The organism is Desulfosporosinus sp. (genome assembly GCF_014237355.1).
Taxonomy (GTDB): domain Bacteria; phylum Bacillota; class Desulfitobacteriia; order Desulfitobacteriales; family Desulfitobacteriaceae; genus Desulfosporosinus.
On the sequence record NZ_JABZFS010000071.1, the window covers coordinates 57,672 to 115,342 of the forward strand.

Sequence of the window (57,671 nt, forward strand, 5' to 3'; positions counted from 1 at the left end):
TTGTTCGGGTCCTCCTATGGGTTTAACAGGAACGTACGGGGCCAAGATAATACAACACTCTCCACGAGGCTCAGACGTCTCAAAGGCTTCTTTTAACTCAAATATAGTTCCACTATGCACTTGCTGGTGCAACTTTGTCAGCTCACGCACAACGGCTGCCGATCGATCACCAAAGCACTCCGACATAGCTTCCAGAGTTGCTACTAGTCGATGAGGAGCTTCATAAAATATCTGAGTTTGTGGAAGATTAACCAATTGCTCTAGGCTTCGTTTCTTAGCTCCAGTTGAAGAAGGCAAAAATCCATGGAAAGCAAAATGCTCTGTAGGCATTCCAGATAAGACCAAAGCTGTAAGTGCAGCATTAGGTCCAGGTAAGACATCCACTGGAATAGACTCTTCAAGACAAAGGCGTATAAGCTCAGTACCCGGATCCGATATTCCTGGTAAACCAGCATCAGAAATAAGTGCAATCGCTTGACCACACTTAAGCTTCTCTACCAGTTCCAACGATTTTTTCTTTTCATTGTGTTCGTGATAACTTATCATACGTGTATTAATCTGATAGTGTTGTAATAGCTTTCTTGAATGACGTGTATCCTCTGCAGCGATTAAGTCCACTTCACGCAATGTATCTAATACCCTTAAGGTAATATCTCTCAGATTTCCAATAGGCGTCCCACATACATATAATGTGCCTTTAGCCAACATGCCTTCGACTCCTTGTCTTCCAAGTACCCCAGATATCTATTATCAATTAGTCCTTTCTTAAAAAGCCCATACAAAATAGACAATCCCCTTCTAACGGTTGTCCAAAATGAAGGTGACAGACATGAAAGCCTTCTTGATATAACTGGACAAGATTATCATGGGCGACACCTTGTATATGTTCAGCATTGGCAATAACGCGTTCAGTTTCTTTTTCTGGAAGAGTACACCCTCGCCTTAACTTAGTATTTTCATCCTCTAAGGCTTGTACATAGGGTTTTAACCGGCTTACCTCTTCTAGTAAAGAGCGTAGCTTCTCTTCCACCTCTGTAAGGGCCTGTGTCAACTGGCTCATACTTTCTCACTCTTTTCTTTGGGCTTTTCCCCTTTCCTATTACGTTGCGGTCTCCCCTCAGGTTTAGGATTGAAAGCACTTTCGACACGAGTATTCTGTTCTACTGGTACTTCTACTATTTTATTCCCTGCTTGAGGATTGTGACGGGAACAATGCTCTTTATCCTCGGATTTGTAGCAACCATTTTCATACTTTAGGCAACACATTAGGCGACCACAAATTCCAGAGATTTTGGTTGGATTTAAAGAGAGCTTTTGATCTTTAGCCATTCGAATAGAAACTGGTTCAAAATCTCCTAAGAAGGAAGTACAACAAAGAATCCGTCCACAAGAACCGACTCCCCCTAACATCTTTGCTTCATCACGCACGCCAATTTGACGAAGCTCTATACGTGTCCTAAAAATGGCCGCCAAATCCTTCACCAATTCTCTAAAATCGACTCTTCCTTCGGCTGTAAAGGAGAATATAATCTTATTACCATCAAACGTATATTCAACGTCGACCAATTTCATAGGTAACTGATGCTCTGATATTTTTTTTAAGCAGATTTGAAAAGCGTCTTTTTCTTTTATTCTATTCTGTTCAACAAATAGTTCATCTGCCATTGTTGCCTTACGCATGACCTGTTTCAAAGGCAAAACTACTTCTTCGTCTGGAACTTGTCGAGCGGGGATAACCAATTCCCCAAATTCGATACCTCTAGCTGTTTCTACAATTACTTTATCCGATACAGCCAGTTCAAGGTCTCCTGGCGAAAAATAATATATTTTCCCAGCGTGTTTAAAGCGAACGCCTACGACCTCAATCACAGCGAACCCCTCCTTGTTGAAATAATTCTAATGCTAACACTTCAATCACTAATCTAGGATTAGCTTGTTGTCGTAGTGCTTCGATCGCTTTCCCGATCGCTAAAAATTCAAATGGATCGGTGGTACCTTTTTGAATTCCTTCCTGTGCTTGAACAGCCATTACCTGCAAATAAAGAAGAGCTTGGCCCTTATCAATTGGGAAAAGAGCAAAAAGCTTTAGAAAATCTTTTTCCTCAACAGCAGCCCGTAACGTTCCTAGCCATTCTTGCAATAGTGGTACACCATGCTTAAGTAAATCCGTCGCTAAGTTATGGTTCTTCCCACTTAAGCGAAAAGCTATTGAGGCTTCCGGCATATCCACCTCACCTAATCCTCTTATCCAGGTTTCTTCTGAAAGCTCAGGAAAGTAAACAAGCTGCGCACGGCTTTGTATTGTCGGCAAAATTCCTTCTGCATTTTCTGCACATAAGATAATTATGGTTCGTTCTGGTGGTTCTTCAATCACTTTTAAGAGGGAATTTGCAGCTGGTAATGTTAAACCATCTGCCTGTTCAACAACCGAAACTTTATAGTTACCCTCATAATGTTTAAGGTACACCTTTTCTTGCCATAAAAGGACCTGTTCAATACCAATGGTTGTTTTGACTGGTTTCAACCATGAAACTTCCGGATGATTTCCACTTTGGATCTTGCGGCAGGTTGGACACACTTGGCATGGTCTTTCTTCAGTAGTGCCGCAACAGTTAAGAATCTGGGCTAAACGGAGAGCTGCCTCCCGTTGATGAAGTGCACTTCCTCCATGAAATAGTAGGAGATGCGCTAAACGATTTTCACGTGCTGCCTTTTCTAAAAGCGCTAACTGTAGCTTCATATGACTGGAAGAATCACCCTCTCCATCTCTTAATCCCCCTCAATAATCGAAATTGTTTGGCTCTCGAAACCATCCCACCCTTGCCAGCGTCTCTCTTTAGCACTAAGTAGTAAACTCAGTACATCATGTGTCATTTTTTCACCCATTACAACGGCTGGAATCCCAGGCGGATAGGGAGAAATCGTCTCCCCAATAATATGACCCAAACTCTCCTTAAGAGGGATTTTACGTTTGCGAGCCATGAAAGCGTCTCGAGGAGAGAGGATTGGCTCAGGTGATGGAAGATTAAGTTCCTCAGTTTCTTTCCGTTGATTCCTTAATCCTGTCAAGCCCCATGATGGTGCGGTATTTCTTAAACTTTCTAACCCTTTTGAGAGCCGTCGCACATCCTCTGGTGTACTTCCGATTCCCAGCATAAATAGAATATTTTCCTCATCCCATAACTCAGGTTCAATTCCAAATCGTTCTCTGAGATATTTCACACAGCGAAGGGCATTAACTCCCAGCGGGGATATATTGATCAGGATCTTTGACCAATCCACCCCATGAATGCCGTAAGTACCAGCATCTTTTGAAGTAAGAGTACGAAAATCCTTTCCCACGTGATGATGCAAATCCTCCACCGCTTCTTTTAGACACTCCCAGCGCCATATATCCCGAGCAAATTCTCCAGCTCGTTCTAATGAGGAGAGTAACAAATAACTAGGGCTTGAGGATTGTAAAAGTTCCAGGCTTTGTCTCAAGCGGACACGAGAGATCCTAGAGCCTTGAACGTGCAGCATTGCTGACTGAGTCAAAGCACTCAACGTCTTATGTGCACTATTTAAGACAAGGTCTGCTCCGAGATTTAACGCACTAGGAGGAAATAAGGCGCTGAGATAGTGTGAGCCATGTGCCTGATCAACAAGCACCGGTGTATTAAAACCCAAGCGTGTCCTTTCTGCGATTAATCCGCTTAGGTCGAAGGTCGTTCCGTAATAACAGGGATATGTGACATGACAGGCAGCTACTTCTTGCCACGGTATCTTAAGTCTCTCAAGATTAAATCCTAAAGGAAGATTAAATTCCGGATGAACTATAGGCATTACGTACTCTGGTTTCAATCCGCTCAAAACCAGACCCGACATAACAGAACGATGTGAGCTTCTCTCCACTATTACTCGCTTACCCTCAGTGTTGTCCAAAGCTAGAAACATCGCTTGATTGCCAACTGTCCCTCCATTGATAAGGAAGAAGGTTTCCTCTGCACCAAAGATCTCTGCTGCTTGTTTTTGTGCTTTATCTATAATTCCACTTGGTGAATGAAGCATATCCAGTCCCGGCAACTCTGTTAAGTCATAACCAATAAAATCGAAGTTATTAAAAAACTCCTGTCGACCTTTATGTCCAGGAGTATGGAAAGAGCAAAATCCTTGTTGATGGTAACGGCTCACTCCCTCTCCAAGATCACCCACTGACCATGAACCTCCATTTAACTAACGTTCATTTCATTTAACTACTTTTGTTAAAATACAGCTTACACATGGTATTCTTTATAGTTTAACATGATTTAGAAAATATTTCATCTATAAAGGATAGATAACCGAAAGACAGCGAATCTATGTAGAGAAAAAATATAAATTTTAATAAAAGATACCTTTAATCAAAAACATAAATTCTTGGTATTCTGGAGAACCCTGCTCGGCCGTGAACAGGTCTTGCTGACATTCAGAACAAAAAAACATCCCTTGTACTCTGAATCCATCATATAGGCCTTCTTTAGGAACCTTTGTACAGCGATAACACACGGGGAGGAGTTTCCCTTCGTTTTGCATCAACCCTTCATTTTTCTCCGAGATTTCTGAAGGGCCTTGATCAGGGATATTAGTAGTCTTAATCATTATTTATTCCTCCTAATTACTTCTACCCCTAGTCTTGCCCCTCTCCACCTGAATTAGTCGCGCTGCTGCTTGACATTCCTGTATGATGAACCGTCACCTTTACATCTAAGGAAACAGGAAAATTCGCAATTTCCTCCTCCCATTGATCCTTTATTGTCTTCCAATACTGGGGATCCCTTTGCTCAATATGTCTTCCAATCCCTAAAAAATCTTGACCTAATTCTCTTTGTTTTTTTATAGCGCCCTCACATTCCTTCTCAATCACTTTAGCAAAGCTCTCTTCTGCTTCTTTAGCCAGTTTTACCCACTCTGTCCCTGACAGTTGCTTATTTAGCCCTATGATTTCGTCAATGGCGATGCTTGTTTTAATTTGGTAGTGTAGTTCTTTAGATTCGTTATTTGTGTGCAATTTATACTTTGTTTTAGACTTTAACACTTGCCCACTAAACTTCACAGTGGTTTCTTCTAGATCCACTGTGTTAATGAAACGATTAAAAACCTCGTTTTCCAGCCACATATATCCTTTTGTTTCATCGTCATTTAAAAAATCAACTAAACGATCCCCCCTCAAAACCCCTGCTCCTTGAATCTGTAGCTCTTCTGCCTCACCACTCTTTTCTGCTTTATAGTTAATACCTTCTCCGGATTTAATACTTTTAACGACGGGAAGGATTGGCGCCGTACTTTGCCTGCCTAAAACGGTAAGGTAATGGCCTAACCGTACCGTAGGAAAAGTCGATAACTCATTCCCTCCTTCAATAATATAATTAATATATATGGCTGACAGGTGCTCTGAACGTAGTTTTAAATTTAGTATATCTTCGGCCCTTCCTCTAGCTAAAACGAGGTACATCGAGCGACGAAATTCTGCAAAACGCTGAGCAAAATCCAACACATCATTAAATCCACCTGCTTTTGCAAAATCCTCTCCAATGACAATTACCTTAAGTGAACCCATAAAGGGCGTCCGGTATGCACCCTTAGAAACTGTTTCAAAGGCTTCCCTGACGCTTGATGCCTCTGCACCTAATGTCCTCTGTAAAATCTCGGCTCCCGATGAACCTCCTTTCTTAGGCCGTGCATATTGCTGAGTGACGAGATAGGTCCCAGGTTTTTCTCCGAGATCAAATCCAATTCCTATAAGGGGAGCCAAGTTTTCTACTTCCCGCTTTCCCCAGCATCCAGATATAAACAAAAGACTGATACATAGTAATACTGGTGCAATTTTGTAGCTTCTCTTTAATTTAGTATTCATGAAACACCAGCTTTCTTCTTCCAATATGACATTCCCCATAGGGTAAGTACCCATACAGATGCAAAGGGGAAGATTAGATAATTGTCAACGAATCCAATTTCTATCTTTAAAGCAGGGCCTTTCTGAAACTTAAGTGCAATACCCATAAATATTATTCCCACAACGAGATTACACATAAAGCCTTTGGCGTTAAAAATACTTTTTAAGCCCCAGATTATGGCGAAAAAGAAGGCACTTATCTTTATTACTAGAGCAGCAAACCATACTCCTAGAAATAAAGATTCAACACCTGCGATTGTCTTGCTTACCTCTACCATTTTTCCTAATACAAGTAAACCATACACTAAATTTACAGTCTCTGAAGGGCCAAATACTAATATCTGAATTAGGACGACCAGCGTATTCAGAATACCTACTAAAAAAATAGTTTTCCATAACCCTCGCTTAAAATGGAGTAGTTCTCCCTTATTGGTAGACAAAAAGGGTAAGACTCCAGCCAAAAAAAGAATATACTCCATAACAAAAGGGCCTATTTTTGTCCCTCCCCAAAATATAGGTATCATTCCTTGACTCAGCAAGGGCATTAACTCCCCTTGTTCCACTCGAGGTATTGAAAGCCCAATGTTCAAAACCAAGGCAAACACAATCAATGGAAAGAGTACTTCTGAAAAACGAGCAAACACTTCAATTCCCGATTTAACCAAGTATAAGACGAGTAGCAGACCACCAAGATAAAACATCTCAATAGGAGTTCGGGGCATAATAGAGGATTCATACATGTCCCCTAACTGTCCCAGCAATAGGCCTCCAAAGTAAATCATGATTAATACATAAAGGATTCCAATAATCTTGCTGATCCATTTGCCCCATAGTATTTCCGTAATCTGAAGCAAGTTCTTTTGGGGATATTGTTCCATCAGGGCCAGGACCATTAAACCATAGGGGATTCCAAGTGCAAAGCCGGGCAGAACACTTAGCCAGCTGTCCCTGCCAGCAACCCCAGTCACCATCGAGGCTATGGGAAGAAAGGTAGTACCCATAAGTACTGCTGATCCTAATAAGGTGAATTGATGTGACGAGATTCTCTCCATTGTTACCCTTTCCCTCCTGATCGGGTTTCCTTTCGTCCTATACCAACACCCTTCTTCCAGTGTGCGACACCCCAAAGTGCAGGTATCCAAATAGCTACGAAAGGCATTATTAAGTACTCGTCAACAAGTCCAATTTCCAAAATTAATGAAGGTCCTCTTACATATCTGAAGGCAATTCCTAAAAATACGACACATAGAGATAGTCTCCATTTTATTCCCTTCAAGCCAAAAACATATTCTAAACCCCAATTCGTTGCAAAAAAGAGCGAGCCAATTTTCAGAACCGCTGCGCCAAACCAAACCCCTAAAAATACAGATTCAACGCCTGCAACTGTTCGGCTTATTTCCACCATCTTCCCCAATACTAGTAAACCATAGACCAAACGAACAGTTTCCGACGGTCCAAAAACAAGGATCTGTATTATTACAATCAGCATGTCTAGGATTCCTACCATAAAAACAACTCGCCAAACTCCGCTCTTTAATTGCTTAAGCTCTTTCTTTCCTGTCGGTAGAAAAGCGATAACTCCCGCTAAGAAGATAATATAAGTCAACGGAAAGGGCATTACCTTGAATGCCCCTACTAATATCGGTTTAAATCCCTCACTCAAAATAGGTAGGAGTTCCCCTTGTTCAATTCTGGGGATCGAGAGAACAATATTTAAGAACAAGGCGATGACGATTAATGGAAAGATTACCTCGGAAAAGCGTGCGAATACTTCGATTCCAGACTGTATCAATAAAAGAACGAGTATAATTCCTCCAAGGTAGAAAACCCCTAGCGGGGTTAAAGGCATGATCGAAGCCTGATAGATATCACCCACTTGGCCTAATAACAAGCCACCCAAATAAGCGGCAACTAAAATATAAAAAGAACCTATGAGTTTTCCGATCAACTTTCCAAAGAGTGTTTCCGAAATCTGTAATAAATTATTGCTTGGATACTGTTCTAGAAGGGATAGTATCATTAAACTATAAGGGATTCCCAGTGCAAACCCAGGTAAAACACTCATCCAACCATCCCGACCGCCAACTCCAGTCACTATTGATGCCACGGGGAGAAACGTTGTACCCATAAGTACAGCCGCTCCCAAAGTTATAAATTGATGTACTGAAATTCTTTCCATTGCTACCCCTTCCCATTTGTTCGGGGTTCCTCTACGTCCATAAGTTGGGGACGTCGCTTTAAGGCCCACCAGGGAGCTCGAACGAAGGTATCCTGCAGGAAGGCCCGAATCCGCAACGGGGCTACCGGACTAGTGTAGGGCACTCCAAAGGAGCGAAGGCTTAACAAGTGGATTGCGATAGCATACAGACCCATAGCTACCCCAAAAAAGCCAAGAATACCTGCCAAAATCATAAGTGGGAATCGCATCATTCTAACCGCAAGACTCAAATCATAATAGGGGATAGCATAACTCGCTACAGCCGTCAGTCCAATGATGATAACCATCAGTGGACTGACTAAACCGGCGTTCACTGCTGCATCTCCGATAATAAGTGCCCCAACAATTCCAATCGTTTGCCCAATTGGTTTTGGTAACCGAAGCCCTGCTTCCTGTAATATTTCTAAAACCACCGTCATGGTTAAGGCCTCTAAAAGAGCCGGAAAAGGTACGCCTTGCCGCCCCGCCGATATGCTCATCAGGAGATCTGTCGGTATAATTTCCTGATGAAACGTTGTCACTGCTATATAGACGCTAGGAGCTACAACGGCAACAAAGGATCCTACATACCGTACGAAGCGAGAGAGGATTGCCGTCATGGCCCTTTGGTAATAATCTTCATTGACGCTTAAAAATTGTGTTAATATTGCTGGTACCACAAGTGTTATAGGGGTTCCGTCAAGCATAATGCCTACTTTCCCTTCCAAAAGCTTTCCAGCCAAAACATCCGGTCGCTCAGTATAAGCAACTTGTGGAAAAGGCGAATAAGGATTATCCTCAATCATTTCCTCGATATATCCGACGTCAATTACGCTATCCATCTTAATTTTACTTAATCTTAATAACACTTCAGAAACTATATCTGGACTTGCTATTTTTTCAATATAGGTTACTACAAGATCCGTATTCGACATATCTCCTAATTTTAAGGATATTATCCGCAAGGAGGGATGTTTTATCTTGCGCCGCAAAAGGGAGGTATTAACTCGAAGAGTTTCCGCAAAACCCTCATGCGGCCCTTTGACGACCGACTCCGCTATTGGTTCATTAACGCCACGATTAGCCCATCCTCTGGCACCAACAACAATGGCTTCTGTTAAACTGCCGAAAAAAATGACTGAATCACCGGATAGAATACTATCAACTGCATCTCCCATTTTGGATATCTTCTTAACTTCTATGCCAGGGATTAAGCTTTCCATTGTCTTATCGATTACATTGGCTAAGGTCACTTGGGCTAATTCCGGATGTCCCACCAAATCTACCATAAGAGGTTTTAAGACAAATTGGTCGAGAAGATTTTTATCAACCAATCCATCCACAACCACTAACATACAGGGAATACGTTCTTTTCCTTGGAGTAAAAATTCCCGAAACACAACATCGCTGCTCTTCGATAAGATTTCCTTCACCGTTTCTCCGGATAAAGGCTTATTCAGATCCTCATCAAACGAATAGGAGGGAGATTTTCGTATCTTACGTTCTCCCTTAGGACGAATGGTTAGTTCCTTAATCATCTTCATCCAACTTCCCATGCTAATCTCCCTCCAATCCAGCTTATTTTGTCCGACAACGAGTTGATTATGCACGAGTAGGGGGAATTCATGAATTACCCCTACTCGGCAAAATACTACCCCTGTCCCTTAAGACTGTGATAATTTTTATTTACACAATAAAAATAGCGTTCCTTTAATAATATTAAAGTGAACGCCACCCATCAGAAAGTAATATAATCCTCTCTAACTTCTTTTTTAACGTTTAAAATTAGAATCATTGTAGAAATAGTTTGCTCCTAGATAAATTACAATTACAAACGGAATTGAGTAGTAATGATGCCAATGGTATGGTATATATAGGCCAAGCAAAACAGAAATCGGCTGTAAGATAAGTGAGCCAAATATAGCTAACACTATAGCTTTAACAATGGGTTTAACGTTTGGCTTGTAATGAAGAAATATCATAGTTAAGACTGGTATGGCACTTAAGTCCCATGTTATGAATGGCGGTATAAGCGGCACTTCCTTGCTTGGATAGCCCCATAAACGTAAGGCCATCCCCACAACATCCAAATATGTGGCTACTATCATCGTAAAAAAACCCGCACATAGTAATCTGTAAGTATCAGGTTTTTTTCTTAAAAAGACCCAGAAGTAGACCCAGGATAGGATGATAATCGTTATCTCTATCCACCATCGCCAGGTAAAAACAATTTGATTCACCCAAGTTTCAAACAATACAGCATTGGCTTGATGTAATAAATCATTTGCTCGTTCCACACCGGGTAGGGTAAAAGCCTTCATCATAATGCTCCTTTAAAATTAATTTCATGCTATACGCCTAGAAGCAGCCAATTATGGGATTTCAAATGATTCTTATACATATACAATATCCTCCAGACTTAATCTGCTAACACCCAGTGCATTATGTCGCCAAAGAGTATCTCTAATCATATCTAACTGATGATCATCACAATTAATAATCATGACAACTTCGGTCGCCTTAAGGCTTTTCTGCCTATTATCATACTTCTTTGTGATAATTAACTTAATCATAAAACCTATACCAAAACCCACTACCATACTAATTAGTCCCCACAGAATAGGGCCCCAGGTTAGTAGAAAGCCATAAATACCTCCAAACAAACAGAACATGGTTGCTAAGATTATTGGTAAATCCAACAAACTTAAACCATCAGAAGAGTGAAGGGTGTCAAATAGTTGTTTATCTTCCCCTCGTTTATCCATCGGCACGCAAAGAATACTCTCCTTTTTTATTCCTTTCATTTGAATTGATGTAATCGCTAACTCTAAATAATTGGAGTGTTCGAACGTAGATATAATATACATTTATCCAACCTCATTCATTATTTATTTGAAAGGCATTTTAAAGAGTTCTGACTGATAATTCTTCTTTAAAAATTTCGCTTGTTCCCATTCGAATAATTTGTTGTTTTCTACAGCATTAACATAGGACTCGTATAGTGAAAACCAATAGATACAAGGAATATTTAATAACCAGTGTGTCGCTTCCGTACTTATATAAAGAGTTTTAACCAGTTCAAACTGTCCCAATAATGTAAAATGTATGGCTGGAAGCAACTTGGAAAGGTATGCCATAACTATAAACCAACTCATTGTAAACAAAGCACTTGGAATTCTATGTATATAGATTTGTCCTAATCCAGGCATTAATGCCGACCATGCAAAAGCAATCCAGGGGGTTCGTTTGTCTAAATGATTTATTTCTATAGAATTTATATTAAACATCTTAAGTTCAGCATCTTCTCTGGCTGCTAAAGTATATTGCTGATTAAGATCAACGGTAGTTCGATAGCTGTCCCAAACGGAAAAGAGATAAGTTGGGGCATAAAGCATAACCCAAGTGATATCAAGCACCTCTTTTGCCATTTCGAATCTACCTGTAAAAGAATATAAAATTGCAAGGTTGATATGTGCTTTGTAATTAATAAACACTTCCCAAATAAACAAAAGAAAACCCCTTAGGTATTTTGATAACAGCAAGTGTCCTAAGCCAGGAAATGCAAGGGACCAAAAAGCAATTATGTAAGGGTTTCTTAAATGGAGTTGGGTTGTACCCATCGTACTGATATAGGCTTTGTAACGTCTGACTGATGAATTTAATTCTGGTCTATCCATTTTATCCTCCCTTTAAGGGCAATAGGTTCCAATTCCCCGAAATGGTTGGCATAATAAAAACAAGGGAACTACTGTTAAATAGTTCCCAGTGCACACTTTCTGTATGCTCTTCTTCAGACCTTTTCCTAAATTATGTTCTTCTTATATACATTCTAAATCCCCAGCAACTGTAATACCGACAGTGCTAAAACTCCAGGAAAACCCAGTAATCCTACAATTATAATTGTAAATACATTAATCGGAATATCGAATCCGATGACACTTAGGAGTAAGTTAAAAATCCACAGTCCAACAATTCCACCTAAAATATGTATCAGAACTTTAAGAGCTACTCGGGGTTGTCCTAATGATGAACGAACAATCAACGCTAACAAGATTATAAATAGTCCTAAAAAAACAAAGGTCATGGAAATCCTCCTTTGCCTAAAGCATGGTACATAATATGCACTTAGGGACAAAGTAGAACCATTCGTTTTATCTAAATTCTGCCGTGAGAAAAACGCTACGCGTCTTTTTACTATACATGCCTTTGCTATGAAAGCAACTCAAGGGCTATGTCATCCTGAAGGAGGTACGACTGAAGGATCTTGGACCCAATATTATTTTTTCATCCCTCAATGATGCTGCTCATGCAGCATGAAAGTCTGGTACGTTGAGAAAAAGAGAGCAGGCTAAACCTGCTCTCTTCTCGGAATTTGATCTATGCTAATTGTTTACTAGTTCTTAGTCCCACTTTTGATCAGCAAGACGTTTGTATGACTCATAACGTACCTTGGCATACTTTTCAGCGCCTTCAAAGAGTTCCTCTGCACTTTCAGGGAAGGTGTTTAGCAAGGAAGAGTAGCGAACTTCGCCCATGATGAAATCGCGGAAGGACGTACTCGGCTCTTTGGAATCTAAGCTAAATGGGTTCTTACCTTGATCTATGAGGTCTGGGTTAAAGTGATATAGATGCCAGTAACCAGCGTCGACGGCTTTTTTCGCCTCTTGTACACTCTTGGTCATTCCAGCTTTAAGGCCATGATTGATACAAGGAGCATAAGCAATAATTAAGGAAGGTCCTTTGTAAGCTTCAGCCTCTTTAATCACTTTAATGGTTTGAGCCATGTTAGCACCCAACGCGATTTGTGCAACATAAACATATCCATAACTCATGGCGATCATGCCTAGGTCTTTCTTGCGAATTTTCTTACCAGCTGCAGCAAATTTAGCAACAGCTGCTCTAGGAGTGGACTTAGAGGATTGTCCTCCTGTATTAGAGTAAACCTCGGTGTCCATAACAAAGATATTTACATCGTCTCCAGAAGCTATGACATGGTCTAAGCCGCCGAATCCAATATCATAAGCCCAGCCATCTCCACCAAGAATCCATTGTGATTTTTTGATAAGATGATCCTTCTTAGCAAAAATTTCAGCAAGGACAGGGTTATCTCCAGTGTAGCCATTTAGTCCGGCAAGGATTTTAGCCGTAGCGGCTTTAGAGGCATCTGCATCATCCCATCCATTTAGCCATTCCTGGAAAGCTTCCTTTAGTTCAGCACTGATATTCATCTCTAAGGCTTGAGTCATTAAATCGAACAGTTTTTCGCGCTGTTGGCGAACTCCCAAGTACATACCATAACCGAACTCGGCATTATCTTCGAACAAGGAATTTGCCCAACTGGGTCCTTTACCTTCCTGATTCGTAGTATATGGTACGGCTGGAGCACTACCGCCCCAGATCGAGCTGCAGCCAGTAGCATTGGAGATCATCATACGATCACCAAACAGTTGGGTGATAAGTTTAACGTAGGCAGTTTCTCCACATCCTGGGCATGCACCGTTGAACTCGAGTAAAGGTTGAGCAAACTGACTACCCTTAACGGTCGTTACATCAAAGAGGTTGCTCTTGTTTTTGAGGGTTACTGCATACTCCCAATTCGCAGCCTGTTGTGCGATTTGTTCAGCTGCCGGTTTCATAACTAGAGCTTTAACTTTTGCCGGGCAAACTTCAGCACAGTTCCCGCAACCTGTACAATCCAAGGTACTCACTTGCATACGGAATTGAAGACCAGCAGCTTCTTTACCAATAGCTTTCTTACCCACGAAGGTCTCAGGAGCATTTTTTGCCTCTTCTTCGTTTATCAAGAATGGACGAATTGCTGCATGGGGACAGACATAAGAACACTGATTACATTGGATACAATTATCGATCTGCCATTCTGGTACGATAACTCCAATACCACGTTTTTCGTAAGCAGAAGTTCCTACCGGGAAGGTTCCGTCTTCACGTCCCAAGAAGGTACTTACAGGGAGGTTGTCCCCTTCAAGAGCATTCATTGGGCGAAGGATGTTCTTGACGAAATCTGGTTCTTCAACCGCTGCAGCAGCCTGAGCCTGTGCGTTGTCCCCATTTTCCCAAGCAGCTGGAACGTCTACCTTAACTAGGGAAGAAACACCCATATCGATGGCCGCTGTATTCATATCTACAATGTTTTGACCCTTTTTGCCGTAGGTTTTTACAACAGAAGCTTTTAAGTAATCGACAGCTTCTTCAACAGGAATTACGTTTGCGAGCTTAAAGAAAGCAGCTTGCATGATCATATTAATACGGGAACCAAGACCTATTTTACGAGCAATGGATACCGCATCAATGATATAAAAGTTTGCTTTTGTTTTAGCAAGGGCTTGCTTCATAGAAACCGGAAGTTTTTCATCCAGTTCCTCTGGAGTCCACTGACAATTTAAGACGAAGTTTCCGCCCTGCTTGAGTCCTTTTAAGAGATCATATTGATTCACATAGGTTTGATTATGACAAGCAATGTAATTAGCACCTGTCACATAATAGGGGGATTTAATTTGCTTTTTACCAAAACGGAGGTGGGAAACCGTAATTCCTCCAGATTTCTTACTATCGTATTGGAAATATGCTTGAGCATATAGCTGTGTGTGATCTCCAATAATCTTAATTGCTTGTTTATTCGCACCAACTGTTCCATCAGCACCGAGACCCCAGAATTTACAAGCTATTGTTCCTTCCGGAGCGGTATCAATGATTTCATCCTCTGCTAAGGACTTATTGGTAACATCATCGATAATTCCAATGGTGAAACTATCTATTGGGTTTTCAGATTTAAGGTTTTTAAAGACAGCTAGTACTTGGGATGGAGTTGTATCCTTAGATCCTAAGCCATAACGTCCACCAACAACCACTGGTTTAATATCCCTTGTATAGAAAATATCCTTAATATCTAAATAAAGAGGTTCGCCTGTGGAACCAGGTTCTTTGGTACGGTCAAGAACCGCAATACTCTTAACAGTTTTTGGCAATACCTTGAAGAAGTAATCACTTGAAAAAGGACGGTATAAGTGAACTTTAACAACCCCAACCTTTTCCCCTTTTGCGACCAAGTAATCAATGGTTTCCTCGATGGTGTCACAGATCGAGCCCATGGCCACAATGACATACTCTGCATCTTCTGCTCCATAGTATTGGAAAGGATGATATTCCCGGCCAGTAAGCTTTTTATATTCTTGCATGTAGTGTTCAACCATGTCCGGAATTGCATCATAAAAACGATTAGAAGCTTCCCTGCCTTGGAAGTACACATCTGGATTTTGGGCCGTACCACGAAGGACTGGACGTTCAGGATTCAATGCATTATCGCGGAAAGCTTTTACAGCATCCATATCTAAAAGTTTCCCAACCTCTTCGTATTCTGGAACTTCAATCTTTTGAATTTCATGAGAGGTACGGAATCCGTCAAAGAAATGCAGGAAAGGTACTCTAGATTTCACGGAAGCGAGGTGGGCGATAAAACCTAAATCTAAGGCTTCTTGCACATTATGAGAGGACAGTTGGGCAAATCCCGTTGCACGTACGGACATTACGTCTTGATGGTCACCAAAAATAGATAGTGCATGGGTTGCTAAAGCACGTGCGCTGACATGGAACACGCAGGGCAACAGTTCTCCTGCAATTTTATACATGTTAGGAATCATGAGAAGTAAGCCTTGGGAAGCTGTGTAAGTAGTGGTTAAAGCTCCTGCCTGCAGGGAACCATGTACTGCTCCAGCAGCACCAGCCTCAGATTGCATTTCAACAACCTTAACGGTTTGACCAAAAATGTTTTTCCTTCCATGAGCAGCCCATTCGTCAACTAATTCGGCCATTGTTGAGGATGGAGTGATGGGAAAAATTGTTGCAACTTCAGTAAACGCGTATGAAGCGTGAGCTGCCGCCTCATTCCCATCCATGGTTTTCATTTTTGCCATAATTTTTTTCCTCCTAATCATGTGATAAATTTAATTTTCTGGTAACATATTTAAGTCCATTACTTATGACTTATCCCTATTTCAATTCCACGGATTAAGCTAAGGAAGAGAAAACTGGGTCATAAAAGATTGAATTTTATGAAATAGCCATAAAAACGTGCTGAGGGAACATATCCAGTTCATGCTGAATAGTCCCCCGTTTGACATAGTATATCTTTAATTTTTATACCGGTCAATAATAAAATCTATATAGATCATGTTTTGTTTTTCACAAATAAAAAATATTCAGAAACGCAATTTTTTATAGTTATAGGTCTCTTCTGCCTTCTAATGCCCGAGCAATGGTAACCTCATCAGCATATTCTAAATCTCCACCTACGGGCAAACCATGAGCTATACGGGAGACTCTTATCCCCATAGGCTTTAGTAGGCGCGCCAAATACAAAGCAGTTGCTTCCCCTTCCACAGTAGGATTCATGGCCATAACAACTTCTTTTATACCATCTAATCGTTTTAAAAGTTGATTGATGGTCAGATTCTCGGGCCCAATGCCATCCATTGGGGAAAGAACACCGTGCAGTACATGGTAGACTCCTTTAAATTCCCTGGTTTTTTCCAGAGATACTACGTCTCTGGGGTGCTCAACAACGCAAAGAGCTGTCTGATCTCTTTGCGTATTATGGCAAATTGCGCAAGGGTCTTGATCTGTAAAGTTTGAACATATAGAACACTTCTTGATATCTCGATTAGCTACAATAATCGCTTTTGCTAAATCCTCAGAAACTTGAGGCTGCTGCAAAAGGTAAAAGGCCAGCCGTCCAGCTGTTTTAGGTCCAATTCCAGGTAAACGTGCTAAGCTGCTAATAAGATCCCCTAAGGGCTGTGGGTATCTCAAAAAATCCATAGATCACCTAGAACAATCCGGGGATTTTTAAACCACCGGTCAGTTTACCCATTTCATTGCTGGTCATTTCTTGTGCTTTTCTTATTCCTTCGTTTAACGCTGCCTTAATCAAATCCTCCAGCATTTCAACATCCTCAGGATCGACTGCTTCCGGCTTGATCTTCAAGTCAACTAATTCCATTTTTCCGCTGACAACAACTTGAACCATTCCTCCACCGGAAGAAGCATCCACAGTTTTGCTCTGGAGTTCTTCTTGCATTTTAGCCATATCTTCTTGCATTTTTTGAGCTTGTTTCAACATTTGGCTCATATTGCCGCCCATACCTTTAAAACCTGCCATTTTTAAAACACTTCCTATCTTTTTATCTAGTCATATGGTCCTTACTTCTACAAGTAAGAGTGGTTTCCCTTTACTATGCCATAAAAGTAATGGTCAGTCTTTTACAACGACACGATCAGCTCCAAACATGTCTTTGGTTTTATTGACCAAATCTTGTTCTTGCTTTTCTATGGCTTGATTCTCTGGATCTTCTAAAGCTTTAAATTCATTTTCCATAACATTTTGGAGAGTTAAGGAAATACCAAATAATTGTTTTAGTACATCTTCAATGGTCTGCCGATTTTCTGATTGATTGACTTTATCCTTATGAAACGAACAGCCTTCACGGAAAAGAATTGTCAAGGTGTTTCCTTCAAGGAGAGCTGGTTTCCCTTCCATTAGAAAGGCTTGAGTTGACTTTTTACGTTTTTTAACCTGGTCCATAACATCATTCCAGCGTGCCAGGATACCCTCTAAGTTTAAATTAGATTTGTTTGCTATAGTCCTGCTCTCTGTCCTTTTATTGTCCCCTAAATCGTTTGTTTTATCGACTGGTTTTGTATTATTTACCTTATTTATTCTAGTAGGAGAGTTCTCTTTAGGAGCCTCTTTACTAAGCACAGGGGCACCCTGAAGCTGTTGTTCAACTATAGATAAACGTTTCAGGATTTCTTCCTGGCTGTTGTTTGTTTCCTGTTGACTTTCATGGATGGTCTTGATCAATAAGAGTTCAGCTGCTAATCGAGCATTAGATGCATATTTAAGCTGCCCTTCTCCTTGTAATAAAATAGAAATCCAGCGTAAAATCCGGGAAATACCGATTTGTTTAGTCTGCTTGATCAGACGATCCTGAATATGGGGCGCTACCATAGGCGTTTCTCCTGTTGCTACAGTTAGCAACATTTGTCGCAAATAATCTAAGAGCTCCCTAATAATCTGCCGTGGGTCTCGTCCTTGTTGGATGCCCTCGGACAAAAAATTTAAACATTTCCCATATTCAGCCGAAGTAATTTCATCAACTAGCTGGGAACTATAGGTTTCACCAACCATACCCAGCACTAGGTATACCTCTTCAACTCCGATAGGATCATCCTGTAAAAGACATTGATCTAAAATACTTAGGGCATCTCGGAGTCCGCCTTCAGACTTCTGAGCAATTACCGCTAAAGCACCAGGATTAACCTCTCGCTTTAAAAAAGTGCACACTTCTTTAAGTCGATTTTGAATATCCTCGACTGAGATTCGATGGAATTCAAAGCGTTGTACACGAGAAAGAATAGTTAAAGGTATCTTTTGTACCTCAGTCGTTGCTAGAATAAAAACAACCTGAGGAGGAGGTTCCTCTAAAGTCTTAAGTAAAGCATTAAAGGCCTCTGTCGTCAGCATATGTACTTCATCAATAATATAAACCTTATGTTTCCCTTGTATCGAGCTTAATTTTATGTTTTCACGTAAATCTCGAATTTCGTTAATGCCGCGATTTGAAGCTGCATCAATTTCAAATACCTCCATGGCTGAGCCTTGGTCAATACCGATACAGGAAGAGCAATAATTGCAGGGTTCCTCACCCTCTCGTTGTTCGCAATTTAAGGCTTTTGCCAGAATTTTTGCAGCCGTCGTTTTACCAGTACCTCTCGGGCCACTGAATAGGTAGGCATGCGCAATCCTCTTTTGTTTTAGAGCATTGAGCAGGGTTTTAGTAATATGATCCTGTCCAACTATATCTCCAAACCTTTTTGGACGCCATTCACGATAAAGCGCTAAATAAGCCATGCCATACTTCCACCCTCGATAAATAGTATATACCAAAAAAGATGGTACAAGACCACCTTTATCTCATTATAATAGCCGTACACCCTTGATCGAACCATCGCCTCCAAACGTTACCTTGCTCGGCAACTCGATTCAGGCAACCTTACGGCACACAAAACGCTCTCCTTAGTGCTGCTTCCGTCAAGATCTGACACGGTTCGAAGTGTTCTGTTGCGTAAGACCAAAATCTCATCGCTGCCTCACAAGGACAGCTTCACAGGCGTGGGCCTTTCGCGGGAATTCCACCTTGCTAGAGCGGACTGCAAGTTACAGGGAACCGCTACCTCCCCATCTAGTACGGCTAAATCAATTATAGCAAAATATATAAAACTTGGCTAGCGCCTGAGTTTCCAGAAAATTACACTACCTAGCTAGTAAAAAAGCCGAAGTTAATACTTTGGCTCAAAACTTTCAAAATGGCGGAGAGAGAGGGATTTGAACCCTCGACACCGGTTGCCCAATGTACCCGCTTTCCAGGCGGGCGCCTTCGACCACTCAGCCACCTCTCCAGTGTTACGCAAACTACAAAACATAATGTAATTTGACGAATTTAGTGAACAAGAGAGATTATATCGCAAATAAACAGGCACGTCAATAGTTTAATTGATGTAAATATATGTATTATTGCCGTATAGTCGATTTTCCCTCAATCTCTTCTATATCTTCTAGATAATTTGATAGCATTGAATATTTTCTTCTTAAATATCGTACAGTATCCTTGTATCTGTTTATAGGCGGATTTTGGAGGAGAAACAATGGAAATAAAACAACTTAAAGAACTAAAATTATACGGATTTAATAACCTTACAAAAACCCTCAGCTTTAATATGTATGATATCTGTTATGCCAAATCATCAGAGCATCGACAAGACTATATTCAATACATTGATGAAGAATACAATTCTGATCGTTTAGCAAGAATTCTAACAGAAGTATCCAATATAATTGGTGCACATATTTTGAATATTGCTAAACAGGATTACGATCCACAAGGGGCTAGTGTTACAATGCTTGTTTCAGAAGAACAAGAACATATCAAAGAAGCCATCTCAGTGGATAAAAATGAGCCCTCTAGCCCCTCTGCAGTTGTTGCCCACCTTGATAAAAGCCATATAACCGTCCATACATACCCTGAAAGCCATCCTAATAAAGGGATCAGTACCTTTAGGGCAGATATTGACGTCTCAACTTGTGGTAGGATTTCTCCACTGACAGCACTTAATTATCTATTAACGAGTTTTTCTTCAGATATTGCCATCATTGACTATAGAATCAGAGGCTTTACCCGTGATTTAGATGGTAGAAAGTTTTTTATTGACCATAAAATTAATTCCATACAAAATTATATAGCTAAAGAACAAAAGGAACTTTATCAAATGATTGATGTTAATGTCTATCAGGAAAATATTTTCCACACAAAAATGATCTTAAAAGACTTTAATCTAGATAACTATTTATTTGGTACGGCAAAAAATGAACTCTCTCCGAACGAAAAGAAACGAATTAAACAACGATTAACAAAAGAGATGGCAGAAATATTTCATGGGAGGAACATTCCAAGATTATGACTTAAACTAAAGATAAAGAAAACTGGCTGGCGCTGCAGTATATAACACAAGTTTCTGACAGTTAAGAAAAAGCGAGGGGCCTTCAATATTTTTTGAAACCCTCGCTTTTATTTGTGTTTAAGTAATTAAATTTTGGGGTCATCGATTTCTAACGCTAAATTGCCTGGCTTGAACAAACGTTCATCGCCAATAGTTACTGCTATGGTCATTTTTGTGGTATTGTTTATGAACAGGAGTTTAAATATTATACCCAATTTCTACTAGAAGGGTTTAGCTTCTTCATTTGTCTGAGATTGATGCTGCTTGGGAATGCCTATAATCAATATTCCACTGTGCATATTTCTCGTCACTACGATGATCTATTAAGTCATAGTTTTCTTTTAGAAATTCTCCAAATTTCACAGTCATTTTATTAGCACCCCAAATATTTAAGTGACTTGAGTTGTTCATATCGGATTTAAAATCAAACCCTAATTCATCCAACTTATCGTTATAATTAATAAAAGGAATATCATTATCTTCAGCAATCTCTGCTACTCTATTAAACATTTTAGCGGGCTCTTTTACCCAGTTTGTTGAACCACTCGTGCTGTTATAATCATAAGGGATGTTTATAAATATTAACTTGAATCCAATTTCCCGAGATAGATCAATGATTTTAGTGAGATATTCCTCCGTTTTTGGTGGAAGGTCTATTGTTCCTGTTGTAGAAGCTTCACTAATAATATCTTTTCCATATTTATCTGTTCCAGCATCAAATCCTTTAGCAAAATAGCTCTCAGAGGTGTCATAAAGAAAATCCCGAACGGTTAGTTCCTTCCAGCGATCATGATACTTAATAATTGGTATTAAATAACTCTCCCAATCACGTCGAGGTGTGCAATTTATGACGGCATCAAGTTTATTTTTTGATAATCTCAAGTTATCAAGTGCATTTCTAACATATCCTTCATCACCGTATTCGTCTCTTAAACCTAAATAATATAGATCAACTACGACAATCGGCTTATTGTGATTCTTCAAAACTTCCTTTATCAAATAATAAGTAACATCAATTGGCTGACCACCGGTTGCGTAATTAAAGCTTGTAATACCCTCTTGATGCCATAACACATTTGGATCAATCCCACCGTTCATATGACTTGAACCCATTAATACCACATCATAAGCATTTCCAGTATGTTTATATAGACCCTCGATAAGCTTACTTCGATGGCCTGTCTTAATAATAAATATTGAATTTAATGTAGAAACAACTATCAATAATAGAATTAGAAAAATGAATCCCTTAATAATTCCTTTTCTGAGCACAGAAAATCCTCCTAGAATTGGAAATAAATAAATTGCTCAGGATCATATCCTGGCCCGTACATGCCAAATATAAGGATAATGGCGATAGCAGTTAAATATACAGACCATCTCACCACAATATTAAGCCTAGACAATTCAGATCGCAGATTTCTGGTCAGTTGCAACCTGTTAACACCTATAAGAATACCAATACTCAAAATAGAAAGAATCAAATCTTTAGAGGCTAAACCCAATTTATAAATCGATCCATCAAAAAAGACCTCAGGATTAAAGTAAACTATATTTTGGATTATAATAAGAGCACTCGTAAAAGAACCCGCTCTAAAAAATATCCAGGCAAAATTAACAAGAGCGAAGGTTACCAATACCTGATAAAGCTTATACGAAAAATGATGTGTATCAATTTTAAAAATTTTTATGATAGCTCCCCTGATAGGCTTGAGTAGGTCACCGATTACTTGATAAATTCCGTGCAGCGCTCCCCAAATAATAAAATTGAACGTCGCACCGTGCCACAAACCTGATACTAGAAAGACAACTAAGATATTAAAATAATATCTTAGCCTAGTACGCCTATTACCACCTAAAGGAATGTACAGATAATCCATAAACCATGCCCCTAATGTGATATGCCAGCGTCGCCAAAACTCTTTAATTGATTTTGAAAAATATGGACTCTTAAAGTTAAGGGATAACCTGAAACCCATAACCTCTGCTGCACCTCTGGCAATATCCGAATAAGCAGAGAAATCGCAATAGATTTGAAAAGCAAAAAACACAGTCGCTAAAGCGATTTCAAATCCCCTATAGTCACTAGGGTTGTTGTAAACAGTATTAACTAAAATTGCTAATCGATCGGCAATGACCATCTTTTGTATTAGTCCCCAGCATATCAATAATAAACCATTTTTTACTCGTTCATAATTAAACGTGTGCTTCTCATCAAATTGATGCAGCAAATTCTTTGACTTTTCAATAGGACCAGCGACTAATTGAGGGAAAAATGAAACGAATAAAGCATATTTTCCTAAATTCTTCTCAGCCTTTATATCCCGCCTAAAAACATCAATAGTATAGCTGAGAGCTTGAAACGTATAAAAAGATATTCCAATTGGAAGTAAATAATCAAACGATGGCAGATAGATTGGATTATTAAAATAATTAAAAATCCTTTCAATACTACTACTAAAAAAATTAAAGTATTTGAACATAAATAGAATTGACAAGTTAATCGTAAAGCTTAAAAACACCCACAACTTTTTTAGTTGCAAGGATTTTTTCCCATCGGATAATTTATTTGCTTTATCTATTAACAAACCACTAAGATATGTTACTATTGTTGATATAGCCATAAGTATTGCATACTTTGGATTCCAACACATGTAAAAATAATAACTTGAAATTAAAAGCCAAACCCATCTGACCTTATGATTTAGTGCATAATAAACAAAAGTTACAATTATAAAAAACAATAGGAATTCTATTGAATTAAATGACAACCAAAGTACCCCCATTTACACTGATTAAATTCCTTAGTTTGAATCACAATCAATGTGAAGATTATACTTAGAACAAAGATGAATAATCATACTATTGATAGTATTGGGTAATTTAAAGAAAATAAAACACAGATTGGATTTCATTTGTTCCTTAGCCACTTTTCAGAACACATCATGTCTAATTGCATAAAGAAAACTTGGCTGGCGCCAAGCCTCCGGCGAGGCGGCAGCCTTAGTTGCACTGCTTGGACGAAGACACTGTCTTCGCACGTATTAAGCCTTCTTGCAGTATAATAACGAAGTTTTATACTTTCTGACAGTATTAAAAAGGCCCTTCGCATTCAGCGAAGGCCCTTAATTTATTTTATGTAATGGCGGAGGAGGTGGGATTCGAACCCACGGACGGCTTGCACCGTCAAACGATTTCGAGTCGCTCTCGTTATGACCACTTCGATACTCCTCCATATATATAACACCTAAAATCGGCGCAATCGTTTAAAAAACGCCTTTAAAATATCGGAACATTCTTCTTCTAATACTCCAGCTACAACGTCTACACGATGGTTCCATAGTTTATAGTCTAAGACATTCATCACTGAACCAGTAGCTCCACCCTTTAGATCTGCTGCTCCATAAACTAGCTGTTTTAAGCGAGACTGAACTATTGCTCCAGCACACATTGGACAAGGCTCTAATGTTACGTACAAGACGGCGTCTGTTAATCTCCAACTATTTAAAACTTCAGTTGCCCTTTGAATCACTAAAATTTCCGCATGTGCTGTGGGATCATTTTTCTGTTCCTTTTCATTATGAGCTTCTGCAATTATTAACCCATTATGAACAACGACAGCCCCTATCGGAACTTCTCCTTGTTCAAAAGCCAATTGAGCTTGTTTAAGCGCCATACGCATCCAATCTTGATGAAGCATAATTACCTCGTTTATGGTGACCCCGGGAGGAGTCGAACCTCCGCAAGACAGGGTTTAGGAAACCCCCGCTCTATCCACTGAGCTACGAGGCCATAGTAGAACAAAAGCATTTAGAAGTCGTACATACTTCAAGCCTAGATCAACTAAGAGTAAAAGGTTCGATATACGATTCTCGAATATCGAACCAAAAAGATGTAAAATTGGTGCGCTCGGAGGGATTCGAACCCCCGACATTCAGATTCGAAGTCTGACGCTCTATCCAGCTGAACTACAAGCGCAAAATAAACAAATTATGGCGGAGGGGGTGGGATTCGAACCCACGGACCCCTTGCGAAGTCACCGGTTTTCAAGACCGGGTCCATAAACCACTCGAACACCCCTCCAAGTAAAACAACCGAATAAAAGAATAACATATATGTTAAATAAAATCAAGTATTTATAGTGATATTCACAATATATTATTTTACATTTATTAAATTTATATCCATTTCAGATATTTTTCGGTTTCAAGATGTTCCTTATCCAATATATTCTACACCCATATAAGGTTGCAATGCTTTAGGAACACGTACCCTGCCGTCTTTTTCCTGATAATTCTCCATAATTGCGGCAACTGTGCGTCCAATTGCTAAACCGCTTCCATTTAAAGTATGAACAAACTCTGGCTTACCTTTAGGTCCTCTGCGAAAACGGATATTTGCGCGACGTGCTTGAAAATCCTCAAAATTACTGCATGAAGATATCTCTCTATATGTATTAAAGCTCGGAAGCCATACCTCTAGATCGTAAGTCTTGGCAGATGTAAAGCCTAGATCACCTGTCGATAACGCCATAACTCGATAGGGAAGTTCTAATTCTTGAAGAATACTTTCAGCATCCTTTGTCAGTAATTCAAGTTCCTCATAGGAATTCTCCGGAAGTGAGAACTTAACCAATTCTACTTTGTTAAACTGATGTTGACGAATAAGTCCTCGTGTGTCCCTCCCTGCTGAACCTGCTTCAGAACGAAAACATGAACTATATGCACAGTGACGTATAGGCAATTTACTACCGTCCAATATTTCATCACGATAGAGATTTGTTACTGGGACTTCTGCAGTAGGAATTAAAAAGTAGTCTGTTCCAACAATTTTAAAGGCATCATCTTCAAATTTAGGTAACTGACCTGTTCCTATCATAGAAGCTCGGTTAACCATATAGGGAGGAAGAATTTCCGTATATCCCTTAGCTGTGTGACGATCAAGCATAAACGAAATAAGAGATCGTTCTAGCTTAGCGCCTAACCCTTTATAAAACGTAAAACGAGCGCCAGTTACTTTAGCAGCTCTGACAAAATCAAAAACATCCAAGGTTTCCCCGACTTCATAATGGGCCTTCGGTTCAAAGTCAAAAACACGAGGAATTCCCCAAGTACGAATTTGAACATTGGCGCTTTCGTCTAAGCCTATTGGCACAGAAGTGTGAGGTATGTTAGGAATCTCATAGAGTACTTTCTCCATCTCTTGTACAATGTTCGCTGATGTATCTTCTAGGTCCTTAATGTTTTGACCAACTTCTCTCATTTCTAAAACGAGACTTTCGGCATCTTTACCACTTTTTTTTAGACGCCCAACTTCTTCAGAAACTAAGTTGCGCCGGGCTTTTAAAGTCTCAATTTCAAATAGTAGTTTACGCCTTTCTTCTTCTTGTTTTAAGAAATGGTCGAGACTAATTGAAACATGACGTTTTTCCAAAGCCTCCTTAACCACTTCAGGGTTAGTACGAACAAACTTGAGATCTAACATTCTAAACACCCTCCTATGCAGGCGATCGCCTTAGCTGCACTTATACTTCAGAAGTATAGAACAACACCTTATCTTAATGTTCATCAATCATATTCAAAAAATACTGATGAACTCTAAAATCCGGGGTAAGTTCCGGATGAAACGCACTTGCTAATAAATTTCCTTGTCTCACAAATACAATTTTGCCATTATACTCTGCCAATATACCTACATTGGGCGCAACTTCCCTAAGGTAAGGCGCCCGAATAAAAACAGCCCTTAGAGGATTATGACCTAAGGCAGGAACTAAAAGATCCGTTTCAAAACTTGCCACTTGTCTTCCGAATGCATTTCGTTCTACCACTGTATCCATAAGGTTTAAGCGATACTGTTCACTATCGACAATCGTTTTACTAAGTAGAATCATACCAGCACAAGTTCCAAAAATTGGCATATCTTTAGCGCCAAGCTCCTTAATCTTTTCACCCATCTCATCGATTCTCAGGAGTTTACCAATGGTGGTACTTTCTCCACCTGGAATAATAAGACCCTGTATTTCATCAAGATCACTTGTTTTACGCACTTCTACAACGTTGCAACCCAATTGTTCCAGAACCTGCCGGTGCTCGCGAAAAGCACCTTGCAGTGCCAATACGCCAACACGCTTTTTCATTCTTACCAACCCCGTTCTTGCATACGTTGGGCTTCGGTCAGTGTTGAAATCTCTATACCGGACATAGGTTGTCCCAAATCTTTGGAAATCTCAGCAAGTAATTTTGCATCATTATAATGAGTTGTTGCCATAACAATTGCTTTAGCTCGTGCTTTTGGATCACCTGATTTAAAAATTCCTGAACCTACAAAAATACCATCCACTCCCAATTGCATCATTAACGCAGCATCCGCTGGAGTAGCTATACCACCTGCAGCGAAGTTAACGACAGGTAATTTACCATGTTCAGCAACATAAAGAACTAAATCATAAGGAGCACCCATATCTTTAGCAGCTGACATAAGTTCTTCTTTCGGCATTAAGGTTAATGCGCGAATCTCACTCATTACAGTACGCATATGTCGGACTGCTTCAACAACATTTCCCGTTCCAGGTTCTCCTTTGGTTCTTATCATGGCTGCTCCTTCACCGATTCGGCGTAATGCTTCACCAAGATTACGACATCCGCAAACAAAAGGCACTTTAAAATCATGCTTATTAATATGATAAGCGTCGTCCGCAGGGGTTAATACTTCAGATTCATCAATATAGTCAGCACCTAAGGCTTCTAAAATACGGGCTTCAACAAAATGACCGATACGTGATTTTGCCATAACAGGAATAGATACTACAGCCATAATATTCTGAATAATTGTTGGATCCGCCATTCGAGCGACTCCACCTTCTGCACGTATATCCGATGGAACACGTTCTAATGCCATTACTGCACATGCTCCAGCCTCTTCCGCAATTATAGCCTGCTCAGGAGTTGTTACATCCATAATAACTCCACCTTTTAGCATCTCGGCAAGTCCTGTTTTTACTTTGAATGAGCCAATATCAGTCATTTAATAGTCCCCCTATAATTTCTTAGTTAAATCTAATGTGTAAAAACTCTATATTTACAAATTCAGATTCAAAATATGGTAACATCTTGCGCGAATTTTGTCAATTTTAGTCTTCTTCTGAATCCTCAGGAGTGTCACTTTCCAAGACTTCCACTCCATCTTTCATCAGCACTTTAGCAATTGCAACGACATTACTATCACCTGTGCGCATTGTCAAAACCCCATGTGCAGAACGTCCTTGATTCGAAATACTAGAAACAGGGATTCGAAGCATAATTCCATTGTTCGTAATAACCATAAGCTCATCTTCTACTTGTACAACTTTTATTCCAACTAATGTTCCCGTTTTTGCATTCAGTTTCATGGCAATAACTCCTCTGCCGCCACGTCCTTGAACACGGAATTCTTTAAGATCGGTGCGTTTGGCAAATCCGTTTTCACTCATTGTCAAGAGTTCACCTTCATCACCAATCACATCCATACCAACCACTAAATCGTTTTGTTCAAGTTTTATACCTTTTACTCCACGAGCTGTCCGTCCCATATAACGAACATCTGACTCCGGAAAACGAATGGCTATTCCATTTTTTGTTGCTAAAAAAATGTCATCTAAACCTTGGGTTAATTTGACTCCTATAAGTTCATCCCCACTATCCAAGGTCAGTGCAATTAATCCATCTTTTCTAGATGAATCATACTCTTGCAAGGCAGTCTTCTTCATAATACCTTTTTTAGTAGCGGTTATTAAGAAGAAGTCAGGACTATAATCCTTGATTGCCATCACTGCTGTAATCATTTCGTGTTGCCCTAAATTCAAGAGGTTTATAACGGCAGTACCCTTACCCGTACGACTCGCTTCGGGAATTTCATGAGCCTTCAATCGATACACTTTTCCTTGAGAAGTAAAGAATAGAATATAGTGATGAGTCGTTGTAGTAAAGAGATGTTCCACAAAGTCTTGTTCTTTAGTCGCCATGCCGTGAACACCTTTGCCTCCACGGTTTTGGCTTTTATAGGTACTTAGTGGTAATCGTTTAATATACCCATAATGGGTTACGGTAACAACTACGTCCTCGACAGCAATAAGATCTTCTATATCCATCCTACTTACATCTACTGTAATATCTGTCTTACGATCATCTCCAAATTTGCGATTAATCTCTTCTAGTTCAGTCTTAACAATCCCAATAACCATACCTTCTGACGCGAGAACGGACTTCAAGTAATTAATGGTATTCATCAATTCCTGATACTGATTTTCTAGTTTTTCCCGTTCTAATCCTGTCAGTCGCTTTAGCCTCATATCCACAATAGCTTGGGCCTGCTTGTCACTTAAGCCAAAACGAATCATGAGATTTTCTCTAGCCTTAGATTCATCCTTTGAAGATCGAATAGTTTCTATAACTTCATCAATATGATCAAGAGCAATTCTTAGTCCCTCAATGATATGAGCTTCAGCTTCTGCTTTATTGAGTTCAAATCTAGTTCTTCGGACAATTACATCTTTTTGATGTTCAATAAAGTAATAGATCATATCCTTAAGAGTAAGGGTTCTGGGTTGACCATTAACTAAAGCCAGCATATTAACACCAAACGTATCTTCTAACTGCGTATGCTTATATAGTTGATTTAAAATAACCTTTGGATTTACGTCACGTCTGAGCTCGATTACTATACGCATTCCTGACCGATCAGACTCGTCCCTTAGGTCAGTAATTCCATCAATTTTCTTATCACGAACAAGGTCAGCTATTTTCTCAATCATACGAGCTTTATTGACCATAAACGGAATTTCAGTAACGACAATACGGTTCTTACCTGACTTCTCCATGGGTTCAATCTGAGCTTTGGATCGTATTTTAATCGAACCCCTACCGGTTTTATAAGCAGATATGATTCCTTCATGACCCATGATTGTTCCACCAGTTGGAAAATCTGGACCTTTTACATAGTTCATTAGTTCATCAATTGATAACTCAGGATTAGTCATTAAAGCAATCGTCGCTTCGATAACTTCTGATAAATTATGGGGCGGAATATTCGTTGCCATTCCAACCGCAATCCCAGATGAACCGTTTACAAGCAAATTTGGAAATTTAGACGGCAATACTGTAGGTTCTTCTTGTTTCTCATCATAGTTGAGGGTAAAATCCACTGTATCTTTTTCGATGTCTGCCAACATATAAGTCGCCAATTTAGCCATACGCAACTCAGTGTAACGCATAGCCGCAGCAGAGTCTCCATCAATTGAACCAAAGTTACCATGACCGTCAACAAGGGGATAACGGCTGGCAAAATCTTGAGCTAAACGAACAACCGCATCATAAATTGAAGAATCCCCGTGGGGGTGAAATTTACCCATGCAATCCCCAACTAGACGTGCCGACTTGCTATAGGGCTTGTTAGGAGTCAGACCCAACTCATGAAGAGTATATAATATTCTGCGATGGACCGGTTTGAGACCGTCTCGAACATCCGGCAAAGCACGGCTCACAATAACACTCATCGAATAATCGATAAATGATCTTCGCATTTCTTCTGCAATTTCAATGGGAAGGACTCTCCCTCCCAATAGTTCATCTGCCATGAATGAGCACTCCTTTAAGTATCCAGATTACGAACATCTTTTGCATAGCGATTAATAAAGTCACGACGAGGTTCAACCTTATCGCCCATTAAGACTGAAAACATTTCTTCAGTCCTCATGGCATCTTCCATAGTTACTCGTAAGATTGTTCGGTTTGCTGGATCCATCGTAGTTTCCCACAACTGATCAGGATTCATTTCACCCAAACCTTTGTAGCGTTGAAGTTCTACTTTTTCTCGACCTATTTTTTCAAGTGTTTTTGTCAGTTCATCATCTGTGTAAGCATATTGAATATCTCGCCCCTTTTTGATTTTAAAGAGCGGAGGTTGTGCGATATAAACATAATTATTTTCGATGAGTGGTCTCATATAACGGTAGAAGAAGGTCAGCAATAGTGTTCGGATATGAGCTCCGTCTACGTCAGCGTCTGTCATAATAATTAGTTTGTGATAACGCGCTTTTGTAATATCAAAGTCTTCAGATATTCCAGTACCCATGGCTGTAATCATCGCCCTAATTTCTGCATTCCCTAATATTTTATCAAGTCTTGCTTTTTCTACATTGAGGATTTTTCCACGTAAAGGTAGAATTGCCTGAAATCTTCGATCTCGTCCTTGTTTTGCAGAACCACCGGCACTGTCTCCCTCAACTATATACATTTCACACAAATCTGGTTCTTTCCATGAACAATCGGCAAGTTTTCCTGGAAGAGAGGTCCCCTCTAGAGCACTTTTGCGTCGAGTTAACTCCCGAGCTTTACGGGCAGCATCTCTAGCTCGAGCTGCTTGAACCGATTTATCTATGAATTTTCGAGCTATTGCCGGATTTTCTTCGAGGAAAATAGTTAATCCTTCTCCAGTAGTGGAGTCCACAATACCTCTAATTTCACTATTACCTAACTTAGTCTTTGTCTGTCCTTCAAATTGAGGATCAGGAACCTTTACAGAAATTACAGCAGTTAATCCTTCACGGATGTCATCTCCAGAAAGATTAGAATCCGTAGTTTTTAACATATTACTTTTACGAGCATAATCATTAACTACCCTTGTTAAAGCTGACTTAAAACCTGCTTCATGGGTTCCCCCTTCTTGGGTGTTAATATTATTTGCATAAGAAAACAGATTTTCAGCATAACTATCATTATATTGAATACAAATCTCAACTTGGACATTGTCTTTAGTTGTTTCAATATATATTGGCTGTGGATGTAAACAATCTTTACTCTTATTTAAATATAAAACAAAGTCTTGAATACCACCTGAATGAATGAAGGTTTCGTGAGTATTTGTACGCTCATCCGATAAGTTAATTGAAATACTTTTATTTAAAAAGGACAGTTCCCTAAGTCTGTGAGCTAGAATATCAAAATCATATATAGTATCTTCAAATATTTCTGAATCAGGAATAAAACTAATCTTGGTTCCATTTTTTTCAGTTGTCCCAATCTTTTTTAGATCAGTCGTTGGTTTTCCTTTGGCATACTCCTGTTGATAAATATAGCCGCCTTTGGAAACTTCAACAACTAACCATTTCGACAAAGCATTAACAACGCTTAGGCCTACTCCATGCAGACCACCGGAAACTTTGTAGGCACTTTCACTTCCACCAAATTTTCCTCCAGCATGTAAGACCGTTAAAGCAACTTCTACAGCAGGTTTACCTGTTTTAGGATGAATATCAACAGGAATTCCTCGTCCATTATCTATGACGGTAATGCTATTATCGGCATGTATTTTGACATCAATTTTATCACAATAACCTGCTAAAGCTTCATCAATACTGTTATCGACTATTTCATAAACAAGATGATGCAAACCACGCAGCCCTGTAGTACCAATATACATACCAGGACGTTTGCGAACAGCCTCTAAACCTTCAAGTACTTCGATTTGCCCAGCATTATAATTGTCATTTGTACTTTGAATTACTTGCTCTTTGTTTTCTTGCAAAGCTGTTTCCTCCTATAGAAACCTTGGTTATTGCAAGCGAAGGCCGGACTCGAACAAGATATTCGAAGTTAGAAAGCCGTTTAATCGCTTGTATTTGCCATAGTTGCATACGAAATTATTTTAATTTGCTGATAGTACCAATAAATACCTTCAACCTTATTATTGTACACTAAAAGTTTAGATGTATCAATTTTAAAGCTATTTAACTTCAATACCTAATTCGAAACTATTATTTCCGATATCCATAAATGAACGCTTGAATAAAGTAATTGAAGAGATGGGAGAAAAGAATAAATCGTTATTTGTTACAATCATGGTTTTTTCTCTGCCCTTTTTACAAAGGTAACGGATTTTTTTATGATGTATTTTCATGTTTTCTAAAAAAGTTTGGTTTGTTTTCCCCAATTTTTCTAATTCTAAATCTATGATTGCAACTATTATATTTCTTTTTATTAAAACATCTCCACCAAGATGTATATACAATTAGTTTTCCCTCCTTATATGTCCTTGTTTCACATGGAAACGTGTTCCTAAGTCAAGATGCTTATCAGCACTTGTCATAGTTATAAGAGTTTGTATATGTGAAGATTCAATGAACTTTATTAAATAGTCTCTCCTAAATCTATCCAATTCAGACAATACGTCATCAAGTAAAAGAAGGGGGTATTCCCCTTTTTCCTGACGTATCAACTCTAGTTCCGCCAATTTTAGACTAAGAACTAACGAACGTTGTTGCCCTTGTGATGCATATAGTCTTCCTGGTCTATCATTTAAAAGAATATGAAGATCATCGCGATGAGGTCCAACGAGAATGATTTGCCTTTCTATTTCTTGTTCTAATTTTTCATTCATTAAGCGTGGAAATTCAGAGATTGCCTCAGTTACAGATCTTTGTCCCAATGCACTGTAAAAGATCTGTAATGTTTCTTTCTGTGACGATAAATTTTTATAAATACCATTTGCTGCATCTTGAAGACGTTTCGTTAGATCTGCTCTATTTCTAATAATCTTCGTTCCCAAATCTATAATTTGTTCGTTCCAAAGTTGGATTTGTGCATACTTTTGATGTTTTTCGGTGTAAGCCTTTAATAAAGCACTTTTCTGATGTATTGCTTTGTTATAGGCATTGAGAAGACTAACATGCCCTGGGCGCATTTGAGCTATATGTAAGTCTAAAAATCTTCTTCTTTCCGAAGGCCCTCCTTTAATCATAACAAGGTCATCCGGAGAAAAGAAGATTACATTTATAGTTCCTACAAAGTCAGATAAACGTTGGCATGATACTTGATTAATTTTGACTACTTTTTTTTTATTTTTATAGTGGCTTTCTAACGATAGCTTGTGATTATTCATGAGAAAATCGCCGTAAAGATGAAATTCGCTTTGATCCCATCGTAAGAGTTCTTGTTCCCGATGTACTCTGTAAGACTTTCCGGTTAAAAGGTAATAGATTCCTTCAATAATATTTGTCTTACCCTGGCCATTGTCTCCTATCAGAATATTGGTTCCAGGCATGAATTTGATCGTTTCATCTTCATAATTACGAAAATTTTGTAGGCAAATTTTATTTATCATCATAGCTTTATTTAAGACGTTCTTACCGGTAATACTAGGTAAATATAGTTTGGGTCACCTAAAGGACGCATTACTCCAGGACTAAAGGGTCCAGACAATTCAAATAATATTCGATCACTATCTATTACTTTTAAGGCATCAATAAGAAATTTAGCATTAAAAGCAATTTTAACATCTTTTCCTTCCATGTCTATGCCAATCTGCTCAGATATTTTACCTAACTCTGAGGTTTGGTCGATTCTTAAATCATTATTTTCTACATTTATCCTTACAATATTTGCACCGCTCTTATCTCGAGATAGTAAGGAGGCTCGTTCTACAGCGTCAAGAAATTCTCTCACAGATAAATGGACCTTAGTTTCACAGGTTTGAGGAATAACTTGCTTATAATTCGGAAATTGTCCTTCTATAAGTCTAGAAATTAAATAAATTGACCCAAATTGAAAAACAACTTGATTATTACTATAGCTAATTGTTAAGAGTTCATCTTCATCTCTTAGTAAACGATATATTTCTGATAAAGTTTTAGAAGGAATAATTCCGCTAAAACGGGCGTCGTTTGGATTAGATAGTTCAGAAATAATATAAGCTAAACGATGTGTATCTGTCGCAACTAAACGTATATTCGTATTCTCAATTTGTAGTAGAATTCCATTAAAAACTGGTCTATTTTCTTCTGAGGCGCAAGAGAATATGGTTTGTCTGATCATATTTTTAAATATCGCAGTTGGTAATTCAAATGATGAAGGCTCTATAAGATCTGGAAGTAAGGGAAATTCTTCTGGATCATACCCATTTAAAACGATTTCTGATTGGTTATAACAAATAATAATTGATTTATCTCGTTCTTCCAATGAAATTGGTGTATCAGGTAATTTACGGACGACATCTGTAAATAGTTTAGCCGGAACGATCATTGTTCCTTCTTCATTAACTTGGGCTGGAACATCACAGCGAATCCCCATTTCAAGATCAGTAGCTGCAAACTGTAAACACTGATTTTCGGCCTGAATCAAAATTCCCTGAAGAACTGGTAATGGGTTTTTATTGGATACAGCCCGTTGAACAGCATTTACACCTGATAACAATGCATCCTTTGAACAGAAGATTTTCATATGAATCGTATCCTCCTAAAAATTATAGTCTCTTCTTCTTGTTCTAAATCAAGTTTATTAATAATAAGATAATAGTTAGTAGTTGTAGTAGTATTACTTGTCAACATGTGTATAAGTTGTCTGGCGGCTTAGCCTGACTACTAAAATGGGTGTTGAAAAAGTTGTGGACAAACGGATTAGATTATCCACGTGTCCACATTTAAAAATATTTGAAGCTTTATCAACAGGTTATAAACATATTAAATGAGCCCGCTAAGTCTTTGCCTATAACTTTAACTATATTCAGTATATGATTTTATAAAGAGTGTCACTGCTACTATGTTCTCTAACTTTTACTACATTTAATCTGTTTGAATACGTTGAATTATTTCATTAACTTTCTTTTCTAGTACAGGATCATTGATTAAGGCTTGAGTTATTTTATCGTGAGCATGCATTACAGTCGTATGATCACGACCACCAAATTCATCTCCAATTTTAGGCAAAGAATAATCTGTAAGCTGGCGGGAAAGGTACATTGCAATTTGTCTAGGAAATGCTACAGCACGGGTTCTCTTTTTAGCTTTAAAATCGGTTGGTGATAAATTAAAAAATCTAGCAACGGATTCTTGAATAATATCAATAGTAATCTGCTTTGAGTTATTTGCAGGAATAATATCCTTTAATGCTTCAACTGCCACTTCTGCGGTTATAGGAATTGAACTAAGAGAAGCAAAAGCCATGACTCTTATAAGTGCTCCTTCGAGTTCACGTATATTTGAACGAATTTTGTCTGCAATATAAACCATAACTTCATTTGGTACTTGGAGATTTTCCATTTTTGCTTTCTTACGAAGAATCGCAATTCGTGTTTCTAAATCTGGAGCTTGAATATCGGTTATTAAGCCCCATTCAAAACGAGAACGCAATCTATCTTCTAGGGTTGGAATATCTTTTGGAGGGCGATCGGATGAAATTATTATTTGTTTATTAGCTTCATGAAGTGCATTAAATGTATGAAAGAACTCTTCTTGAGTTCGCTCTTTACCAGCTAAAAATTGAATATCATCGATTAGAAGGATATCTACGTTACGGTAATGGTTACGAAACTCCTCGGGGTTTTCATCTCTAATTGAATCAATCAATTCGTTAGTAAATTTTTCACTAGAAACATAAATTACTTTAGTATTTGGTGAACGTTGTAAAACATGATGACCTATGGCATGCATAAGATGGGTTTTTCCTAACCCAACTCCCCCATAAATAAAAAGAGGATTATAAGATTTAGCTGGAGATTCTGCAACGGCTAATGAAGCTGCATGAGCAAAACGGTTGCTATTGCCTATCACAAATGTATCAAAGGTGTACTTAGTATTTAAAGAATTTGGAATAGGTTCAGCTTGTTTAGGAAGCACAGGAGGAATAGGCTCGGACAGAATGGCATCTTCATTATAACTAGCGCCTGAGGGAGGTAAAATAAAGCGAAGACTAACAGAATGACCTAAAACGGATTGCACAGAAGAACGGATCATAGGAGCATAACGACTTTCTAACCAATCTTTAGCAAATTCATTGGGGACACTTATGACAAGTGTATCTCCATCAATATTAAGAAGTCGCGTAGAACTTAACCAAGTTTCAAAGCTTGGTTTAGAAAGTTCACTTTTTAGTTTTTCTAGCGTTTCTTGCCACAATAATTGGAGAGAATTAGACTGTGGTGGCATTGACGGACCTCCCTTGTCTAAAAATGAAAGAATAATGACAATAAAAAAGTTATACACAAACTTATACACATTTGTGGATAACTTAACCAAATTACGTGTTGTGAATAAAAGAAAACACGAATTATCGTTGTCGTCAGGTATTGTAAAAATATAATATCAAGTTTTCTCAGGGTTATCAACAGGAATATAGTAGCTTTAGAAAATTATTCACAGTGGATAACTTTTTTAGTCTCTGAGTTATCCACACAGTGTCAAAGTCCTTTGCTTGACAGATTAAAATTTAGTAGAGTATAATCTCTAAGTAATGTTTTGATTGATTTCGAAAAGTGTTTCGTTTGAAATAAAGGAGGTGTCGTTAAATTGAAGAGAACCTACCAACCGAAGAATCGGCGTCATAAGCGTGTTCACGGTTTTTTAAGTCGGATGAGTACGCCAACGGGGCGAAATGTAATAAAGCGCCGTCGTTTAAAAGGTCGAAAGAAGTTATCAGTTTAAGGCCGCAATTATGTGGCCTTTTTTTTACTAGTCGGAAAGTATAACTTATCGTTAATACTGCAAGAAGGCTAATAACGTGCGAAGACAGTGTCTTCGTCGTCTGGAAGGTCCCTTCTCGCCATCACGACACCAAAGTATAGAATGTTCTGCTCGAGTCAAGCCCTTTGGCTTGCTCAGACGTTCAAATAAATATTTCTAAGGTAACATACTCGTTCCAAAAACGTTTAAACTAATGATTAGTGAGTTAGAATATAAAGGTATACTTGGAGGAGTTATGTTACGAAGAAAATTTAGACTACGCCAAAAATCTGGGTTTAAAACAATTTTTGAACTTGGAAAGAATTACTCTGTAAAATATGTCGCTATATATGTAATTTATAAAGGCCCTAACAAATTTGGTTTCATTGCCTCTAAGAAAGTCGGGAACGCTGTTCAGCGAAATAGGGCAAAGCGACTTATGAGAGAAGTAATCCGCCTTCATCTATCCGGAATTAGAAAAGATATACAAATAATTTGCATTGCGAGAGCAAGAATCAAAGGAGTTTCGTACTCTGAGGTCGAAAGCAGTATGATGTATATTTTAAGAAAAGCGAATACCTTGACAAGTGAGCGAAAATAAATGAGACGAATTTTAGTTGGTCTAATTCGCCTATACCAAATATTTATTTCTCCTTTAAAAGGACAGACTTGTCGTTTTTACCCGAGCTGTTCGGAATATTCCGTCCAGGCTTTACAGAAATATGGACTTATTAAAGGAAGTTATAAATCAGTTAGAAGAATACTAAAATGTCATCCGTTTAACCCAGGAGGACATGACCCAGTATAAGGAGGGCTTTTGTGAGTACTATTGTTGAGGGAATGACTTACTTATTAAACATACTGTATAATATGTCGTCTACAGTTGGTCTAGCGAATTACGGTGTAGCGATTATACTTTTAACTATTTTAATAAAGACTATAATTTTCCCGCTAACTTATAAACAAATGGCTTCAATGCGTAAAACGGTTGATTTACAACCAAAAATTAAAGCTATTCAAGAAAAGTATAAAAATAACAAAGAAAAAGCTAATGCGGCTGTTATGGAGTTATATAAAGAACATAACGTTAATCCTTTGGGTGGTTGCCTCCCAATTCTTATTCAGTTGCCTATTTTCTGGGCATTATATAGCACGTTGTTAAATTTTCCTTATGATCCAACAAATCCTTCTGCCCATTTATTTCTAGGCTTTGATTTGACACAAATATATGGGTTTGCTCTTTCATATCATTTGATATTACCAATCTTTGCAGCTGCAACAACTTATTTGCAAACGAAATTAACCAGTCCAAATGCTTCTACTGACCCAACCATGAAGATGATGTTGTACATGATGCCAGTATTTTTTGCTTATATTAGTGTTACTGTACCAGCAGGTTTGGCTTTATATTGGGTAACCATGAATGTTGTGTCGATTTTCCAACAGATCTTTATTAACAATCGGTTAGGAAATATAAGTAAGAAAGCGATATAAGTCAGCGTGTAAGCGTGAGGAGGATCGTTCATGAGGATTGCTGAGAAAACTGGGAAAACTGTGGAAGAGGCTATTAATGCTGGTATTATGGAGTTAGGCGTTGACCGTGATCGAGTGAAAGTTGAGGTAATTGAAGAGCCTACTAAGAAAGGGTTATTTGGTCTCTTTGGAACGCGTTTAGCGAAAGTACGTGTTTTTTATGAAGATAATCCTGGTTTACTGGCTGCGGATTTTATAAATAAAGTTTGCAAAGCCATTAGCGTTAATGCTGACACTAAGGTGAGTAAGAATGGAGAGCACTGGCATATAGATATTACTGGTCCGGAGCTTGGGATCCTAATTGGACGACGTGGAGATACTCTAGATGCACTTCAATATTTAACGAACTTAGCTGTAGCTAAACAAATGTCTGAAAGAGTACGGATTATTGTTGATGTTGAAGGATATAGGCAGCGTCGAGAAGAAACTTTGGTTCGTCTAGCAAAAAGATTATCTGAGAAAGTAAAGAGGACTGGGACAAAAATAGTGTTGGAACCTATGAATCCTCATGAGCGTCGGATTATCCACACTTCTTTACAGGATGAAGCAAGAATTTCTACCTTTAGTGAGGGCGATGATCCGAATCGAAGGGTAGTCATATCACTTAAACGAGGCTAAAGAGGGGTAACCCCTCTTTTTTGTTTAAACTAGTAAAAATGTAGAATAGATGATTTAATCATATACCTAGTCAATTAATAACCAGGGGTTAGGACTAGGTGCTTGTATAGTTGTATATAACCTTCGCTGGAGGTATCAATTATTCATAAGTATGTATGTCGCTTCTTATATAAGTTAAGACTACAAAATAGATAGAATTAAAATAGTTAATTTCTAAGGAGTAAGAACTGGCTACGCGTCTTTTTACTATACATGTCTTTATGAGGCATAGCCGAAGAATCTTGACTTCTGACTTTCACACAAGTTATTTTTAAATTGGAGATGAATCCTTTGGAAGATACAATCGTGGCAATGGCAACGGCTATGGGAGAAGCAAGTATACATATTTTAAGATTGAGCGGTTCGAGAGCAGAACAAATAATTGAAAAATGCTTTGAACCACAGAATAGAGAGCGTTGGTCACGTCACGAAAATTTTACTCTTAATCTTGGCCTTTTTCGTGACGAGGATAAGATTCTCGACGAGGTCTTAATTGGTAGAATGGTTGCTCCATTTTCTTATACAGGTGAAAATACTTATGAAATTAACTGCCATGGAGGCCCTTTTGTCGCTCAAAGAATATTAGAGGCCTGCATCCGTCATGGAGCTCGTTTAGCTGAGCCTGGTGAATTTTCTAAAAGAGCATTTTTGAACGGAAAACTCGACTTAGTACAGGCGGAAGCAGTTATTGATTTGATTACATCTCGTACTGAATCATCCGCTAATCTTGCTTTAAGTCAGTTAAATGGCGGTCTTTCTAGGTCAATTACTAAATTAAGAGAAGATATTCTAGAGATTCTTGCATTTATAGAGGCAGGGATTGACTTTCCCGAAGATGATGTTGAAACCCTCGATCGAGAAAACCTTGAGTTTCTTATTAATAATACTCTTAGTCATTGCAAACGTTTGTTAGATGGAAGTAAAACAGGTAAAATCCTTAGAGAAGGCTTACTCACTGTTATAGTAGGACAACCTAATGTCGGTAAATCAAGTCTTCTTAATGCTCTTTTACATGAAGAGCGAGCTATTGTGACTGATATTCCAGGAACGACACGTGACGAAATTAGAGAATCTGTCAATGTTGGAGGGATCCTGTTACAGTTAGTAGATACTGCAGGTATATGTGAGAGCAAGGATGTAGTCGAACGTCTTGGAATTGAAAGAGCTTGGAAGGCATTAAAGTCGGCAGAATTGATATTATTAGTTGTTCAGGCGAATCTCCATCTTACTGACGTGGAATACGAAATATTAAATACCTACTCAGATAAAGTTATTGTTCTTATTAATAAAATGGATCTATTGGAAAAGGATAAAGATATTGTTCCAGTATACGAAAAAGGATTTTGGATTCCTTTTTCAGTTCTTCATGGCAAAGGTTTTACTCAGCTTGAAGAGGAGATTAGAAGAAGAGTTTATCAAGGTGAGAGTATGCTTTCGACAGACCCACTTCTTTCAAATGTACGACAGATTACTTCATTATCAAATTGTGACAGTTCTTTGAAACAAGCTTTAGAGAGTTTAAAGATTGGAATGCCCTGGGATATAATCTCGATTGATATACGTCTTGCTTTACAATTCGTTTCGGAAATAACGGGTCACAATGTTCAAGAAACTCTTCTTGAAGATATTTTTTCTCGATTTTGTATCGGAAAGTAGGATGTGCTTTGGAATACTATGCTGGAAAATACGATGTTATAGTTGTTGGAGCTGGACATGCTGGATGTGAAGCTGCTCTTGCTGCTGCAAGAATCGGATGCGAAACTCTCCTGCTTACTTTAAGTTTAGATACTGTTGCACATATGCCCTGTAATCCTTCTCTTGGAGGGCCAGCTAAGGGTCATTTAGTACGTGAAATCGATGCCTTAGGTGGACAAATGGGAATTACTGCAGATGAGACATCTTTACAAGTCAAAATGCTTAATACCGGCAAAGGGCCGGCAGTCCATGCCCTGAGAATTCAATCTGATAAACAGGCTTACCAAAACCAAATGCGCAATGTATTATTAGCGCAACCCCGATTAACTATAATTCAAGGATTAGTAGAAGGAATTGTTGTCAAGAATCAGAGGATAACTGGAGTTGTTACTCGAACCGGTGCTCGTTTTGAATCAGGGAATGTTGTGTTGACAAGCGGAACATATTTACGTGGAAGGATAATAATCGGGTCTTCTATGTATCAAGGTGGACCCAATGGACAGATGCCTGCAATGTCTCTGTCAGATTCTCTAAAAGAATATGGGGTAGAATTAGGCAGATTCAAAACAGGAACACCACCAAGAATCCAGAGACAATCGGTTGACTATTCTAAATTTCGTATCCAGCCTGGCGATCAAGTTCCTTGGCGTTTCTCCTTTATGCCTACTAAGAGTATGTTTTGGCAAGGAGATCCATCTAAACAAGTAGCTTGTTGGTTAGGATATACAGCTAATAAGACTCACGACATTATTCGAGAAAATCTTTATCGTGCACCTTTATACTCTGGGAAAATCGAGGGCATTGGTCCTCGTTATTGTCCTTCAATTGAGGACAAAGTTGTTCGTTTTGCGGATAGAGAATCTCATCAAATATTTTTAGAACCTGAAGGCTGGAAAAGCGATGAGCTTTATGTAGCAGGCTTGTCTACCAGTATGCCTGAGGAGGTTCAGATAAAAATATTAGAGAGTATTCCTGGTTTAGAACAGGTTAGAATGTTAAGACCTGGCTATGCTATAGAGTACGATTATGTTTTGCCTCATCAACTTTCTCTTAGTTTAGAGGTTCGTCAATTAAAAGGGTTGTTTACAGCTGGTCAACTTAACGGAACATCTGGATATGAGGAAGCCGCTGCGCAAGGATTAATTGCTGGTGTTAATGCTGCATTGCAAGCAATGGAAAGAGATCCTTTTGTTATTCGTCGTTCAGATGGATATTTAGGTGTATTAATAGACGATCTAGTAACAAAAGGTGTGAAAGAACCTTATCGCCTTTTAACATCACGAGCTGAATATAGGCTAATACTTCGTCAAGATAATGCTGATCTAAGGTTAACAGAAAAAGGTAGAACTGTTGGATTAGTTAATGAAGATCGGTGGGAGCGTTTTAACACTAAGAAGAAGAACTTTGAATGTATTAACAATCTTCTAAAAACCACATTTTTTTCTCCTTTAAGAGAAGATCTCCAACAGATAATAATAGAAGCAAATTCTACTCCACCTCGCGGAGGAATTAGTGCTCAAGATTTGATACGCAGACCGGAGATTAATCTTAGCCATTTAGTCAGGCTCTTGCCGGAACTGGAAATATATGACTTTGAAGTTTTAGAAGAAGCTGAAATAGAAGCAAAGTATGCTGGCTATATAGAGAAACAGTTATCCGATATTGAGAAGTTTTCTAAATTAGAAGAGCTTATTTTACCAAAAACCCTTCATTATGAAGAAATACGTGGTTTGTCTACGGAGGGAAGACAAAGACTAATGGAAGTTAATCCACTAAATTTAGGTCAGGCTTCTCGAATAACAGGAGTAAGTCCAGCAGATATTTCTGTTTTACTCGTTTCTTTAGAACAACGACGTAGAAGGGAGTAATAACGAGTGTTTATCGAATATGCGTCGTTAATCAAAGAGTTAACCTATAAACATTTAGGTCATGAATTGTCAGAGTTACAGGTTAGCCAACTTTGTCAATTTGGAGATCTTTTACTTGATTGGAACCAAAGATTAAATTTGACAAGAATTACAGAACCACAAGAAGTTATCTTAAAACATTTTATTGACTCTATGGTCCTTTCAAAGTATGTCCAAGGAACTTATTTTGCAGATTTAGGTACAGGAGCAGGGTTTCCAGGTCTTCCCCTTAAAATTCTACGACCTGAATTACAAGTTATATTAGTGGATTCTTTAAAGAAACGATTAGATTTTCTAGACATTGTCATCAAAACCTTGGGGTTAGAAACTATTAAAACTGTCCATGCCAGAGCAGAAGACTTTGGAAGAGATAAGCACTATAGAGGGTATTTTGATACTGTGAGTTCTCGAGCAGTGGCCCGATTACCAATCTTGTTAGAGTATGCTTTACCTATTCTAAAAGTAAAGGGAATTTTTTTAGCAGCTAAGGGGTTACAGGCAGAGCAAGAATTAGTTGAATCAGAGAAGGCTTTAAAGGTATTAGGTGGGATTTCGGAGGGAATTGAACATTTAAATTTAGGTAACAGCGCAGAGCATCGAGCAATTATCTTAATAAGAAAGGTTACACAAACTCCTACACAATATCCACGCAAGGCTGGAATTCCTAGCAAGAATCCTCTTATTTAATCGTTATTTTTACATAGAGCGTTACTCAACAAAAGTAAGGCTCTTTTTTATGTAGGATAATGAAGGAATTGTTCTTAGTACGTCGAAATAAATAGTACGAGAATACATTAATCAGTTTGATAGTAGGAGGAGGCAATTTGAGCGATTCACAAAATAGGAGACTTGGTCAAGGTTATAAGAGAAGGTTAACTCTTATAAAAACCAAGAAATTCTATATTTCCTTGGCTCTTATTTTAATAGTTTTGGCTAGTCTATCTGCTTTACTCTACACAAGAGATAATAATCTTATTGCAGAGGGTGTATTAATTTCTAAAGTTGATGTGGGTAATTTAACCCCTGATCAAGCAAAAGAAGCAATGGACAAAGAAATTAAACGATTAATGGACCAGACTATTAAAATAAATGTAGATCAATATTCACTTGATGTAAAGCTTGGAGATTTGGGCCTTAATGTGTCGGCTGATTCAGCTCTAGAAGAAGCCTATAATGTTAGTAGAACAGGGTCAATTCCAAGAAGAGTCATGAATAAGATGACAGCAGCCAAAGAAATTAATTTAGATTTATCCCATATGTGGAGTGATCAGCAATTATTACAAGAGCTTAATAAAAACTTGGAACCATTAAATAAGCCTGCTCAAGACGCAGCTTTCGAAATTACCAACCAAAATACAATGATAATTCATGAAGAACAAGTGGGACGAGTTATCGATATGGATGATTTAATTTCTAAAATTAAAGGAATTAGTATCTTTGAGCCTGTTTCTGAAATTGATGGACAATATAAAGAGCAACGTCCACTAATTACAGCATCTCAATTGAAAGATCAACAGATTACGGGTTTGTTAGCTAGTTATACTACCCGCTTTGATCCAACACAGATTGCAAGATCACAAAACGTCCGCCTTGCAGCAATGGCAATGGACAAAGCAATTATTAAGCCTGGTGACTCTCTTTCTTTCAATCAAATTGTTGGAGAAAGAACTGTAGAAGCTGGATACAAGGATGCTTATGTGATTGTAAATGGACAGTTTGTACCAGGATTAGCAGGAGGAATATGTCAAGTCTCAAGTACTTTATATAATACCGGTTTACTAGCTAATCTTCCGGTGACTCAACGAAGTAATCATGATCTTGCTATTTCTTATGTACCACTTGGACAGGATGCTACCGTCGCCTATCCAGACCTAGATTTAAAGTTTAATAATGATACAGGTGCTTATCTACTCATCCGGTCAAAAGTTGGTAATAATACTGTTACTATTGAGCTTTACGGTAAGGTAATTCCTGGACAAGAAGTAATTATCAGCAATACTACTGAATCCGTTATTCCTTTCGATGTACAACGTCTTGTTGATGAGACAATGGCTCAAGGTGAATCGAGGGTAAAACAAGAAGGTCAACCAGGATACGTTGTTAAATCTTACAGGACAATTAAAATGAACGGCCAAGTTTTAAAAACCGAAGCCCTAAAACAGAGTCGTTACCTGCCTCTACCAAAGGTACTTTCAGTCGGTGCCTAAAATACTTGGTTTGTATCATAAAAAAAGCGTTTAACAAGCGCTTTTTTTATTGCAACGATAGAATATATATTATTACGTATGAAATGCGTTTAACAAAAACTATATTTGTTTTGTCAAATACGTTACAATGAAGATAATATCTAAACGAACTTTTTTATTTTTATGTCTTCTGCTTCTATATTGGTAAAACAAGTTGAGAACTAGTATTTAGTCGCTATTTATTTAAAAGGAAGTGTGGGCTATTGATTACTAAAGTAATTGCTGTAGCTAATCAAAAAGGCGGCGTCGCTAAGACGACAACGGCAATAAATCTGAGTGCCTGCTTATCTGAGTTAGGAAAAAGTGTACTTCTTATTGACTTAGATCCGCAGGGAAACGCTTCGAGCGGTATGGGAATTGCGAAGCATAAATTAACGCAATGTATTTATGATGTCTTGATCAATGATGTACCTCTTGAACGAATTATCATAAAAACTGAACAAACAGGTTTGAAGGTTGTTCCTGCACGTATAGAACTCGCAGGAGCTGAAATTGAACTTGTTGCTCAGAATTCTCGTGAAGGAAAATTGCGTGAGGCAATTGAAAGTATTAAAAGCGATTATGATTTTATTATTATCGATTGTCCACCGTCCTTGGGACTTCTTACTTTAAATGCTTTAACCGCGGCAACGGATGTTATCATACCTATTCAATGCGAGTACTATGCTCTTGAAGGTTTGACTCTCTTAATGAGCACCTTGGAAAAAGTACGTAAACATATCAATCCGAATTTAAATATTTTGGGTGCTTTACTAACAATGTTTGATGCTAGAACCAATTTAGCTATTCAAGTAGTGGATGAAGTTAAGAAGTTCTTTCCACGTAAGGTTTTTAGAGCGATCGTACCTCGTAATGTTCGTCTTAGTGAAGCTCCCAGTCATGGAAGAGCTATTAATACTTATGATACTCGTTCTAGAGGTGCAGAAGTATATCGTGAATTGGCAAAGGAGGTATTAGAACGTGTCTAAGAAAGGATTAGGACGTGGCCTTCAGGCTTTACTTTCGGATGAGTTAGGTGATGAACCTGCTATAAAGGAAGTCCCTATTTCAAGTATTGACCCAAATCCAGATCAACCTAGAAGAGAGTTTGAACCAGAATCTTTAAATGAATTAGCAGATTCTTTACGTGTACATGGTTTACTACAGCCAATTCTAGTGAGACCTGTTGGAGAGAGATACTTTCTTATAGCTGGAGAACGAAGGTTACGTGCTGCCAAAATTGCAGGTCTAAGCACAATTAAATGCATAATCCAATTCTGTAGTGATCAAGAGATGGCTGAGCGTGCCCTAATAGAAAATATCCAGCGTGCGGACTTATCACCTGTAGAAGAAGGCTATGCCTATGAAAGACTTATTAATGAATATGGGCTTAATCAAGAACAAGTTGCTCAACGTGTAGGCAAAGCACGTTCAACCATAACAAATCTTTTAAGAATAATAAGATTGCCTCACTCCGTTCTTGACTTGCTTAGAAACAATTCAATTTCTCTAGGTCATGCTAAAATATTATTGGGAATTAAAGATACTTCCTTACAGATACTTGTTGCTCAAAAAGCAGCAAAAGAACAATTATCCGTAAGAGAAACAGAAATCCTTATTAATAGGCTTACTGAAAGAGAAGTTAAGGAAAGGCCAGCCCGTGTAGTTAGCAACTTACTACACAATGTACAAGATCAATTACAAGCGAACTTCCAAACCAAAGTACTTGTAAAAGGAGATAATAAACGTGGAAAAATTGAAGTGCAGTACTTCTCTGAGGATGAATTGAATCGCTTACTCGAATTGTGGAACATCCGCATAGATTAGTATAAAGTTCCACGTGGAACATTTATGGCATATAAACAATTGCGAGCAATTACTAGGATTGTTATCATCTAGTCCTAATGAGATAACTTTTGTGTATAAATTCTATATACCCTATTACCTGTTCACTCTTGTTATGACTTGACAGCTAAGCAATTGCTGATAGTTTCTGCATTTTAGTTCTTAATACTTTAACCTGCTTTGATTAGATGGTACAAGCGAGCCGATTTAAGAGAATATATTCAAGATTGCACACTTTACGGACAATAACTGTAATGATAAGTGTTAAATTAGAAATATGAGTTTTGGTGACCCTAAGACTAATTACAAATTTCTCATTAGTGTTTAGTAATTGGTATTCACTAATATAGTATTGGTATTGGTAACTATCCCCCTTTGTATATGTGCTTGGTCAGGTAAAGCAGCTTATTCTTACTGCCAAATGTTCCATGTGGAACATTTGGCAGTAAGAACTTAGAGTAAGAACTTAGAAATACTCCTGTATGTTCCACGTGGAACATCAAAAGTCAAAGGTTAGAAGGAAGGTATTAAGTTGTTAGGTACTATTGTTAACACTATAGCCATATTGATTGGGGGCTTTATTGGACTATTATTTGGACAAGCCCTTCCGGATAGAATGAAGAAAACTGTCATCCAGGGAATTGGCCTAGCGGTATTACTGATCGGTGCAAGCATGGCTTTACAAACCAAGAATACGTTAGTAGTTATAGCAAGTCTAGTGATAGGTGGAATTGTTGGAGAATTAATAGATATTGAAGAACAATTAAAGAGGTTCGGGCAATGGCTTGAACAGAAATTCTCAAGGAATAGTGGACAGTCAGGGTTTACCAAAGCTTTTGTTACAGCAAGCCTTATATATTGCGTTGGAGCTATGGCCATAATGGGCTCGTTAGAGAGTGGTCTAAAAGGAAACCATACGATACTATACGCAAAATCAATGTTGGATGGAATATCTGCATTGGTTTTTGCTTCCTCAATGGGAATTGGTGTGCTGGCATCGGCTCTACCAGTATTCTTATATCAAGGTTTAATAACACTTTCTGCGGGACTGCTGCAGGGGGTCCTATCCCCAGAAATTATAAACGAGATGGGTGCTACGGGAGGTCTGCTTATAGTAGGAATTGGTCTTAATGTATTGGAAATAAAAGAGATCAAAGTGGGCAATCTATTACCAGCGCTGTTTTTTGCGATTCCTATAGCCCTTCTATTTACAAAACTTCATTTGGGAGTGTAGTCAATCAAAGCAGCGACGTATTCGCTTGTGGAGAATGTGCACGTAGTCCCAAAAGACGCAAGTGTTTTCTATTAAGTGAAGACAATTAGGTCGATTTTACTGAAAGGAAGTGAATAAGCCTGGTTTGAGATAGATTATAAGCATAGCTTATGGACTATCACTTTGTTTAGTCGACAAAGGGAAGTTGAAACATATTGTTGCGATTTAAAACCAGGATAATCATTGGTGACATTAGAAGGTATAACTCCATTCTATTGGTGGTCAATTGGTATATTGGCCTTACTGATATTAATCACTATAATAGTTGTTATTGCACAATATAGGCGAGTAAAACGATTTGAGGCCGCGTATATAAGCTTACAAACCTTTATGAATGGTCAACAGATGGATTTGGTTTTGAAGGATTATGATCATAAAGTAACTGAACTGGAACAAACTATTGAAAGCTGTAAACAAAGACTAAATCTTATCGAGCTCAAACTAAAAGCCAGTGTAGATCGTGCAGAGCTTCTTCGATTTAGAGCATTTGAAGACGTAGGGAGTGATTTAAGCTTTGCCTTGGCGCTCCTAAATCAAGAAGGAAATGGAGTAGTTCTTAGCTCCATTCATAATCGCGAAGAAGCAAGGATTTATGCAAAACCAGTTATTAGAGGACAATCTGACTATTCACTATCCGATGAAGAAAAGAAAGTGATCTCAAAAGCAATAATAGGAGAAAAGATTTAATATGCCTAGATAACATTTTCATCTATATTGACTCGCATTCTTAAATAAGAACGAGTTATAAGAGAACTAATGTTTTCTGACATCCGCCAGACTAAATTGAGTCTAGTATTTTGTAAGACCATGTACTCCATAAATCCACCAACGTTTACAATTCCAGTCATATGTACTTCTCCAACTTCTGGAAGATTCTTATTTACCCCAGCTCCTGGTTTTAAAGGACCATCCGCCAGAGTGATACAACCGATGGATTCTAAGCGCCCAAGACAAGCGTCAACTGCAATAGTAAATGGATTTAAAAAATTATGCTGGATAATTTCGATAGTTTGTTGTAGATTTGTTGCATGTACAGGATCATCCAATGTACCATATACATGTAATTGTGGTAATTTAAGACGAGAGAGATGTGTACCAATTAATGGCCCTAAAGCATCACCTGTAGATCTATCTGTTCCTATACATAGGATTATAGCAGGACGTTCTCTAGACGTTGCGAATAGATCAGATAGTCTAGCTTCTAGTTTTGCTTTTGCATTATAATCATCAACATGGGCTTTCAATTTTTGAGTTTCTGTTAGTAATGAAAATAAACTCACAAGCTGCCCCCTTACATTAAACCTTTTACTAAATAATTTCCAAATATCGTTGTTTTTATGCATGAGATCCATATTCTAGCCATAAGCATGATGGCGAGGAGGGAGTATTCATGCAGTGGAAAACAACGTTTCAAGTGGCTGCAACCTACGTAGGGGCTGTTATGGGGGCAGGATTTGCCTCGGGTCAAGAAATACAGCAATTCTTTGCTCGCTTTGGTAATTGGGGTTTAATTGGGGTTGTTCTAAGTTCATTACTATTTTCTCTTCTAGGATGGGGTATGTTGGATCTACAGGCTCGATGGAAGATCTCCTCTTATAATGAGTTCTTCGACTGTTTATTGGGTCCAAGGCTGGGGAGATGGGCAGACAAACTGGTTAGTATCCTTTTGTTTGTTGGAATGCTAGCAATGATATCGGGCAGTGGAGCGCTATTCAATGAATACTTTGGATTCTCTAGATGGCTAGGTATTCTTTTAACAGGTTGCATCATTGGACTAGCGTTGTGGTATCGTGGTGAAGGTGTACTCTGGATAAATTCCGTCCTGATACCCCTAAAGTTTATTTTTTGCTTAGGAATTGCTACTGCAGCAATATTTATGGCAACTTCGGGGGATCACGAGCACCTTCGGTTATCAAATCCAATTGTGAGAAACTGGATTATTTCTGCCATTTTATATGTCTCCTTTAATGTAACCTTAGCAATGGTGGTATTCGCATCACTTGGTCGAGAAGTACAAAAGCCCGGTGCGCGTTTGGGGGCGGTTTTTGGTGGTATCGCGCTAGGATTATTTGCATTCTCAATAGGAGCATCGTTGCTTCGTTTTCCGGATATTCTGGGATTGGAGATACCTATGGTTGGAATTGCAGGTAAACTAGGAGATTGGCCAGCTTTTTTCTACGTTGTGGTCTTATGGTTAGCCATGATCACTGCAGCAGTAGGTAATGGCTTCAGTCTTATAAGTCGAGTGGTTGATTCTGGGAGATTAGGCTATGGTAGTGCGACATTTATACTATTTCTCCTGATGATACCAATATCAGGGGTGAAATTCTCCCACATTGTTCAGATAGTATATCCTTTGTTTGGTTACTTAGGACTTGTCTTTATGCCAACAATTCTATACCTCTGGCGCAGGGGATAACCATAAGGCAAGGAATAGAAAAAATCAGGGATTTGCTTAACATGTGGAAGTTTTGTTATTATTAATCTTAGAGTCCAATAAACTTGTTCGACAAAGGTTAAATATCGAGACTTCAGATAAGTCTTTAATCTTTATTGACTAAGGGTGAGATTTTGAAATCCTTATATGAAGAGGCATTAGAACATTTAGAAGCGGGTGATTATGACGGAGCTGTATCTGCTCTACAAAAATATCTCCGCGATAATCCAACGGATGCCATGGCTTATAATAAACTAGGGGTTGCTTTTGCTAAACGGCAAAACCGAATAGAAGCAAAGTATTATTTTGAAGAAGCACTAAAATATGATGTGCATCTTGTTCATGCATTAAATAATCTAGGCAATATTGCTAGAGAAGAGGGAAATCTGGAACAGGCAGTAGACTATTACCAAAAAGCAATTGAGATTGACCCTACCTATGCACTCCCCCATAATAATTTGAGTGTAATATACAAACAACTTCGATGTTATGGTGACTTCGTTCGTGAGATTAAGACTGCTAAACGGTTAGAAAATAGAAAGGTCCTAAGTCCAAAAGGAAAAGCATTCCTAAGTTGGCTTAAAGGATTGTGGACTAAGCCAACTGAATAACCTTCTAACCTGAGATTAGGGTTTTAAAACTGGATAAGGGGAACAAAAATGGATGAACGACATTATTTAGTAGGTACGGCTGGGCACGTTGACCATGGAAAAACAGAATTAATTCGTGCCCTTTCTGGTATAGAAACAGACCGTCTGAAAGAAGAAAAACAACGTGGTATTTCTATCGAGCTCGGGTTTGCGCATATGCTTTTGCCAAGTGGTCGACAAGTGGGGATGATCGATGTTCCAGGGCATGAACGTTTTGTACGGCAGATGTTATCAGGTGCAAGCGGAATGGATATTGTCTTACTTGTTATAGCTGCTGATGAAGGGGTTATGCCTCAGACCCAGGAGCATTTAGATATCTTAACTTTACTTGGTATCCCTAGAGGGATTATTGTCCTTAATAAGGTGGATCTCGTAGATGAAGATTGGCTTGAACTCATGGAAGAAGAGGTCCGAGAAAAGCTGAACGATACAGTATTTAGTGATGCGCGTATATGTCGTGTTTCGGCTGTAACGGGTGAAGGGATAGATATACTCCGTCAAACCATTGATGATTTACTATCTCACGTAGAGAGTAAGAAATCGACGGGTCCAGTCCGAATGCCTATTGATCGTGTTTTCAGCATTCAGGGTTTTGGGACGGTCGTGACAGGAACTCTGCACGGTGGGACAATTGAATTAGGGCAAGAGTTAGCAATTGAACCAAGTCATCTTATTGCCAAGGTACGTTCCTTACAAGTTTATAATAGCAAAGTAAACATTGCGGGAGCAGGACAAAGGGTAGCTGTAAATCTAGCTGGAATAGAGGTTGCTGAAGTTGAAAGAGGTTCAGTACTCGTAACACCAAATATGTTCAAAGTTGGAAAAGTTTTAGATTTAAAAGTGACAAACCTGCCATCAGCAGAGAAGCCTTTGATTCAAAGGCAGCGAGTCCGATTCCATCTTGGTACGACTGAAATTCTAGGACGCATACATCTTCTTGATCATCAGGAACTTATTCCTGGTCAAGAAGGGTTTGCACAAATATTATTAGAAGATTCTGTTCTGGCAGCACCAGGAGATCGATTTGTTTTGAGGTTTTACTCTCCCACGTTTACAATCGCCGGGGGCAAGGTCCTTAGTGTAGCAGAATTCAAGGCTAAACGGTTTAAGCAAAGTGTATTAGATCAAATGATAGTTAAAGACCAAGGGGATCCCTTAGACCTCTTAGAAAGAGAAATGGACGAACCCAGAACAAGTTCAGATTTAAAAACTCGCTTACACATTAATTCAGTTGAGTTAGAGGAATTTATAAAAACTCTTAAGGAATCAAACCGATTGGAGATCTGGATTGAAGATGATGTCTCACTCTATTGGGGGAAGGACGCCGCGGAACTATGGAGGCAAAAACTGATTACAGTTGTAAAATCGCACGAAGAGGAGTATCCGCTGCGTGGAGGAATTAGTAGAGAGGAACTTAAAACCCGCCTTGGAATTACATGGACTCACCATCGTTGGCAGACGATTTTGGAACAGGGCTGTTCGCGCAAGTATTATCGTATCTCTGGAAGCAAAGTTCAAACCAATGAAGGGGTCCAGTTACCACCGGTGATTGCAAGGAGACTTAATGCTTTGAGGACCTTTTGGCAAAACGTAAAGCTTATGCCTCCTGATTTGGGTACTGTGTCGGAAGCATGTGAGATCCCTAAGACGGAGATTCAAGAATACGCAGGGCATTTATGTGAGCTAGGAGAATGGGTCTCTGTAAATGGATTATTCTACAGAACAAGTGATATTCAACAGGCCAAGATTACTTTGTTAGAGGCCCTGAGATTAAAAGGTGAAATCGGGGTCGCAGAGGCTCGCGAGTTATGGGAAACGTCTCGTAAATATGCAGTCCCTTTATTAGAATTCTTTGATCAACAAAAAATAACGCAACGCAAAGGGGATAAACGAGTTCTTCATAGTTCTATAAACTAAATATATTAGTCAATAAGTCGATACAAGTGTGTTAGATAAGACTCCCAATCGGTGTAGTGATTGGGAGTCTTAATTATGTAAAGTGAGCAGTCCTTGAAATTAGACCCGAGCCTGTATCGCTATTCGTGAAAATGGACTTGCGGGAGATATCATGGGCATGGGACTAGCCTGAAGAACTTATGCAAATTATCTTTACATTATTGTTCCATTGACGTTTAGCTTTCTCAAATCTTTTGATATACTTGTAATGTAGTACTTTAAGGCTTGGGAAGCTTAATTGGTTGCATTCTGGGCGCAATTCCTATGATGGTAGTCTATGCTGCATTATCCAGGTTGGTCATGACATAAGTGGCTACTAAGCATCTGCCGGCTACATTAGCTTAGTGCTGAAGAGTGACATTTTTTTGCCGAGCTTATAAATTGAAAGGGGTAATAAGAAATGTATGTTCGACAATTTATGACGCCTCAAGTTTTCACCGTCAACCCGGAAATCTCTATTGCCGATACGATGGCTCTTATGCGAGAAAAAAAGATTAGCCGATTGCCAGTCGTCGAAAAAGGTAAGCTTGTTGGGTTTGTAACGGATGGAGATCTTCGTGAAGCCTCTCCTTCGAAAGCAACGACTCTAAGTGTTTTTGAACTAAATTATTTGGTAGCCAAAACTCCAATCCGTGAAGTAGCCCTTAAAAAAGTAGTCTACTGTCATCCTGACACGCAGATTGAGGATGCTGCATTATTAATGAGAGATCATAAAATCGGGGGATTACCTGTAGTTGATGAAGGTAAAGTTGTTGGGATTATTACCGGATCAGACATCTTGGATGCGTTTTTAGATATTATGGGATTTCGTAGTCCTGGGCAGCGCGTCATGATTGAAACTAAGGATCAAATTGGTGTTATGTCAGACCTTGCCGTTACTACCAAGGAGTTTGAGGTTAATATTGGGAGTTTAGCAGTATATCACCTCAAAGAGAACAAAATTCAGATTCTTGCACGTCTTCAGGGGGATCGCGTAGCCGAAGTGGAAACATCTCTAGAAAATAAAGGATACAAGATGATTAAATAATTTGAACCTGTATACGGAATTATATAGTAATAGTTAAGAAAGGAAGCTCCAAATGAATTGATATTCATTTGGAGCTTCCTTTCTTTTCATAAAGAGATATAATAGAAATAATTAAACACAATTGCCCTTTGAGAAATACTAAGGAGATGGAAAAATGTATCTTTTTAACCGATCTATTACTGTAAATGTCCGCTCGATTGATTCCAAGATCCTATCTGTAGATGGAGTTTTTCTAGATAGCCATCATGAACTGTGTATGACATTAGAAGTCGATGTAGAAAGTCATACTATTACCTCAGCGACAGGTGAATTCAGGCGTTATCCCCATACAGATTGCGTGGAAACCCAACAACGAATTAATAGCCTTATTGGAATTAACCTAAATGGAAATGTACGTAAGCAAGTTCAATCTGCCGTTGGACTAAAAGATGGATGTACACATTTAACTGAGCTTACAATTGAGTGCGTAAAAGGATTAATGCAAGCTACATATCAGTTAATGAATCTTACTATGCAGGCAGACGAAGTGGACGAACTAATTGAACAGTACTTGGCAGGTACCTGTTTTCACTATCAGAAGTCCTAGTTAGACATAACCCATTCTATTTTGGATTGGTATAAGCTATTAATATAGTTTCTTGCCCATTGCTTGAAGTATTAAACTTTTCTTCCAAAGCTTTAAGATCCTCGAGTTGATCATTTGTCAAATTTGAGTATGAAACTTCCGAACGATTCATTTTAAATCCCCTTTCCATGAGTGACGATATTCGTATGAAGCAATAGACTTGAGAAGTTTAGAAAATTAATTTTCTATATAGATAGTATTGCCGGAAAACATTAGAATTAACCTCAGAATTATCCTCACAATGTTAAGATAATGAATTATACTTTCCAAATTATTTCGAATGTGATAAGATTATTCTCGTTAGTTGGGGATGGATGGTGACTGGTGTTACCCCCGGACTTCAAATCCGCGTGTCGGGACGCAGAACGTTCCGAGGTGTGTTCAATTCGCACGCATCCCCGCCATAATCGTAACAGTTCGTTTTGGAGCTAGAGATCACTAACGTTTAATTATATGTGATTAATGGGTAAGCGATAATTCAATTTGAAGTTTAGTTGGGCAGCTAGAAGCTGCCTTTTGGTGTATTAGGATACATTGAGACTGTATACATTATCTAATGCCTTACTGCAGGATTTCTGAGGGTTTAAATCGAATATAGAATTTCAAAATTTAGAAGAAACTTGTTAGTGGGTTACTGCTAGGGGGGACGTATGTGAATCTGATTGATGTGCTTATAGTTGGGTTTGTCTTGCTGGGAGCGTTGAGGGGCTATCAAAGAGGCTTAATAATGAGTATTGTTAATTTTTTGAGTTGGATTGTAGGTTTCTTAGTGGCCTCGTGGCAATATATGGCTGTTCTGCGTTGGTCTGAACAGTATTTACCACTTCACCAATGGCTAGAACCTCTTATCTATCGAGCTCTACTTCCCTCTGTTGAGTCTAAAGCTCAAACGTTACAACAACAGCTTTTAGGAAATATGCTGGGGATCCTTCCTGAAGAATGGCGCAGTATTTTTCCTTCCTTAAATCTATCGGGTGTACAGATACCACAAACAGTCGAACAAGTAACCCATCAACTGGCAGAAACCATCACCGAAGGTATCTTAAGTCTTATCGCCTTTGGTTTTGTTTTTTATTGCACGGTGCTAATGATACACGTAATAGTAGCTATTCTCCTTCGACCACTAGGTAATTGGAGCAAATCCTTTAATCGCGGGGGAGGTCTTGTATTCGGAGGGCTCAGTTCTCTAATTGGCTTAGCTGTCTTGGCTGGCCTATTGTCTCCCTTCTTGCAGATGGGGGATGTCGGCGATTTGAGTGTCCTAATTCTAGAGTCATACTTTTACGATAATTTAGTAGTAATCTTTAATGCCATGGATCAATTGCTTTCGGCCCAGCTTAGGGAACGACTGCTTGAGCCAATATCAATGGATAAGGGAGTTTGGTACTAACACAAAGGAAATCTAACTCAGAAATTTTAGGTTGTTAGATTGAAATCGTATAAATCAACCAGAGAAGAAGAACACTTAAGATATCTAGCGGTTGCTTAAATTTAAAATGGGCCCCCATGCCGCTGTGCTGCACCACTGATTAATGAAAAATCCAGTACTCTTTTGCCATTCTGAACGAAGTGAAGAATCTTAAGTCCTAGATCCTTCGCTATCCCTCAGGATGACATTAACTTAAACTTATTTTCAGGGTATATATGTATATGGCTGAGAGGTGATCTATATGGGTTCAAAGAAGGTTAAATCGGCGTGGGATGAATTAAGGATGTCAGAGAAAGAATGTCAGGCGATGACAGAATACTTATCTTTCCTTAGTAAGGGAAAAACTGAGCGGGAATCTTGGCAGATCATTGAGGGGTGGGCTCGAAAAGCAGGCTTTGTCTCGCTTGATGAAGTAAAGTTATTTGGTAGTGGACAAAAGGTTCGTCTTGAAGTACGGGATAAAGCAGGGATTTTGGCAATCGGGGGTCTAAGACCGTTATCCGAAGGTTTCCGATTGATAGTAACTCATATTGACGCTCCAAGGTTAGATCTTAAACAGCGCCCCCTTTATGAGGAAGAGGGTTTAGCATTTTTCAAAACTCATTATTATGGTGGGATAAAAAAATATCAGTGGACAGCCTTACCTCTCGCTCTTCATGGGATTGTGATCCTTCGTGATGGTCAAAGGGTTGAGATTGTGATTGGGGAAGAAGAAGAAGAACCAATTTTTACAATTTGCGATTTGCTTCCACATTTAGCAAAGGACCAAAATAATAAGAAGTTACGTGAGGCTATCTCCGGAGAAGGACTCAATCTTTTGTTAGGACACAATCCTTCCACTGGGGAAAGTGAAGAAGAACGAGTGAAGTCTTCAATACTCATCCTACTTAAGGAAACGTATGGTATTGAAGAGGATGACTTTGTGAGTGCAGAGTTAGAGGTCGTACCTGCTGGAAAAGCTCGCTATGCGGGATTGGACCGAAGCTTTATTGCTGGATATGGTCAAGATGACAGGATCTGTTCCTTTGCTGCTTGGAAAGCACTTGAAGAAATCAAGGAGCCGGAGTGGACGACCATTGTGGTTTTTGCTGATAAAGAAGAGATCGGCAGCGATTCCAATACTGGCATGAAAGCTCGTTTTTTGGAGAACTTTATTGCCGAACTCATAACCTTGCAAAACGGCAGTTACGACGGACTAATGGTTCGGAGAGCTATGGCTAGGGCCAAAGCACTTTCTGCAGATGTTACAGGTGGATATGATCC

Annotated in this window: 53 protein-coding genes, 6 tRNA genes and 1 other RNA gene (2 of these 60 cut by a window edge); 22 read left to right on the top strand and 38 right to left on the bottom strand. The window is 38.8% G+C overall.

The window, feature by feature from the left end; translation table 11 throughout:
* The 20 genes from rsmI to HGJ98_RS15655 form a co-directional block, all read right to left on the bottom strand.
* Positions 1–708, bottom strand: partial view of a 16S rRNA (cytidine(1402)-2'-O)-methyltransferase gene (gene rsmI, locus HGJ98_RS15560; protein ID WP_291352461.1) — the 5' portion only. Its footprint begins 141 nt before the window's first position; only the first 708 of its 849 coding nucleotides appear in the window; its start codon is at positions 706–708; its stop codon lies off the left edge, out of view.
* 46 nt (positions 709–754) lie between these two features.
* Positions 755–1,060, bottom strand: a complete 306-nt coding sequence (locus HGJ98_RS15565; protein ID WP_291352463.1) for an initiation control protein YabA — start codon at positions 1,058–1,060, stop codon at positions 755–757.
* On the bottom strand, positions 1,057–1,869 hold the full coding sequence (locus HGJ98_RS15570) for a stage 0 sporulation family protein (protein ID WP_291352465.1): 813 nt from the start codon (positions 1,867–1,869) through the stop codon (positions 1,057–1,059). The genes HGJ98_RS15565 and HGJ98_RS15570 overlap by 4 nt, the downstream gene beginning before the upstream one ends.
* On the bottom strand, positions 1,862–2,740 hold the full coding sequence (locus HGJ98_RS15575) for a DNA polymerase III subunit delta' (protein WP_291352467.1): 879 nt from the start codon (positions 2,738–2,740) through the stop codon (positions 1,862–1,864). The genes HGJ98_RS15570 and HGJ98_RS15575 overlap by 8 nt, the downstream gene beginning before the upstream one ends.
* A 29-nt stretch (positions 2,741–2,769) precedes the next feature.
* Positions 2,770–4,194, bottom strand: coding sequence for an amino acid decarboxylase (locus HGJ98_RS15580; RefSeq protein ID WP_291352468.1), 1,425 nt, complete (start codon positions 4,192–4,194; stop codon positions 2,770–2,772).
* A 168-nt stretch (positions 4,195–4,362) separates the two neighbouring features.
* Positions 4,363–4,620 (bottom strand): sigma factor G inhibitor Gin, encoded by a 258-nt coding sequence (locus HGJ98_RS15585; RefSeq protein WP_291352469.1) that lies wholly within the window; start codon positions 4,618–4,620, stop codon positions 4,363–4,365.
* Positions 4,621–4,648: 28 nt separating this feature from the next.
* On the bottom strand, positions 4,649–5,875 hold the full coding sequence (locus HGJ98_RS15590; RefSeq protein ID WP_291352471.1) for a Ger(x)C family spore germination protein: 1,227 nt from the start codon (positions 5,873–5,875) through the stop codon (positions 4,649–4,651).
* A complete protein-coding gene (locus tag HGJ98_RS15595) occupies positions 5,872–6,966 on the bottom strand; it encodes an endospore germination permease (protein WP_291352473.1) in 1,095 nt (364 codons plus the stop codon). The genes HGJ98_RS15590 and HGJ98_RS15595 overlap by 4 nt, the downstream gene beginning before the upstream one ends.
* Before the next feature lie 2 nt (positions 6,967–6,968).
* Positions 6,969–8,093 carry an endospore germination permease gene (locus HGJ98_RS15600; protein ID WP_291352474.1) on the bottom strand — a complete coding sequence of 375 codons (1,125 nt, stop codon included), beginning with the start codon at positions 8,091–8,093 and terminating at the stop codon, positions 6,969–6,971.
* Positions 8,094–8,095: 2 nt separating this feature from the next.
* Positions 8,096–9,667 carry a spore germination protein gene (locus HGJ98_RS15605; RefSeq protein ID WP_291352476.1) on the bottom strand — a complete coding sequence of 524 codons (1,572 nt, stop codon included), beginning with the start codon at positions 9,665–9,667 and terminating at the stop codon, positions 8,096–8,098.
* Between the two features lie 216 nt (positions 9,668–9,883).
* Positions 9,884–10,432 carry a CBO0543 family protein gene (locus HGJ98_RS15610; protein WP_291352478.1) on the bottom strand — a complete coding sequence of 183 codons (549 nt, stop codon included), beginning with the start codon at positions 10,430–10,432 and terminating at the stop codon, positions 9,884–9,886.
* Between the two features lie 72 nt (positions 10,433–10,504).
* Positions 10,505–10,978 carry a hypothetical protein gene (locus HGJ98_RS15615; RefSeq protein WP_291352479.1) on the bottom strand — a complete coding sequence of 158 codons (474 nt, stop codon included), beginning with the start codon at positions 10,976–10,978 and terminating at the stop codon, positions 10,505–10,507.
* 21 nt (positions 10,979–10,999) lie between these two features.
* Positions 11,000–11,788: a hypothetical protein gene (locus HGJ98_RS15620; protein ID WP_291352481.1), complete on the bottom strand. Its 789-nt coding sequence runs from the start codon at positions 11,786–11,788 to the stop codon at positions 11,000–11,002.
* A gap of 152 nt (positions 11,789–11,940) precedes the next feature.
* Complete coding sequence (locus tag HGJ98_RS15625) at positions 11,941–12,195, bottom strand: pro-sigmaK processing inhibitor BofA family protein (RefSeq protein WP_291352483.1); 255 nt, start codon at positions 12,193–12,195, stop codon at positions 11,941–11,943.
* A 316-nt stretch (positions 12,196–12,511) separates the two neighbouring features.
* Positions 12,512–16,042 (bottom strand): pyruvate:ferredoxin (flavodoxin) oxidoreductase, encoded by a 3,531-nt coding sequence (gene nifJ, locus HGJ98_RS15630; protein ID WP_291352485.1) that lies wholly within the window; start codon positions 16,040–16,042, stop codon positions 12,512–12,514.
* A gap of 307 nt (positions 16,043–16,349) precedes the next feature.
* Positions 16,350–16,946, bottom strand: a complete 597-nt coding sequence (recR, locus tag HGJ98_RS15635; protein ID WP_291352487.1) for a recombination mediator RecR — start codon at positions 16,944–16,946, stop codon at positions 16,350–16,352.
* Positions 16,947–16,953: 7 nt separating this feature from the next.
* Positions 16,954–17,286 carry a YbaB/EbfC family nucleoid-associated protein gene (locus HGJ98_RS15640; protein ID WP_291352489.1) on the bottom strand — a complete coding sequence of 111 codons (333 nt, stop codon included), beginning with the start codon at positions 17,284–17,286 and terminating at the stop codon, positions 16,954–16,956.
* Between the two features lie 93 nt (positions 17,287–17,379).
* Positions 17,380–19,038 (bottom strand): DNA polymerase III subunit gamma/tau, encoded by a 1,659-nt coding sequence (dnaX, locus tag HGJ98_RS15645; protein ID WP_291352491.1) that lies wholly within the window; start codon positions 19,036–19,038, stop codon positions 17,380–17,382.
* Between the two features lie 75 nt (positions 19,039–19,113).
* Positions 19,114–19,378: signal recognition particle sRNA large type (gene ffs, locus HGJ98_RS15650), an RNA gene on the bottom strand.
* Positions 19,379–19,494: 116 nt separating this feature from the next.
* Positions 19,495–19,586 (bottom strand) — tRNA-Ser (locus HGJ98_RS15655).
* Between the two features lie 246 nt (positions 19,587–19,832).
* On the opposite strand from HGJ98_RS15655, the gene speD reads away from it, so the two are divergent.
* Entirely contained in the window at positions 19,833–20,645 is an 813-nt protein-coding gene (speD, locus tag HGJ98_RS15660; protein WP_291352492.1) for an adenosylmethionine decarboxylase, read from the top strand.
* A 279-nt stretch (positions 20,646–20,924) separates the two neighbouring features.
* Here speD and HGJ98_RS15665 read toward each other — a convergent pair whose 3' ends face one another.
* From HGJ98_RS15665 to dnaA, 16 genes are all read right to left on the bottom strand, one after another.
* A complete protein-coding gene (locus HGJ98_RS15665) occupies positions 20,925–21,956 on the bottom strand; it encodes an SGNH/GDSL hydrolase family protein (RefSeq protein ID WP_291352493.1) in 1,032 nt (343 codons plus the stop codon).
* Between the two features lie 11 nt (positions 21,957–21,967).
* Entirely contained in the window at positions 21,968–23,455 is a 1,488-nt protein-coding gene (locus tag HGJ98_RS15670; protein WP_291352495.1) for an MBOAT family O-acyltransferase, read from the bottom strand.
* Positions 23,456–23,827: 372 nt separating this feature from the next.
* Positions 23,828–23,918 (bottom strand) — tRNA-Ser (locus HGJ98_RS15675).
* Positions 23,919–23,931: 13 nt separating this feature from the next.
* On the bottom strand, positions 23,932–24,384 hold the full coding sequence (gene tadA, locus HGJ98_RS15680) for a tRNA adenosine(34) deaminase TadA (RefSeq protein WP_291352497.1): 453 nt from the start codon (positions 24,382–24,384) through the stop codon (positions 23,932–23,934).
* A gap of 14 nt (positions 24,385–24,398) precedes the next feature.
* Positions 24,399–24,476: transfer RNA gene (locus HGJ98_RS15685), tRNA-Arg, on the bottom strand.
* Between the two features lie 109 nt (positions 24,477–24,585).
* A tRNA-Arg gene (locus tag HGJ98_RS15690) sits at positions 24,586–24,662 on the bottom strand.
* 15 nt (positions 24,663–24,677) lie between these two features.
* Positions 24,678–24,767 (bottom strand) — tRNA-Ser (locus HGJ98_RS15695).
* A gap of 135 nt (positions 24,768–24,902) precedes the next feature.
* Positions 24,903–26,168 (bottom strand): serine--tRNA ligase, encoded by a 1,266-nt coding sequence (serS, locus tag HGJ98_RS15700; RefSeq protein ID WP_291352499.1) that lies wholly within the window; start codon positions 26,166–26,168, stop codon positions 24,903–24,905.
* Positions 26,169–26,241: 73 nt separating this feature from the next.
* The gene (gene pdxT, locus HGJ98_RS15705; protein WP_291352501.1) at positions 26,242–26,820 is read right to left on the bottom strand and encodes a pyridoxal 5'-phosphate synthase glutaminase subunit PdxT; all 579 of its coding nucleotides are present in this window, start codon (positions 26,818–26,820) and stop codon (positions 26,242–26,244) included.
* 2 nt (positions 26,821–26,822) lie between these two features.
* A complete protein-coding gene (gene pdxS, locus HGJ98_RS15710; protein ID WP_291352503.1) occupies positions 26,823–27,707 on the bottom strand; it encodes a pyridoxal 5'-phosphate synthase lyase subunit PdxS in 885 nt (294 codons plus the stop codon).
* Between the two features lie 106 nt (positions 27,708–27,813).
* Entirely contained in the window at positions 27,814–30,294 is a 2,481-nt protein-coding gene (gyrA, locus tag HGJ98_RS15715) for a DNA gyrase subunit A (protein ID WP_291352505.1), read from the bottom strand.
* Between the two features lie 14 nt (positions 30,295–30,308).
* Positions 30,309–32,243, bottom strand: a complete 1,935-nt coding sequence (gene gyrB, locus HGJ98_RS15720; protein ID WP_291352507.1) for a DNA topoisomerase (ATP-hydrolyzing) subunit B — start codon at positions 32,241–32,243, stop codon at positions 30,309–30,311.
* A 198-nt stretch (positions 32,244–32,441) separates the two neighbouring features.
* On the bottom strand, positions 32,442–32,726 hold the full coding sequence (remB, locus tag HGJ98_RS15725) for an extracellular matrix regulator RemB (RefSeq protein ID WP_291352509.1): 285 nt from the start codon (positions 32,724–32,726) through the stop codon (positions 32,442–32,444).
* On the bottom strand, positions 32,727–33,821 hold the full coding sequence (gene recF, locus HGJ98_RS15730) for a DNA replication/repair protein RecF (protein ID WP_291352511.1): 1,095 nt from the start codon (positions 33,819–33,821) through the stop codon (positions 32,727–32,729).
* 8 nt (positions 33,822–33,829) lie between these two features.
* On the bottom strand, positions 33,830–34,933 hold the full coding sequence (dnaN, locus tag HGJ98_RS15735; RefSeq protein ID WP_291352513.1) for a DNA polymerase III subunit beta: 1,104 nt from the start codon (positions 34,931–34,933) through the stop codon (positions 33,830–33,832).
* A 341-nt stretch (positions 34,934–35,274) separates the two neighbouring features.
* Entirely contained in the window at positions 35,275–36,636 is a 1,362-nt protein-coding gene (gene dnaA / locus HGJ98_RS15740; RefSeq protein WP_291352515.1) for a chromosomal replication initiator protein DnaA, read from the bottom strand.
* 360 nt (positions 36,637–36,996) lie between these two features.
* On the opposite strand from dnaA, the gene rpmH reads away from it, so the two are divergent.
* The 13 genes from rpmH to HGJ98_RS15805 all read left to right on the top strand — a co-directional run bounded on the left by rpmH (position 36,997) and on the right by HGJ98_RS15805 (position 48,971).
* Positions 36,997–37,131, top strand: coding sequence for a 50S ribosomal protein L34 (gene rpmH / locus HGJ98_RS15745; RefSeq protein WP_007777819.1), 135 nt, complete (start codon positions 36,997–36,999; stop codon positions 37,129–37,131).
* Positions 37,132–37,405: 274 nt separating this feature from the next.
* Positions 37,406–37,750, top strand: coding sequence for a ribonuclease P protein component (gene rnpA / locus HGJ98_RS15750; protein WP_291352517.1), 345 nt, complete (start codon positions 37,406–37,408; stop codon positions 37,748–37,750).
* Positions 37,751–37,957 carry a membrane protein insertion efficiency factor YidD gene (gene yidD / locus HGJ98_RS15755; protein ID WP_291352519.1) on the top strand — a complete coding sequence of 69 codons (207 nt, stop codon included), beginning with the start codon at positions 37,751–37,753 and terminating at the stop codon, positions 37,955–37,957.
* Positions 37,958–37,968: 11 nt separating this feature from the next.
* Positions 37,969–38,643, top strand: coding sequence for a YidC/Oxa1 family membrane protein insertase (locus HGJ98_RS15760; RefSeq protein WP_291352521.1), 675 nt, complete (start codon positions 37,969–37,971; stop codon positions 38,641–38,643).
* Between the two features lie 30 nt (positions 38,644–38,673).
* Positions 38,674–39,300, top strand: a complete 627-nt coding sequence (gene jag, locus HGJ98_RS15765) for an RNA-binding cell elongation regulator Jag/EloR (protein ID WP_291352523.1) — start codon at positions 38,674–38,676, stop codon at positions 39,298–39,300.
* Positions 39,301–39,630: 330 nt separating this feature from the next.
* Positions 39,631–40,995 (top strand): tRNA uridine-5-carboxymethylaminomethyl(34) synthesis GTPase MnmE, encoded by a 1,365-nt coding sequence (gene mnmE, locus HGJ98_RS15770; RefSeq protein ID WP_291352525.1) that lies wholly within the window; start codon positions 39,631–39,633, stop codon positions 40,993–40,995.
* Between the two features lie 8 nt (positions 40,996–41,003).
* Positions 41,004–42,902 (top strand): tRNA uridine-5-carboxymethylaminomethyl(34) synthesis enzyme MnmG, encoded by a 1,899-nt coding sequence (mnmG, locus tag HGJ98_RS15775; RefSeq protein WP_291352686.1) that lies wholly within the window; start codon positions 41,004–41,006, stop codon positions 42,900–42,902.
* Between the two features lie 6 nt (positions 42,903–42,908).
* Positions 42,909–43,628, top strand: coding sequence for a 16S rRNA (guanine(527)-N(7))-methyltransferase RsmG (gene rsmG / locus HGJ98_RS15780; protein WP_291352527.1), 720 nt, complete (start codon positions 42,909–42,911; stop codon positions 43,626–43,628).
* A 137-nt stretch (positions 43,629–43,765) separates the two neighbouring features.
* Positions 43,766–45,148: a VanW family protein gene (locus HGJ98_RS15785; RefSeq protein WP_291352529.1), complete on the top strand. Its 1,383-nt coding sequence runs from the start codon at positions 43,766–43,768 to the stop codon at positions 45,146–45,148.
* A gap of 245 nt (positions 45,149–45,393) precedes the next feature.
* Positions 45,394–46,155, top strand: a complete 762-nt coding sequence (locus tag HGJ98_RS15790) for an AAA family ATPase (protein ID WP_291352688.1) — start codon at positions 45,394–45,396, stop codon at positions 46,153–46,155.
* A complete protein-coding gene (locus HGJ98_RS15795) occupies positions 46,148–46,993 on the top strand; it encodes a ParB/RepB/Spo0J family partition protein (protein WP_291352531.1) in 846 nt (281 codons plus the stop codon). The genes HGJ98_RS15790 and HGJ98_RS15795 overlap by 8 nt, the downstream gene beginning before the upstream one ends.
* A 550-nt stretch (positions 46,994–47,543) precedes the next feature.
* Positions 47,544–48,245, top strand: a complete 702-nt coding sequence (locus tag HGJ98_RS15800) for a DUF554 domain-containing protein (protein WP_291352533.1) — start codon at positions 47,544–47,546, stop codon at positions 48,243–48,245.
* A 225-nt stretch (positions 48,246–48,470) separates the two neighbouring features.
* Complete coding sequence (locus tag HGJ98_RS15805; protein ID WP_291352535.1) at positions 48,471–48,971, top strand: DUF4446 family protein; 501 nt, start codon at positions 48,471–48,473, stop codon at positions 48,969–48,971.
* 5 nt (positions 48,972–48,976) lie between these two features.
* Here HGJ98_RS15805 and yyaC read toward each other — a convergent pair whose 3' ends face one another.
* Positions 48,977–49,564: a spore protease YyaC gene (gene yyaC, locus HGJ98_RS15810; RefSeq protein ID WP_291352537.1), complete on the bottom strand. Its 588-nt coding sequence runs from the start codon at positions 49,562–49,564 to the stop codon at positions 48,977–48,979.
* 110 nt (positions 49,565–49,674) lie between these two features.
* Between yyaC and HGJ98_RS15815 the strand changes: the two genes are divergently transcribed.
* The 5 genes from HGJ98_RS15815 to HGJ98_RS15835 all read left to right on the top strand — a co-directional run bounded on the left by HGJ98_RS15815 (position 49,675) and on the right by HGJ98_RS15835 (position 54,940).
* The gene (locus tag HGJ98_RS15815) at positions 49,675–50,703 is read left to right on the top strand and encodes a hypothetical protein (RefSeq protein ID WP_291352539.1); all 1,029 of its coding nucleotides are present in this window, start codon (positions 49,675–49,677) and stop codon (positions 50,701–50,703) included.
* Between the two features lie 152 nt (positions 50,704–50,855).
* Positions 50,856–51,332 (top strand): tetratricopeptide repeat protein, encoded by a 477-nt coding sequence (locus tag HGJ98_RS15820; RefSeq protein WP_291352541.1) that lies wholly within the window; start codon positions 50,856–50,858, stop codon positions 51,330–51,332.
* A 48-nt stretch (positions 51,333–51,380) separates the two neighbouring features.
* On the top strand, positions 51,381–53,288 hold the full coding sequence (gene selB / locus HGJ98_RS15825) for a selenocysteine-specific translation elongation factor (RefSeq protein ID WP_291352543.1): 1,908 nt from the start codon (positions 51,381–51,383) through the stop codon (positions 53,286–53,288).
* A gap of 439 nt (positions 53,289–53,727) precedes the next feature.
* Positions 53,728–54,354 carry a CBS domain-containing protein gene (locus HGJ98_RS15830; RefSeq protein ID WP_291352545.1) on the top strand — a complete coding sequence of 209 codons (627 nt, stop codon included), beginning with the start codon at positions 53,728–53,730 and terminating at the stop codon, positions 54,352–54,354.
* A 154-nt stretch (positions 54,355–54,508) separates the two neighbouring features.
* Entirely contained in the window at positions 54,509–54,940 is a 432-nt protein-coding gene (locus HGJ98_RS15835) for a DUF2889 domain-containing protein (protein WP_291352547.1), read from the top strand.
* 16 nt (positions 54,941–54,956) lie between these two features.
* On the opposite strand, the gene HGJ98_RS15840 is transcribed toward HGJ98_RS15835, so the two are convergent.
* Complete coding sequence (locus HGJ98_RS15840; RefSeq protein ID WP_291352549.1) at positions 54,957–55,091, bottom strand: hypothetical protein; 135 nt, start codon at positions 55,089–55,091, stop codon at positions 54,957–54,959.
* 194 nt (positions 55,092–55,285) lie between these two features.
* On the opposite strand from HGJ98_RS15840, the gene HGJ98_RS15845 reads away from it, so the two are divergent.
* The 3 genes from HGJ98_RS15845 to HGJ98_RS15855 form a co-directional block, all read left to right on the top strand.
* A tRNA-Sec gene (locus HGJ98_RS15845) sits at positions 55,286–55,383 on the top strand.
* Between the two features lie 248 nt (positions 55,384–55,631).
* Entirely contained in the window at positions 55,632–56,369 is a 738-nt protein-coding gene (locus tag HGJ98_RS15850) for a CvpA family protein (RefSeq protein ID WP_291352551.1), read from the top strand.
* 280 nt (positions 56,370–56,649) lie between these two features.
* On the top strand, positions 56,650–57,671 hold the 5' portion of the coding sequence (locus HGJ98_RS15855) for an aminopeptidase (protein WP_291352553.1). It continues 358 nt past the right edge of the window; the window shows 1,022 of its 1,380 coding nt (coding positions 1–1,022); it begins with the start codon at positions 56,650–56,652; the stop codon falls past the right edge of the window.

What these genes read in the sequence shown, in the direction of transcription:
- HGJ98_RS15595 (WP_291352473.1), bottom strand. Translation starts at nt 6,966, where the DNA reads ATGGAGAGAATCTCGTCACATCAATTCACCTTATTAGGATCAGCAGTA.
- dnaA (WP_291352515.1), bottom strand. Translation starts at nt 36,636, where the DNA reads ATGCCACCACAGTCTAATTCTCTCCAATTATTGTGGCAAGAAACGCTA.
- rnpA (WP_291352517.1), top strand. Translation starts at nt 37,406, where the DNA reads ATGTTACGAAGAAAATTTAGACTACGCCAAAAATCTGGGTTTAAAACA.
- HGJ98_RS15615 (WP_291352479.1), bottom strand. Translation starts at nt 10,978, where the DNA reads ATGTATATTATATCTACGTTCGAACACTCCAATTATTTAGAGTTAGCG.
- pdxS (WP_291352503.1), bottom strand. Translation starts at nt 27,707, where the DNA reads ATGACTGATATTGGCTCATTCAAAGTAAAAACAGGACTTGCCGAGATG.
- HGJ98_RS15565 (WP_291352463.1), bottom strand. Translation starts at nt 1,060, where the DNA reads ATGAGCCAGTTGACACAGGCCCTTACAGAGGTGGAAGAGAAGCTACGC.
- HGJ98_RS15840 (WP_291352549.1), bottom strand. Translation starts at nt 55,091, where the DNA reads ATGAATCGTTCGGAAGTTTCATACTCAAATTTGACAAATGATCAACTC.
- HGJ98_RS15640 (WP_291352489.1), bottom strand. Translation starts at nt 17,286, where the DNA reads ATGGCAGGTTTTAAAGGTATGGGCGGCAATATGAGCCAAATGTTGAAA.
- pdxT (WP_291352501.1), bottom strand. Translation starts at nt 26,820, where the DNA reads ATGAAAAAGCGTGTTGGCGTATTGGCACTGCAAGGTGCTTTTCGCGAG.
- speD (WP_291352492.1), top strand. Translation starts at nt 19,833, where the DNA reads ATGGAAATAAAACAACTTAAAGAACTAAAATTATACGGATTTAATAAC.
- HGJ98_RS15625 (WP_291352483.1), bottom strand. Translation starts at nt 12,195, where the DNA reads ATGACCTTTGTTTTTTTAGGACTATTTATAATCTTGTTAGCGTTGATT.
- gyrA (WP_291352505.1), bottom strand. Translation starts at nt 30,294, where the DNA reads ATGGCAGATGAACTATTGGGAGGGAGAGTCCTTCCCATTGAAATTGCA.
- HGJ98_RS15830 (WP_291352545.1), top strand. Translation starts at nt 53,728, where the DNA reads ATGTATGTTCGACAATTTATGACGCCTCAAGTTTTCACCGTCAACCCG.
- dnaX (WP_291352491.1), bottom strand. Translation starts at nt 19,038, where the DNA reads ATGGCTTATTTAGCGCTTTATCGTGAATGGCGTCCAAAAAGGTTTGGA.
- jag (WP_291352523.1), top strand. Translation starts at nt 38,674, where the DNA reads ATGAGGATTGCTGAGAAAACTGGGAAAACTGTGGAAGAGGCTATTAAT.
- HGJ98_RS15575 (WP_291352467.1), bottom strand. Translation starts at nt 2,740, where the DNA reads ATGAAGCTACAGTTAGCGCTTTTAGAAAAGGCAGCACGTGAAAATCGT.
- serS (WP_291352499.1), bottom strand. Translation starts at nt 26,168, where the DNA reads ATGTTAGATCTCAAGTTTGTTCGTACTAACCCTGAAGTGGTTAAGGAG.
- tadA (WP_291352497.1), bottom strand. Translation starts at nt 24,384, where the DNA reads ATGCTTCATCAAGATTGGATGCGTATGGCGCTTAAACAAGCTCAATTG.
- HGJ98_RS15585 (WP_291352469.1), bottom strand. Translation starts at nt 4,620, where the DNA reads ATGATTAAGACTACTAATATCCCTGATCAAGGCCCTTCAGAAATCTCG.
- nifJ (WP_291352485.1), bottom strand. Translation starts at nt 16,042, where the DNA reads ATGGCAAAAATGAAAACCATGGATGGGAATGAGGCGGCAGCTCACGCT.
- recF (WP_291352511.1), bottom strand. Translation starts at nt 33,821, where the DNA reads ATGATGATAAATAAAATTTGCCTACAAAATTTTCGTAATTATGAAGAT.
- HGJ98_RS15600 (WP_291352474.1), bottom strand. Translation starts at nt 8,093, where the DNA reads ATGGAAAGAATTTCAGTACATCAATTTATAACTTTGGGAGCGGCTGTA.
- HGJ98_RS15610 (WP_291352478.1), bottom strand. Translation starts at nt 10,432, where the DNA reads ATGAAGGCTTTTACCCTACCCGGTGTGGAACGAGCAAATGATTTATTA.
- HGJ98_RS15605 (WP_291352476.1), bottom strand. Translation starts at nt 9,667, where the DNA reads ATGGGAAGTTGGATGAAGATGATTAAGGAACTAACCATTCGTCCTAAG.
- HGJ98_RS15835 (WP_291352547.1), top strand. Translation starts at nt 54,509, where the DNA reads ATGTATCTTTTTAACCGATCTATTACTGTAAATGTCCGCTCGATTGAT.
- recR (WP_291352487.1), bottom strand. Translation starts at nt 16,946, where the DNA reads ATGGATTTTTTGAGATACCCACAGCCCTTAGGGGATCTTATTAGCAGC.
- HGJ98_RS15620 (WP_291352481.1), bottom strand. Translation starts at nt 11,788, where the DNA reads ATGGATAGACCAGAATTAAATTCATCAGTCAGACGTTACAAAGCCTAT.
- dnaN (WP_291352513.1), bottom strand. Translation starts at nt 34,933, where the DNA reads ATGAAAATCTTCTGTTCAAAGGATGCATTGTTATCAGGTGTAAATGCT.
- HGJ98_RS15815 (WP_291352539.1), top strand. Translation starts at nt 49,675, where the DNA reads ATGCAGTGGAAAACAACGTTTCAAGTGGCTGCAACCTACGTAGGGGCT.
- yidD (WP_291352519.1), top strand. Translation starts at nt 37,751, where the DNA reads ATGAGACGAATTTTAGTTGGTCTAATTCGCCTATACCAAATATTTATT.
- selB (WP_291352543.1), top strand. Translation starts at nt 51,381, where the DNA reads ATGGATGAACGACATTATTTAGTAGGTACGGCTGGGCACGTTGACCAT.
- HGJ98_RS15590 (WP_291352471.1), bottom strand. Translation starts at nt 5,875, where the DNA reads ATGAATACTAAATTAAAGAGAAGCTACAAAATTGCACCAGTATTACTA.